Source organism: Pseudomonas sp. HMSC076A11 (assembly GCF_001810205.1).
GTDB lineage: Bacteria > Pseudomonadota > Gammaproteobacteria > Pseudomonadales > Pseudomonadaceae > Pseudomonas > Pseudomonas aeruginosa.
This window is the reverse complement of sequence record NZ_KV800297.1, coordinates 11302-68405: the sequence shown is the minus strand read 5'-3', so window position 1 is coordinate 68405 and position 57104 is coordinate 11302. Positions and strand designations below refer to the sequence as shown.

Here is a 57104-nt window from a genome sequence, read left to right as displayed (position 1 = left end):
AGAAAGGAAGTCTGTCATTAGGAGCCTCCTTGCCCGGCCTGTATTCGCAGGCCGGGCGTTGGTCAGGCTTGGTTGGTGAGTTCGAAGAAAGGCAGTCCCCGTATGACCTCTCCAGCCACGTCGAATGACTTGTAGAGACAGTGGTGGTTGGGAAGGGTCTTCACTCGCTCTGATAGCTCTGCCAGGTCCGAGGTGAAGCCGAGTACTCCAAGCTCCGCGGGTGTTGCGTTGGGTACCTTGTGGATGAACCAGGTCAGCAATGGTTCCCGGTAGTCGGTTGCCCCTGCCTTGAAATGCCGCAGGTACTGCGAGGCAAGGATGACGCCCGTCCCGAACTCGCGGCCCTGCAGTAGCAACTTGCGGAGCACGTCGAACTCATAGCGCATGATGTTGTCCGCTTCGTCCACCAATAGGTACGAGTCGATGGCCCGGAGCTGTGGGGACGTGCCAAGGAAGGGGCGCTTCGGCGTGCGTAGCATGTTCTCGTAGAACATATTCAGCATGATGGCGACGAGCAGGTTCTTGCTCCTGTCGTCCTGCCCCATGGAATCGAGGGATATCACCACGACTCCATCCAGGAACTCGTCGAACGGCTTCGTTTCCCCTGAGCGCGCGAAGACCTCCATGTCCACTAGGTCGTCGATGATAGCCATCGGCGAGTCCGACTTCCCTGCGAGCAGCTCTCGGTACTCGGCATGGATATCGTAGATCGTTGGCTGGCGGCCTTGCCCACCAGCCACCTCGTAGGCGCTGCGGACTGCACCCTTAAGTTTGTCCCGCTGCACGGGGCCGATGCCGGAATACACCTTGTCGAGTACGTCGGCGAAGAAGCGAAACCTGTCCAGCCATGGTGCGGAGGACTCCCCCATCCCCGTGGTGTCGAAGAGATTCAGGGGCAGGCGATAGGGTTTCACCACCTTGGCGCCCGTGGCCTCGACAAAGTCCTGGCTGCTGTAGTCGCGCTTGTAGTCGAAGATCAGGAACCTTGGCGTGATTCCGCGGTTGGCCTCGCGGGCCCTGGATATCTGCAGGATTAACGATTTGAGGAACTGGGTCTTGCCTGTCCCGAGGTCGCCAACGACACCAATGTTCAACTGGTTGAGCCGGGTGTCGGATATGTTCAGGGATAGTGATCGAGGCTCGAAACCATCCACAGTCTTGCCAACAGAGAGAATGATCCCTGTCCCTGGCTCGTCAGTTGGGGGGGGCAGGGCTTGCCCCTGGTTCCGCTACGCCGGTAGATGTCTGATCGACCAGACTGGTGGATGCCCCGGGGATATCTTCTGCTGGGACTACTATGGGGTCGCCCGTCTGGACATCGTCCGGGGGAGTGATGTCGGGCTGCACGATTGGGGTGCCGGCCGCACTTGCCTGGCAGGGTAGCAGCCCCCAGTCGTCGACCTTTGCACGTACGCCATCATAGAAGGACTGTGCGTCATTCCCAGCGATGATACGACCGGCATCTCGGCTGGAAATGACAATGGTCTCTGTGTACTTGTCGCCATCGCGATCATGCGGGCTGCTCTGGAGCGACGCGTCCACCACGATCAGCCGCCCCTTCTCATCGATGCTGATCGGCGGGGTTGGGCTGAGTATGGCTGCAGCGATACGTTCATGGTAGCTAGCCCAGCGGCCGGCATGCCCACCTACTGCCTGATGCTGGCTGTAGACTCGCAGGCCAAAGCCAACCATTGAGAGCAACAGGTGCTGGAAGGCAAGGCGCCATGCCAGAGAACTACCTGCACGTTCCTCGATGGCACGAAGCAATGACGACAGGGCCTTGGCTTGGGAGAGTGCCTCGGTTGATTCGCCTGCACCGAAGACTACTCCTTGCCTGCACTTGACCTCTATGGGCGTAAGGTGCAGGTGGATCTTGTCGCTGCATGCGCGCACGCCCACTACCAGCAGATCGGGACGCGACAGGGAGGTATCCTTGCGCTCCTTGCCAAGGGAGCGGGCAAGATCGGAAAGGTAACCCCGGAAGGGGTCGACGGGGATGATTATTGCTATCGTCGAGTCCTCCGGTGATCCGGCAAGCACCGGCAGCAGGCTTTCCTTGTTGCCTGTCACACGGAACTGATCCTGTAGGAGCCGGACAGCGAGGAACAGGCCAAGGTCGCCCGTCGCCCCCGTATCGTCCCCGGAGAGGCCTCGCACCGTAGGAATCCCCCTCCGCGCAACCTCGAGGAGGATTTGCTCGACCTGATCATCGTCCAGATCCTCGCATCCCGGAAGGGGCTTCAAGACTCGCCGTAGCGCATCGCGATCAGCCTGCTTGACCTGTGATAACAGGTAGTAGCCGCTTGTGTCGCCTGCGCGATGCGAGTACGAGGGGAGGTCGTAGTCCCATAGATACGTCCCTTGTATCCAGCCTCCGAGGAAGCAGGCGGGGTCGATTGCTGACGACGATACAGCGACGAACCCAGCGCTGTTTTCCTCGAGCATGCTGGACACTGCATGGACATTAGGGGAGAACTGCAGGCCGACCTTGCCGTCCCTGAGCCTTTCCATCATGAGCATGCATGCGGAAACCTTATCTGCGAACGGTTCGCCGGAGGGTGGCATCTGCAGGCCCTGCCGGGATTCACTTAGGAAGGAGGCTTGGAGTTGGCGCCTGACGCGGTGCCTGATCAGTCCGCCGGTTCCCATCGGCGAAAGCATTCCGACCTCCTTGGATTCGGGTTGGGCCGAATCTAGTTGGGCAATGATGCCCAGGTCTGGCTTGGACCCAGTTGGTTGCTTGTCATACCAGCGGACGTGGTTGCCTGTGTCCTCGGAGAGGTTGGCGATCGTCGCCTGGTCGGGCCGGCCAGCCTGCCTGGTATCGAATACCTCCACAATCCTTGGCCCGACACCGTGCCGCGGGGTGTCATGGTCCCCGTTGCCGAATCGCTTGGTGCACCAGGTGGCCAACCCTTCGTTGCATGCATCCGTGGTGCCACCTGCGCTGGACACTACCAGGCTGACGATAGGCTTGGCTGCCAGGAGGTCGGTGACGTCGTCGAGTGCTCGTGAGACCTGGGCGGGGCTGAACCCGCTCGATATCCCTCCAACTGCCAGCCCGAAGCTACTGTCGAACGGGGCCCGGCGAGCGCGATCGGGTATTTGTCCCAGCCGGGATCCGTTCCAAAGCACGGACCAGTAGTCGGAGCTGCATTCGACGGAAAGGAAGTCGACCTGATCCACTCCTCCCGGTGCCTGCAGCGAGATGGTCAGTAGATCGGGGACGCAGTCCGGATCGAGGATGCTTGCTGCCGGGCACGGGGCTTCGCCCTCGGCCTCGTCACGGAGTACTTTCTGGGCGAAGCAGTGCCATGCGAGGCGCAATGGGTGCAGGGGGGAAAGGATGATGGCGTCTGGGATCCTTCCCAGGGTACGACCATCCGGCTCCAGGGAGCAGACGGCAATGGTGTCGATCCAGCAGGCGATACCCGGGTCGGCGTCCAGCCAAGACATGAACGCTCCAAGGTAGTCCTCGACAAGGGAGCGGAACCCAGGGTCTTCGGATAGCCAGGCACCAAGCGGCGCTGACTCAAGGAGCCCCGATTGGTCGTCGCTACCACGTATGTACCGGGCGATCCCCTGCCGAGCCTCGATGAAGCCCTTGGGAGGTTGGAAGCTCGTGGCCTCGGGGCGGGGGTCATGAAGGAAACGCCCGTTCGAGAGTACAGGGCCGTGCGGGGCGTCCCAGTCAGGAGGGGCCCACCGGGACGCATAGTCGTCCGCGATCACCAGTGGCCTGAAGGAATTGGATACGTTCTGATCCTCCAGCACCCACGACTGCAGGCTGGAGGAGCGTGCGTTCCGGTCAAGATGGACAACAGCCTTGGTATCGAACTTCTCGAGATGCCGTCGGTTGAGCTTGATGAGCCGCTCGAATTCGCTCCTGCAACCTTCCTCCTTTGCCTCTTCGCAGGTCAGGTATACCCGGCAGACCTTCGGAACTTGCTCGCCGGCTTCAGTAAAGGCGATGTCCAGCTGGTACTTGCCATCAGCCTCGACCTCTATTAGATACTCGTATTCCCCAACTTGCCGTGGTTCGATTGTCTCCCGCTGCTCCTCGAATTCGGTGGCATCGTCCGGCAAGCCTTCTACCTTTCCAATGCTCGCCCCCGGAGCAAGGTGGAGCTGGAGCTCATAACGACCGGAGCCCGGCAGCGACAGGGATGTTTCCCAGTCCATCGCAGCTGAGTTCTTGCGGGGCTTCCTCGGTGGCGAGAGCTTTGTCGCAAGCCTGCAGGTAACGAGTATTCCGGGCTTCCAGCTCGCGAGGGAGATGACCCGGACGCTCGCAGGCTTGCAGCCGTCCGCGGAAACCTTGTAGCTCATTGGCGCTTTGTGGGAGGAGGGAAATAGGTCAATGTGGCTGGTAGTCCCATTAGGGCCCGCTGGCAATGACGTCGGAACCTTGCCGTAGGATCCGCCTGTCAACAGGAGCTCCTTTGGTTGGCTCTCTTCGCTTGTGGAAATCAATAGCTCGACTTTGTCCCGTACTACGGCCGGCAAGCCTTTCCCCATAGGGATCAAACTATTGGTACACCGGATCGTTAGCTCGCCGACGACCTCGTCAGGCTCGTCGGCAAGTAGTTCCGTCCACTGCTCGGTGGTGAGCGTGGTCCACCAGGATGGAGGAGGCGCCAGTTCAATATCGGCACTGGGCAGGTAGAAAGCCGCTGTGGCACGCTCGAAGGCCGTAGGTACGTCGCAATTCGAGTGGAGATGGGAAAGCAGTTCGCGCAGCGCTTGCGCAACCCCTTGTTGGACGCCTTGTGCCAGGCGCTCGATGCCAGTCTTGAAACCGTCCGCAAGCTCGTCGGCGATTTTTCCCAGGACCGAAAGCTGAGTCTTGGCGGAAATTCCTCCCTCCTTCATTGGGGGAAGACCACATGCCAGTGATAGCGCTGTTCCTGCAGGCAACCCTTGATTCACGTTTGCTATCGAGTAGATGCGCGAGAGTAGGCGCCAGGCCGCGCGATGACCTCCCTTGTCTGGATCCACCTCGTCGACCGAGGCTGCGGTTGCGCGGACCAGGCCCCTGGCGTCATCCCTCTGGGCGTCCGTTATGCCGGCAGCGATCAACGCCTCGTTGACTGCTTGCTGGACAAAGCCATCCTCCCACCATTGTTCGAAGGATGCATGCCCCGTGCTGGTGGCTGCCCCCAATCCGAATTCGTCGGTGGTTGACTCGATCGAGAGGTTGTTGTGCAGTCCCGGCGGGACCAGGGCAATAAAGCTAGGGTTGGCAGGGTCGTTGCGTATATCAAGCAAGTGGTCGTTGTCACACTTACCGGATGCTCCGATGCGTGGCCTGGGTCCCTGCAGCTGGCCGGCTGGATACTGGAGCAGTACCGGCAGGGTCACCAGTCCTCCGTCTGCCCCGCTTGGCACCTGGATCCCTCCGTTGCGGGCCAGCTCGTCGTAGGCCGGTTCGAGTAGCTCGAGGGGTGGGCCGCGGAAGATAAGCCGATATTCTAGGCTGGTACCTCCGAACCCTTGTGTCGAGCCCCTGACTTTCTCGTGGACAGTGGCGGCAAGCCAGTGTGCAAGTCTATTCATGTTCCGGGCCCTGGCTGGCTTGGTTTATGGGGAACGGGGGGAGTAGCAGCATGCCACTTTCGGCATCGGGGCTATCTAGCACTAGGCCGAGCATTCGCAACTGGTGGCCCAGGTCGTTCCTGCCAATGTCATGCTTGTCCACGGCCATGCCATAAGCCTCTAGGTGCTGTCCAAGCCGGTGGACCGAGCGGGGACCGCCCATTCCTGCAAGGGCGCAGTGGACCAAGGCAAGCACGGCGACGGGGCCGAGGGAGACAACCCATGGGCTGGACGGGCTGCTGCCTTTCTTCTTCAGGATGTATCCCTGGTCGTACCCCCTCAGCAATGGGACTGCAGCCTGGCGTTGCCCAAGGACGTGCCGCGCAAACTCCAGCAGGTTAGAGCCGATGCCTTTCTTGCAAAGAAGCGCACGGGCTTCTTGCTCGCGCACATCGGCAATCGTCTCAAGCGTGCCTAGGCGAGTAAGCTCGGCCTTGTGCTGACGAATATGCTGGCAAAGTGCAGCAATTCCGGCGCTCGAGGAGAGGTTGCCAGAATAGGGAGCTCCTATCTGCGCCAGAGACCAGAGGAGGGCATTGATTCCCAGCCGGGCATTTAGGTAGCTAGACACCTTGTCCTTGATGCCTTGGAGGGCTTTTCCCCCGTACGTCATGTACTGCGGGGCTTCCGGGAACAGCGCCCGTCTTGCTTCCAGTTCACTGGAAGGAGCAATGCCATCCGTTAGTGCGGCCCACAGGCAGCTCCAAGTCCTGGCGTGGACGTCGCACAGCCACGTCACGTGGGATGCGGCTGCCAGGCGAAGCAATGCCTCGAGAAGGCTAGTCCACTGCCGGCGGGTCATTGAACCCTTGGCCTGCATGATGGCCTGTAGGTCCTTGGTAAATCGCCGGGCGGGGAGAAAGGGGATCCCCAGGAAATCTGCCGTCTCCAACGTGACCATCTCGTCCGCGGGTATTGGCGAGAGTGCCCAGTTGCTTGCTCCCGGGTTCCACGCCGATGTCTCTTGGTCAAGCCAGCGTGCGAAGACATCGTCCTCGTCGTCCACGTTCAATGCAGCGAAGAGGCGTTGCCAAAGTCGTTGCGCCGTCTCCCCATCCATCGATCCCAGGCAGACCATGCGGCGAATCAAGCTGCCTGCGGGCCACGAGTTGCTGCTCAGACGGGCAGACCCGGAGAAGAGTGCGGCCCCGGGTACGATGGGCGTTACCTGGAGGAAACGCTTGGACGACTGGTTGGGAAGCTTCGGGCTCTCCAGGATCCCGTGAAGCACAGTATTCCAAGCCTCTACACCGACTACCGCTCCTGTTGGTGGGGATTGGCGTTTCTCGCGGAGTTTCTGGATACGCTTGTCTAGATCTCGCCCGGCCTGCGGCACGCCGCCCTCGCTGGCTGTTGCGAAGCCTATGGTTCGGTAGAGCGAGGCAAGCAGGACTTCCGAGCTCGCATACTCAGGGGCAGGGCTGATTGCCAGGGCCGACTTCTGGTAGTTCGGATGTGATTTGCTCCACGGGGTCTGCTTGAAATCCGCAAGGCTCATACGTCGTCCTCCCGGCTTTCAGCAAAACCATTCCACGAGCGGCCGACCACCGTGCCATCTGCGCCGATGCGGATCCGGGCATCATCGAGTAGTTCATGGTCGCGGACAATCGGGCCGGAAAGCCGGGCCTTAGTCGTGTCCAGCAGTGCAACGACTGTGCGTGGAAGGGATGCAGGTGAGAGCCCTCTTTCCAGTTCCTTCACGGCTTTGAAAAGGTCGTAGGTCAGTGGGACTGGCTGGACTGATTGCCCTTGGCCGACATGGAGATAGCAAATCGGTGGGTGAGGGCGTCCCTTGTTGTTCTGGGGGGACATCCGGACCGGGCTCTGCGGGACGACCAGCGTTGCCTGGCGTTGTCGAGGGGGGAGTGGTTGGCCAAAGGTAGTGGTTAGTGACACCTCGAACTCCTTCCCAGTGTTCAGCAATTCCTTTACTTGCCTTACCACCTTGAAGAGGTGATGGTGCTTGTCGCTGTCCTCGACGACCTGCTGGAATGCCTCGAGAATGGGAGCGTCCGCCACGATGGCCGTCCGGGTGCATATGCTTCTGCGTACTAGGCGACATGCGAAATCACGGAGGACGTGCTGGACTCGGCTGGCGGCCACCGGCCTCTTGCGCCGTATGCTCGGTAACGAAAGCATGGCGTCTGATGCGGATAGGCGCCGGAGTAAATCGAGCTCGTTTGGCGATAGCACCTGGTACTTACGAACGAATTCAATACCTCCGGCCAGGGACCGACTGAAACGCATATCCAAGTCGCCGAGGACTATTGTGTTTCGACTGCTGACTGCAACTTCTCCGTCTGGGCTTGCGAAGGCTGGATCTAGCGTTTCGACCAGCCCCTCCAGCAGAGGGGCGATGGTCGCTGGGAGATAGTGGCTTTTGCGCTCCGAAAGGAAATAGACAAGCCCCATTAGGGTTCGCCCTTCCTCCATCTCGAGTTCCTTCTCGAGGCCAAGATCCTTGAGGTCGCGGCGGAGCGAGGTAGCTGCGTCCTTGTCCCAGCGATGGAAGAGCGCATGTTGGTAGCTCGAAGTCGACAGGTGGAAAATGGCAGTTAGCGACTGCTTGCCATGCCTTTTCGCCGTTAGGGCCTTTTGGTCGAGGTCGACAAGGTTCGCAGCCCATTGGCAAGGAGTGGACTGGTGGGGAGTCCCTGAGGGATCGTGGACTACAGGATGGTGGCCTGCTAGCAAGTACGAGGTGAGGGAGAACAGGTCCCGGAAACTCCAACGCTTGCCACTGGCGAGCTCATACCAGCGCAATATCTTCAGCAAGGATGCCCTGTTCTCATCCCGCGCGAGGATGGCCTGGCTGGCGCAGAAAGGGCATTTGTCGCCTGCTGGGCATTCCCCTTTCGCTGGCCACATATCGGGAGCAGTGGCTTGGCCTAGGAGTATCTCGGCAGGGGCTACGGGCTCGTCGTCCGGCTTTACCAAGAGCGACTCGGCATCCATCGGCCAGACTGCAATGGATGGGAAACCCTCGAGGGGCCAGCATGAAGGCGCGTTGTACGCCAGGCTTACAGCCCGGGTAACCGCCTCGAGAAGAGTTCGTGCTTGTTCCAGATTGTTGTCTATTGCGTGGATCAGGGCATCATCGAGGACACCACGATTGACACAGCAGAGATAGGCTTGGGTCGGAGGTCCATCCAGTAGCCTGGCAAGCTCCTCTATAAGAAGGACGGGGGCGGTGCTTCCCTCATGCCCGGCGGTAGCAGAGGCATCCTGGACAATGTCGAGGCTCAGTCTGCTATCTAGCTTGGCAAGGCTGCCGGCATCTACCCTGGCCAGCCGGGGGACTGCGGAGCCGGTTGAGGGATGGAAGGCTTTCGAGAGTTCCTCGACCAACCGGCCATCGCAGCCGAGGCTCTCGTCGAGCCAGCGGATGGTGCACTCGATTGCCTCTGTCTTCCCATTCCCGGGACCACCCACAAGCAGGACAATCCTGGGGACAGCTGAGGTCTCGGTGGGAAGCCTGTTAGCCCAGGCCTGGAGACGGGACAAAAGGTTCGTCCGTAGCAGCTGCTTGTTAGGCTGGCCGCTATTTTTATCCAGCAGCCTTTTTACGCCTCCTGAGTGATGGCCGGCCCAGTCGACAAGCGCGGCCGGGTATTGCGCCCCTTCCAGTTGGGAGCTATCCATTCCCCTCGACTCCTATGTGTTCAAGCGATGGCTATCATTTTCTCTTCTTGTTCTCGCTCTGCCTGTTGGCCGGCGAGCATCACGGCCTCATCCAACATTGCCTTGATAGCCAAGCCGACGGCGCGTGCCAAATAAGGTGGTACCGCGTTGCCCACCTGGGTGTAGCGCGGGCACTCCTTCGTCCGTTGGCTACCGCCAGTGGTGAATTTTCCTCGGAACTGGAACCAGTCCGGGAATGACTGCAGTCGAGCAGACTCCCGAACGGTCAGTATCCTGGGCTCCTTGTAGTGGAGGACATCGTCCGGCAGTGTCGTGATAGTGGGAGCCGGAGCGCTGGCCTGCATTGGGTAGATGCGGTGTTTCTTGAGTCCATATGCTTGGCGTATCTCGGCGTTCATCCGTACGCCCTTGGCACAGTTGGGGTCGTCGATGATCGCCTGGAACCTAGCCTTTATCTCTGGCTTGTGCCTGGCGAGGCGCAAGCTATCGATGGTGCCATCACAGCCTCGATGCATGAGCCTTTGGAACGCCGTTCGAGGGCCGGTATAGGCAATCTCTTCGAATTTCCTAGGGGAGTCAGGGTCATTGCAGGGCCTCGTTCCCGCGTGACCTATCTCCATATCCGAGATGGCATCCTCGGCATGGATGGCCTCGGGAAGGTCGAACTCTTGTAGCTGCTTGAGCCGGGCTTCCTCTAGCAGCACAAAGGCTCGGGCTACCCCGCCTTCGAGGTGCTGGGCCAGGTCCTTTCTGAGCCCAATTACTATCAGGCGTGGGCGCTTCTGAGGTACCCCGAAGCGAGAGGAGTCGACGATATTGCCCTGGACGTGGTATCCGATCCTGTCCAGACTCTCTACCAGCTTGTCGTAGTAGGACTGGGGCTTGATCGAGATACCTAGTTGCTTCCATTTCTTTGTGGCGTGCGCCACCTTCATTCCAGGGACATTTTCCAGGACAAGGGCCGATGGTCGGATGGCCTGGACCATTTCGACGTACTTCTCGAACAGCTTGTTGCGGGGGTCGGATTCATTCCTTTTTCCTGCAAAGCTGAAACCTTGGCAGGGTGGTCCTCCTGCCAAGACATGGATCTTGCCCTTTAGCTGACTGAGCTCAATCGGGTGCTTTTCGAGAACCTCGTCGATTGCCCAGGCTTTCTTGCCTAGCCATGAGGGCCATGAAAACTGCGGAGCCGGCACCTTCCGCCCTTCAAGCAAGTTGGCGGATAGGGTCGAGAAAGCCATCTTGTCGCGTTCGATGGCAAACACGCCGTTCATGCCTGAAAGTGAGAGACCGAGGGACAGGCCACCACAGCCTGCAAACAAGTCTGCAAACATCAACGGCTGTTCGGAGGCGGGGAGTGGGGGGAAATCTTGGATTTTCATGGGCTCCTGCCCGGGTTCATCGATATTAAAGGGAAGGAGCGTCTGGAGCGGCTCTTTACTAGAGCCTGTGAATCCTTCGTGGGGGATTTCCTTCTCCATAAAGCTTCTCCACACCCGTTTGGGGGCTTTTGCCGGGTCTGCCCATGGCGCGCTGCTTCTGCAGGTCTTATAGGGGCCCTAACCGTGAATGATGGATTGCCAGGAACGCAAACGCAATGACTTCCTGCTGTGTTCTGGCAGGGCGCTATGCGCTGCGTGAGGCTGATATGTGTTTGATTTTCTGGATATTCATATTCCGTTAGGGCTGGAGGGCCTGAGCGTGCGCGCTAATCCGCCGTGTTTCCGAGTAACGGCGGCTGTGTGATCCAGATGCAGCCTGAGAACAGGACTTTAACTGTTTTTATATACAGTAAGCTGCGCTGGTGTTCAATCCTCAGGTGGTTCCTTAGGGGGGGCAAGAAATTGCCTTGTTTGGCTCGCGGTGTTTTTGCTTTCGGACGGCTAGTCAGTCGCGCTAACAAGCTCGGCACGAGGTCCTGTTTCTTGTTGTTAGGTGGTGTTGTTGGGGTTGGCGGCTTTTCCGAGGCATAGGGACTTTTGCGGGGAGTCGTTGAAGATCGTCAGGCATCGTGGGGCATCGGTGGCAGCGAGCGCCCTAAGTGAGGCTTTTAAAATCAATGATTTATGAGGTCGACCACTGGCATGGGGTACAAGGGGTAGAATATTAAAATTCCTCATCCCCATCTCTTTGCATGACGCGTCCACGATACCCTGGAAGCTGTCCTACCTCCCGCCACGTCCCCGAAAATACCTCGCCGTCTCCTCATCCGTACAAAACACGTAGCACCCCTTCATCCCCCGGGTCATCAGCGTCCGGTAGGTGTTCTTGATGATCAGGTCGGTCTCCTTCCGCGCCAGTTCCGGGTTTTCCTTCATCAGCTTCTTGTAGCCGCGGATGGACTTGTCGTGGCGGTCACGTTGTTCGGGGGCGGTGATGATCTTGCCGTCGCGGACGATCAGGTCCGGGCCGATGATGACGCCGATGTAGTCGACCTCCAGGCCCTGGCAGGTATGGATGCAGCCGACCTGTTCGATGGAGTTCTCGGCGATGATCCAGAGGCTGCCGTCCTGGTCGAGGTTCCATTGGCGCTGGTAGTCGCCGATGACGATGTCCTGTTGCCGGGGATCCTTCTTGCTGCGCCACGGCCAGCAGTAGCCGGCCACGACGCGGGCCTTGTTGTCCTGGTTCCGGGCGGCGATGGCGGCGTGCAGGGCCTCGGGGGTGTCGAAGACCTTGAATTCGTACTGGCTGGTGTCGAGTTGCTGGTTGGCTGTCGGGCGGATGTCGAGCACGTCGTCGAGCCAGGCGAGGTAGCCGTCCGAGCCATTGCAGCGGAACTGCGAGGCGAGGCTGTATTCCTCGACCGTGGCGCCTTTCGCCTTGGCGAACTCGCGGATGGCCTGCTTGCTGCCGATGTCGCTGAGGGTGACGCGTTGGTCTTCGTCGATGAAGAAGATGGCGCACTTGGAGGCTTCGATCAGTTCCTTGATCTGGTTTTCGCCGAGGTTACCGTAGAGCCCGCTCTTCTCGTTCAGGCGGTGGGCCTCGTCGACGATCAGCATGTCGAAGGTGTTGGGCTCGGTCTCGATGAAACCGCCGGAGCCGGTGAACATGTGGGAGAAGCGGCTGCGGGTGATGGAACCCACCAGCCTGGATTCGTAGACCTTGCGTGGCGCGGCGTTCTTGGACACGTACTTGCCGACCAGGCCGAGCCCGGTGAGGTGGACCAGCAGGTTGATCGCGACCACCGTCTTGCCGGTGCCCGGGCCGCCCTCGATGATCAGTACACGGGGATGCGTCTCGGAGGCTGACCTGGCCGCGGCGATGGCGGACTCGTAGATTTCCTTCTGGTCGTCGATCAGTACGAACTCCGGTTGGGCGGCGAGCAGGCCCTTGAGCGAGTCGGCCAGGGCCTTGGACGGGCGGATCCGGCCGTTGGCCAGCTCGTAGAGCACTTCCTTGGCGTCGCCGGTCCTGATGTGCTGCTTGATGAAGCTGCGCAGGCGCGCCAGTTCGTCCTTGCCCTTGAGGAACAGCGGGGCCTTTTCCATGTAGTCGCGGTAGTGCGGGGAGTCGATCACACCGTCGCGCGGGTAGTTGTGCAGGTAGGCACAGGGGCGGACGGAAATGCTTGCCTCGTAGACCGCCTCGTTGAAACCCTCCAGCAGGGTGGCGTAGGACCAGGCCTGGTAGGAGGGGTGGACGACCTCGCGCAGGCCATTGCCCAGGGCGGTGCGGACGATGGCGTCCTTGCCGGTGGCGCTGGCCTTGCTCCACTGCTTCAGTTCAACCAGCACCGCATTCTTGGCTCCCGACTCGTCGCGCCCGGTGAGGGTGATGTCGATGCGCTTGGAGGTCTGGGGGATATGCAACTCGATGGCCAGGCCAGTGTCGTCGGGCACTTCCTCGTCGCGCAGTACCTTGGCCATGTAGCCGAGGGAGCCTTTCCACGAGTTGATTTCCGAGTTGCCGACGCTTTTGCCGGTGACCGCCTTGAAATGCTGGAGGATCACCTCTTCGATATCGTCGTTGTCGCTGTCTTGCAGGAACTGCTTCTTGGTCGCTTCGTAAACGATCACGTCGATCTTCCCTGATATGGCCTTTCTTCAGAACTGGTCGTATTTCTTGCTGCTATTCCGGGCTTTCTCTATCGGGTATTTCCGGTTGTTCTGCTCCAGCTTCTGCCGGGCGGCGGCATCCAGGTCGACGCCGAGGACCGAGGCCAGGCGCACCAGGTACATGAGTACGTCGGCCAGTTCGTCCTGCACCGCCTGGGCGGTGTCGGGATGACGCGCGGCGTCTTTCGACTGCTCCTCGTCCATCCATTGGAAGATCTCGCTGAGTTCGCCAACCTCGCCGGTCAGGGCCATGACCAGGTTCTTCGGCGAGTGGAACTGGGCCCAGTTGCGCTCGGCGGCGAAACGTTCGAGGGCGGCTGCGAGCTGGCCGACGTCTACCAGGGAGGAGGGGGGCGATGCGTTTGTCACGGCGATATCCAGGAATCTTTTCGGGCTGGCGGCGAGGCGGGGCCTCGGGCGTCTGCGACGCCATTGCCCGCCACCATACTTCCTTCAGACGAAGGGAGAAAGATCGTAGGGATTCTTCATGGGATAGGGGGCTACAAGCTGTCGGACATGCCCTCGGCGAATCGTCAGCCACCCATAGGTTTTTTGCTGCTTCCTGTAGTCCAGGAGTTCGCTTCACGCTGAGCTTGCTCTCCCATGCTGGCTTCAGCTCGAGGAGACAGCGGTGTCTGAGCGACGTTTTCCTACGAGGCCTGGCGTGCGAGCGCAGGGCGAGATGCGGCAGGAATGGGATGAAGGTTCACAGCGAAACCAGCGCCCCCTGAGCAGATACCCTCTGCCCGAGGGGCGCTTGGCCTCAATCCTCAACCACTTGCATGACAAGGCGCCGCCTGGTGACCTGAATGCTCACCTTGCAGCCAACCTCAAAGCCCGCAGCCTCCAGCCAGTCGCCACTCAAGCGCAGGTAGGGAATTTGCCGTGGCTTGCCACGACGTTCCCAATCGCTATGACGGCTTTCATAGAGCTGGTAGCCGATCGTTAGAAGTCGAGAGTTCGAAAGAGGGGATTTCTGGGTAGCCATGATTTTTTCCTGTGTAGGTAAAAAACCGCTTGGCTTTCGGGAGCGGCTAACCGCCTAGAGAAGGTGTGTTCAGCACCTGGCCGGCAGGGTAGCGAGGGGGCATCCAGGGGTCAAGCGATGGGCTGCCCGGATCGAATGCCTCGCCGAGGCGCCAGCTGGCCTCCTCACAACCCCCTCTGCCGCAGCGCCCCCATCTCCCGCTGCTCCTCCTCGCCAATCTCCTTCAACGCCACTTCCCCCACTCCCAGCGCGCGTTCCACGCTGAGTTCGCCGCCCAGGGCGGCGAGCAGGGCCTGGAGGCGTTGGAATTCGCCGCACCAGAGGGTTTCGATGTCGCGGTCGCGCTGGCTGTCGCGGTTGGCGTTGAGGGCGACGGCGCGCAGTTGCAGGCGGCCGTTGTCGGCCTTGCCGCCGACTTCCAGGCCGTAGCCGGGGGTGGCGGGTTTGCGCAGGACGACCCTGCCGGTCTGCGCCCAGGCGGTGGCCATGCCTTCGCGGACTTCGTAGCCGAGGCTGGCGAGGCCCTGGAGCACGGCCTGGCGGCGGGCGAGGGCGGCCTGTTGCTGGAGGTGGGCGGTGAGGATGGCGTTGCATCGCTCGGTGAGTTCGGCGAGTTGCTGCGGATCGCTGTCGGGCTGGCAGGCGGCGGCGCGCTGGAGCAGTTCGGCGTGTTCGGCGGCGCCCAGGGCGGCGACTTCGCTGGCGAGGACTTGCAGGTGTTCCAGGCGCTGGCGTTGCTGCTGGTGTTCGCGGGCGGCCTGGGCGAGGTCGAGGACCAGGCTGTCGAGCAGCAGGTTGCGGCGCTCCGGGCGCTGTTCGGCTTCGGCGCGGGCCAGTCGCTCGAGGAACGCTTGGGCGCTGGCCTCGCCTTGCAGCAGTTGCAGTTCGGCGATGTGCCGGTCGATGCGCGCCAGGCGCTGTTCGCGCGGGGCGTCCTGTTGCTGGCGGGCGCGCCACTGTTCCAGGGTGATGGGCGTTTCGTCGGTCTTCAGGCGCTGGGCGAGTTCGTGCTGGGCTGCGCTGAGGCGTTCCTCGGCGGGGGCGCTGGCGAGGGCGGCGAAGCCTTGGGCGAGCAGGGCTTCCGCGTCGTCGCGGAGGGCGCCGTCGGCCAGCGCTTGCAGGGTTTGCCGGAGTGTCGCGCTGGCGGCATCGGGCCTGGCGTCGAGGGCCTGGAGCAGGGCGCTGGCGTTTTCCTGGAGGCGGCGGTGTTGCTGGCGCGTTTCCGCGGCCTGGCGGATGGCGCGCTCTTCGCGTTCGGCGAGGTCGCGCTTGAGGAATTCGCTTTCGATCTTCACCTGTAGTTGCACGTCCAGCCAGCGTTCCTGTTCGAGCAGGGCGTGCAGGCTGGCGCGGCGGGCGTGGGCGGCGGCGCGCTCGGCGTCGCTGAGCTGGGCGAGCCGGCTGGCCTGGTTTTCCCAGCGCGCGAGGGCCTTGTCCAGGCGTTGCAGGTCGCGCTCGCAGGTGGCGATGGCTTCTTCCCGGGTGACGATTCGTACGACTTTCGGTCCGCTCATTGGGAGGCCTCCGCTGCTGCCGTGGGATGGGTTTCCGTGCTGGGCGCCAGGGCTTTCTCGATGGCGGCGCGCAGCCGTGCGCGTTCGTTGTCGCCGTCGTGGTACCAGCCCTGGGAGGAAACCCGGTGGAGGTGCGGGATCGCCCGTCGCAGCACCGAGGGGCGCCAGATTTCCCGGGCGCGGGCGCGTTCCAGCAGCGGGTGGCAGGGGGCGTCGCATTCGATGCCGATGGCGTAGAGGCCGGTGGCCGGGTTCTCGATGGCGAAGTCGAGGCCGAAGGCGTCGCCTTCGCTGGCGGGCGCGGCGGACCAGCCCAGCGAGCGGATATACTCGCCGACGATCTCGCTGAAGCCGTCGTGCCGCTGGTAGTGCTGGCGGCGCTGGTCGCTGCGGTCGGTTTGCAGGCGCTCGAGCAGCTGGCCGGTGCCGGCGAATTCGCCGGCGGACAGTGCGCGGGCGTATTCCAGGTAGCCTTGCAGGTAGTCGCGCGGGCTGCTCGGCGAGCGCTGGGTGCCGAGCATGTCGGAGATGTCGCCGATCGGCATCGAGGTGATCATCACCACCTTGCGCCGCGCGCGGGTCACCGCCACGTTGAGACGGCGCTCGCCGCCGGTCTGCCCGAGCACGCCGAAGTTGCGCCGGAAGCTGCCCTGGCCGTTGCGGCCGAAGGTGGAGGAGAAGACGATCACGTCGCGCTCGTCGCCCTGCACGTTCTCCACGTTCTTCACGAACACGCCCATGTCCTCGCCGTCTTCGCTGCGCTCGCGCTCCTCGCTGTAGGCGGCGCGGAACGCCTCGTCCTGCTCGGCGCGCAGTTCCAGGCGCTCCTCGATGAGGTCGGCTTGCTTGCGGTTGAAGGTGACCACGCCCACCGACGGCCGCGCCGCGTAGGGTTGGCGCCAGAGTTCGGCGAGGTAGTCGACGACTCGCTCGGCCTCGCGCTCGTTGCTCTGGTTCTGGTACAGGCCGTTCACCTGGATCAGTTCCAGCGGCTTGATGCGCAGGATGTTGGCCTGCGGATGGCGTACCGGCACGCTCAGGCGGTTGCCGTAGAACGAGGCGTTGGAGAAGCCGATCAGCTCGCGGTAGGCCGAGCGGTAGTGGATCTGCAAGGTGGTGCTGGGCAGGGCGTTGCGCGCCAGTTGCAGGAGGTCCGGGCAGTCCTTGATCTCGCGGCGGTTCCAGGTGTCCTCGTAGGCTTCGCGCTGCTCCTCGTCGGCGTCCTCGTCGGGCGCTTCGCCGTCGAACAGTTCGGCCTCGTCGCTTTCCACGCGGCTGGAGAAGAACGCGGTCGGCGGCATCTGCTTCTCGTCGCCGCTGACCACCGTGACCCGCCCGCGATAGAGGGTCGGCAGGGCGAACTCCACCGGCATCTGCGAGGCTTCGTCGTAGATCACCATGTCGAACAGCCCGGCCTTGAGCGGCAGCACGCGGCTGGCCAGGTCGGGGTTCATCAGCCAGACCGGGCGCAGGCTCATCAGGCCGAGTTCGGCGCCCAGCTCGATGAACTCGCGCAGGCGCCGCGAGCGCTTGCCGGTCAGGCGGGTGACGTCTTCCCACTGCTTGCGGCTGCCCAGGCGCGCGGCGTCGATTCCCTTGCCGAGCAGTTCGCGGTTCAGCGCGCGCATCTGCACGTCGGCTTCGGCGAGGCTGGCGACCCTGGCCCTGGCTTCGTCCTGGCTGAACAGCAGTTCCGGATTGTCTTGTTCCAGGCGCTGCTTCCAGCCCAGCCGCGCTTCGCGATTGAGCATGCGGCGCACCGTGGCTTCGAGTGCTTCGGCGGGAATCGCGTCGAGTCGTTCCTGGCGCTGGCGCAGCAGGGCCAGGAATTCCAGCTCGGTGGCTTCGAGCTGGCCGGCGCGGCCACGGAAGCGCTGGTAGGCGACCAGTTGCGGCAGCGCCTCGCGCAGGCGGCCGAGGGCCGGCAGGTTGCTCTGGTTGCCGGCGATGGCGCGGTGCAGCTGTTCCAGCAGTTCGTCGCCGAGCCAGTCGGCGAGCACCTTGAGTTTGTCCAGGCTGAGCTGGCGTGCGGCCTGGCGGATCAGCGCGGCGTCGAGGTCGCCGAGCAGCGCTTCGAAGCGCTGTTTCTCGCCGGTGAGGATCACCGCGTCGAGCTGCTCGGCGCGTGGCGCTTGGGCCAGGCTGCGAGCCAGGACCTGGATCTCGCGCAGTTGCTGGCTGGCGCTGCCGGCCAGGCCGGTCAGTTCCGGACCGGCATCGGTGGCGACTGTCGCCAGCCCCAGGCTCTGTTGCAGCGCCGCCAGTTGCCGGCGCAGCGGCCGCCACTGGCGCTCCAGGCCGCAGGCGCCGAGGAGGGCGGCCAGGCGGCTGTCGTCGTCGGCCTCGCCGTGCTCGCGCAGGAAACGCCGTAGGCGGCCGCGCCGCAGCAGGCGCAGCGGGTTGAGCCGGGCCAGCCAGGTGCGTGCCTCGAGTACCTGGCGGGCGTGGGCCTGGAAGCGTTCGAGGTTGTTCTCTTCGAGCATGGCGAGGGCAGGAGACAGCAGCGGCGCGTGCCGTTCGAGGTCGAGCTGGCGCAGTTGCCGTTCGATCTGCTCGGCCTCCGCCAGCAGGCCGTCGCCACGGCTCGGCTGTCCTGGCGCGGCGTCGCGGAACAGCGGCAGCCAGTGGGCCAGGCGCTGGCGCTGCTCCTCGCGCAAATTCAGCAGGGTACCGACCTGGCTTGCCAGCCAGGCGCGGTAGGGCGTCGGGTCGTCGACCTCGAAGCTCGCCGGGTGTTCGTCGAGGGCTTTCTGCCGGGCGTTCTCCGCTTCGCCGAAGGCGCGCAGGCTGTCGGCGAAGGCTTGCAGGGTGGCCTGGTCGGTGGCGAAGGCGCGCAGTTGCGCCAGCGGGCTGCCTTCGTAGCGGGCCGGTAGCCAGAGGCGGACCAGCGGCGCGCAGTTTTCCTCCAGGCGCGCCAGGCTGCCGATGTCCAGCGCCGCCAGGCGCTGGCGCAGGGCCGGGAAGTCCAGCGGCGGCGAGCCTTTCTCCAGCTCGATCAGTTCGCCGAGCAGGCGCCGGTAGCTCAGCCCGGTGGCCTCGTCCACGCGGTGCAGGCTCTGGTGGTAGCGGTCCAGTTCGCCTTCCAGCGCCTCGATACGCGCCGCCAGGCGCTCGCGCTGGCGCTCCCAGCCCTGGGCGCCGCCGGCGTCGGCGAACAGCGCTTCGAGCTGCTCGCGGATGTTGCGGATCACCGGTTCGCGGTCGCGGTTGACGTCGTTGAGCATGACGATGCGCTGGCCCAGGCCCTCGGCCACCAGGCGCTTGTGTACCACTTCCAGGGCGGCGTGCTTCTGGCAGACGATCAGCAGGCTGCGCTGGCGGCCGATGGCGTCGGCGACCATGTTGACGATGGTCTGGCTCTTGCCGGTACCGGGCGGGCCTTCCACCAGCAGCCCCGGGCTCTGCCGGGCCTGCAACACGGCGGCCTCCTGGGACGGGTCGCTGGCCACGGTGAAGTAGCGCTGCAACTCCGGCGGGCTCTCGCGGGCTTCCGGCTCGCCGTTCTCGCGCAGGCGCAGCGCGGTCTCCAGGCCGGTGCCGGAGGGCGGCAGGCTCTTCAACTGGCGCAGGTCCTCGCCGATCGCCTGGCCCATGAAGGTGACGTGGAACAGCACCGCGGCGCAGGCCAGTTGGTCCTGGTAGGGCGTGACCTCGGTGGAACTCGGCGGCAATCCTTCCAGCACCCGAGCACGCGGGGTGGCGAGCAGGCCGAAGGCATCCATCACGTCGGCGGCGCGCAGCGCGGAGCGGCCGAGCAGTTCGTCGGCGACCTTGCGCCAGCGCTTGCACGGCTCGGGGCCGAGCAGGCTTTCCAGGGCCGGGTTGAGGCGCACTTCCTCGCGCTCGCCGTCGAAGGCCAGCGCCACCTGGCCACGGCTGCCGACTTCCAGCTGCAGCTTCAGCGGCCACAGCAGCAGCGGCACGATGCGCGTGCGGGTGGTGCCGCGCGGGTCGCGGTTGAGCAGGAAGGGGAAGCCCAGGTAGAGGCCGTCGATGCCGGTGTCACGCTTGTACAGCGAGCTTTGCCGGGACAGCGCGTTGAGCCGCACTTCCAGTTGCGGGTTGGCGAGGAAGCTGTCCGGGTCGAGGCTCACCGCGCGGGCGTTGCGTTGCAGCAGATGGTCGAGCAGGGCGGCGGCGGGGCGTCGCGCGCTGTGCAGTTCGTTGAGGTCGATGCGTGGGGTGCTCTTGCCGATGCTCATGCGCACCAGCGGCCCGCGCATCACCGCGGCGACCACTTTCTTCTCGAAGAAATCGAGGATCTGCGACACGTACTGCTGCTTCTGCGGTTCCAGCCACTGTTCCGGCGGGATCGCCAGCAGCACCAGGACCCTCGCCAACGGCATGCGCCGCTCCAGGCGGAACTGCTCGGCCCATTCGTCGACCCTGGGCACGCCGCTGCGGGCGAAGCCGCTGATGCGTTCGTCGACGCGGCGGTACAGCTCCTGCCGCGAGTGCTGCAACAGGCCGCGCGCGGTCTCCGCGTCGAACAGGTGCACATCGGCGTCGCGGGCCAGGCCGGCGGCTTCCTCGACGATCGCCTCGGCGGCACGGAACTGGCCGATGTTGGCGCTGAGCAGGACGATCAGGTCTTCCTCGGCGATCACCCGGCGCTCGGCCAGGGCCAGCAGGCCGGGGTGCTCGGTGTCCGGCAGGAGGCGCTGGCGCTCCTGCCACTGCGCGGCGAGGCGCGCCCGCGAGGTCGACAGCAGGTAGATGCGCAACTGTTCTTCGGCGAGTTCGATGTGCTGGTGCAGGGCGCGCTGGCGGACGTTCTCGGCGCGGGTCTTGAGCCGCGACAGCCAGCTTTCGGTGTGCAACTGTTCGAGCAGGTCGGGCACCGAGCCGCTGATCAGCCGGTAGCCCTCCAGCGGATGCTCCAGCAGCCAGCCGGGGGTGACGATCTCGCCGCGCTGGATCAGCGGGATTTCCGGGTTCAGCAGCTTGAGCGCCAGCATCAGCCGGAAGTCGTCCTCCAGCCCCTCGTGCTGGGCCACCTGGCGCAGGCCGGCGAGCAGCCTGGGCGACAGGCCGATGTGCTCGGCCCAGGTGACGATCGCCCCGCGCAGCAGGTGGTCGAGGGCCTCCGCCCAGTGCTCGGCCTGGGCCGCGGCCAGGGCGAAGACCGTCGGCTTGCGGAAGCGCCGTGCGCCGAGGGCGATGCTGGCGCCTTCGGCGTCGTCCTTTTCGCTGTCCGCCGAGGCCGGCGCGTCCACCGCCTCGCCGTTCAGCCAGGCCTGTACCTGCGGCCACTGCCAGCGCTGGTGGCGGTCGCGTGCAAGCAGGCCGCGCAGCAGCAGGTGCAACTGCGGGTCGAGGTCGTCGGGCAGCGCCACGCCGTTGGCCAGCACGTGGATCAGGAAGGCGTTGGCGTTGACTCCTTCGAAGCAGGAGCCGCGGGTCAACTGCTCCAGCAGGATCATGCCCAGGCTCCACCAGTCGGAAGCCGCCGCCACGCCGCCGGCGATCGCCTCGGGGGCCATGTAGCGGCTGGTCTCCAGCGGCGAGACGATATCCAGGTCGAACTCCGACAGGCGCGCCGAGCCGAAGCCGCTGATCACCAGGTCCAGCGGCTCGTGGCTGCGCACCAGCAGGCTGGCCGGGCGCAGGTCGCGGTGGCGCAGGCCGGCTTCGTTGAACACGTGCAGGGCGTGGCCCAGCTCGCGGACCACGTGGCGCACCGCCTCGCGGTCCTCCAGCACGGTGCCGAGGTCGGCGAGGCTGCCGCCGGTGAGCTCCTCGACCACTTCGTAGGCGCGCTCGTCCCAGCGGCCGGTGGCGAGGATTTCCGGTACGTGTTCGCGCGGCAGGCGGCGGATCACGTCGTAGATCGCCGGGTCCGGCTCGGCGCCCGGGCGATACAGGGTGAGCACCGCCTGGCGGGCGCTTTCCGCGTGTTCGGCCAGGTAGCGCTCGCGCACGCCGTCGCTGCTGGCGATCTGCCGCAGCAGACGCCAGCCGTCGATCAGGGTTTCCGTGACGGCGGGCTGCGGCGTGGCCTCGGCCTGCATCGGCAGCGGGCCTTCGGCCGGCGCGGCGCCGCACTCCAGGCACATCAGGTCGCCGGGTTGCAGCGGGTGGCCGTTGGCGCAGAGCGGGGCGGACGCCGCTGGCGGCTCGCTGGCGGGCGGCGCGATGGCTTCCTGGGTCAGCACCGGCTGTGGTCGCCAGCCGGCGGGATGGATGGCTTCGGCGGAAAGGTCCCAGCCGCAGGGCTGGCCCTGGATCGAGCCTTCGCAGAAGATTTCCGAAAGCGAGCGTTCGCTCTGGCAGTTGGGGCAGAAACGTATCATCGGTATCGATCCATTCAGCGCGGCCGATGGGCGCTGACGCTAAGTTGGTGGCCCTGTTCGCGCAGCAGGTCCTGTAGCCGCAGCAGGTCGTCGCGGCGCGGGATGCCGGCCATCCACACGCTGCCGTCATGGTCGAACATCAGGTCGAGGGCCTTGTCGTCTTCGCGCAGTGGCCGCTGGTAGCCGCCGAGGCGCGCGCGGCCGAGTTCGGTGAGCAGGCTCAGGCGCTGGTTGTCGCTGCCGCGCAGGGCCAGGCTCTGTTCGGCGTGCTGTTGGTAGGGGTCGCTGATCAGCGCGTCGATCAGCCCGGCGGCCTGTTCCAGTTGCGCGTGCAAATGCTCCAGCGGGTAGCCGCTGTAGACCAGGATGTCGGCGCGGCTGCGCTGGCGCAGTTCGCCGAGCAGGGCGAGGAGGGCAGCGAACTGCTCGAAGGGTTCGCCGCCGGAGACGGTGATGCCCTCGGCCTGCTCCAGCCATGGCTGGATGTCGGCGAGCAGGCGTGCCAGGGCGATGCGCCGCCGTCCCGGCCCCCAGGTATCGGCGGAGATGCAGCCGGGGCAGCGGATGCTACAGCCCTGGAACCAGATGCCCAGGCGCCGTCCCGGGCCCAGGGTGGTCACCGGGAAATGCACCCGCGACAGGCTCAGTTCCATCTCAGCGGCGTTCCAGGGTCAGGCCGTCGGCGTCCAGGGCGCTGATCAGGAAGCGCTCGCCCGGCTGCGCGTCCTGGTCGAACAGTGCCCGCGACAACGGGTTGAGCAGGCGCGCTTCGAGCTGGTTGCGGATGCCGCGGCCGCCGTTGGACAGGTCGCCCAGGCAGAGGTCGTGCAGCGCCTGGCGCGGCGCCTCGGCCAGTTCGATGACGAGGCGCTGCTCGCGGAGGTCGGCGAAGGTGCCGTCGACCATCTGGGTGAAGATCTGCTCGGCGACGTCGGCGCGGATGAAGTCGAAGACGATGATGTTCTCGCCGATCCGGTTGAGGATTTCCGGGCGGTTGAGAACCAGCTTGAAGTAGCGCTCGATCTCGCCGTGGACCTTGCCCTGCACCGCCTCGAAGGGCTCGCCGGGGAGCACGTTGGCGACCCGTTCGCCGTTTTCCCCCTGGCGGTAGATGCCCAGGTTCGAGGTGAACACGATCAGCGCCTCGGAGAAGTACACGCGATCGCCGCGCCCGGAGGTGAGCACGCCGTCGTCGAGGATCTGCAGGAACTTGTCGAGGATCCGGGGGTGGGCTTTCTCGATCTCGTCGAAGAGCACCACGCTGAAGGGTTTTTCGCGGATCGCGTTGGTCAGTTCGCCGCCGACGTCGTAGCCGACGTAGCCGGGCGGCGCGCCGATCAGGCGCTGGTCGGCATGCTCGGCGCTGAACTCGGACATGTCGAAGCGGATGTAGGCGCTCTCGTCGCCGAACAGCAGGCTGGTGACGGTCTTCGCCAGCTCGGTCTTGCCGACCCCGGTGGGCCCGGCGAGGAAGGCCACGCCGCGCGGGCGGTTGCCCTTGCGGCTGGCGCCGACCCCGGTCATCGCGCGCTTGACGATGTCCAGCATGTGGGTCACCGCGTGCTGCTGGCCCTTGACCCGGCGGCGGACGATCTCGTCGGCCTGGCGGATGCGCTGGCGGTCGATCTTCAGCCAGGGGTCTTCGGTGACGCCGACCTTGTAGCGGCGCACGGCGTCGGCGATGCGTTCCATGGCCAGGCCTTCCACGCGCGCCAACTGGACGATGGCGTTGAGATCGAGGAGCAGCAGGCCTTCGGTGTTCTCGACGAAGGTTGCGGCGGCCTGTTGCAGGGCCTCCTCGGCGACGCCCGCGCCGCCGAGCCCGCGGAGCAGCGCCGGGGCCAGGGCCCGGCGCGCCGGCTGGTCGGGCTTCGACACCGGGATATGGCGCAGGCGCGGGTTGTCCACCAGCAGCCAGTCGGGCAGGTCGCCTTCCTTTTCCACCACCCACAGCACGCTGTTGAAGAACGGTTTGCGCTGTTCCCCGGCGGGACGGCTGCGGGCCTGGTGGGAGAGCACCAGGGCCTGGGTGAACAACTGGTGCTCGGCGGCGCTCAGGGCGTCGTTGCGCACCGCCAGGCGCGAGGCGAAGTCGACGATCAGGGCGATCGGCTCGCCGCTACGGTTGACCAGGCGTTGCAGGGTCGCGCCGAGTAGGTCGATGCCGGCCGGCGCGGCGCCGTCCACCGGGGTCAGGCCGAGGTCGAGAAGCACCTGCGCAGTGGCCCCCGCCTCGCTGCCCGGCCGGCCGAGCACGCGGAACCCGGCCAGCGGATCCCAGGCCAGCACCTGGGCGTAGCCGGCGTCCAGCAGGGCGTCGCCGAGGGTCTGGTTGAAGCTCTGCGCGGTGACCGTACCCGGCACCACTTCGCAGGCTTGCAGGTCGCGGATGTTCCCGGAGAGGACGAATTGACTCTTGAGGGGCAGGAAGCGCAGGAGGTCGCGCAACCAGCGTGGCTTTTCGAACAGTGCAGTCCCTGGCATCGATAGTCGCTCACAGCGTGTGTCGTGGCCACAGCATATTGCCCCGAGGGCCATGTCTCCAACCCTGACCTCGCCGGAGGCGACGAAACCTGCCAGTCAGGCGTGCGCTGCGCGGGTGGCCTTTCCTCTGCCCGGCTCGGGCGCACCCTCGTTCCACCCATGCTCCGCAGGGAATCCGCGCCGCCCGCTGGCACTTGGCGCAGGCGCCGCCGCATGCCGGCGGAGAGAGCGGCACCCGCCGCCTACGGAGCCTTGTCGGCCAGTGCCTCCAGCAGGTCGGCGGAAGGTACGAAGAACAGGCTGCCGGTCACCGCCCTGCTGTAGTCCAGCAGGCGGTCGTAGTTGCCCGCTGGACGGCCGACGAACATGTTCTCGAGCATTTCCTCCAGTGGCTGCGGCGAGCGCGCGTAGCCGATGAAGTAGGTGCCGAACTCGCCGGAGCCGGGACGGCCGAAGGGCATGTTGTCGCGGAGGATCTTCACTTCCTCGCCGTCCTTGACCAGGGTGGTCAGGGAGCTATGCGAGCAACTCGGCTTGAGCGCTTCGTCCAGCTCGATGTCGGACAGCTTGGTGCGGCCGATGATGCGCTCCTGCGCCTCGGTGGTCAGGCCGTTCCAGCCGGCCATGTCGTGCAGGTACTTCTGTACCAGTACGTAGCTGCCGCCGGCGAAGTCCGGGTCCTCGTCACCGACCAGGGTATGGCGGGCGACGTCGCGACCGGTCGGGTTCTCGGTGCCGTCGACGAAGCCGACCATGCTGCGCATGTCGAAGTAGCGGAAGCCGTGGACCTCGTCGACCACCTTGACCGCTGTGCCGAGCCGGCCGAGCAACTGGGTCGCCAGTTCGAAGCAGAGGTCCATCTGTTCGGCGCGGATGTGCAGCAGCAGGTCGCCCGGGGTGGACACGGCGACCCGCTCGCCGCTGCCGATCTCGCGGAAAGCGTGCAGCGACGCCGGGCGCGGCGAGCCGAACAGGCGTTCCCAGGCGGCGGCGCCGAAGCCGGTCACGCAGGACAGGTCGCCGCCCGGCACGCGCTTGCCGACCGAGCGCACCAGCGCCGCGATGTCGCCGCACAGGGCGCGCACGGTGGCGGCGGGTTCCTCGCCTGGCGCCAGGGTCGCGACGAGGAAGATCGCGCTGCGGGTGATCGGGCTGTCGACCGCTTGGGGTACGGGGGATTCGTTGGCCATCCGGGTGTGACCTCATCGAAGCTGGAAAGGCGAGCCTAGCAGAGTCGGAGCACGCTCTGGCTGTCCTCGATCAAGGCCTGCCCGGGGTTCAGCCGTCGTAGCTCCGGCAGCCCCAGCGGAACGCCTGCGCCGCCGCCTCGATCCCGCGCCCGATCACCAGGCGCGGCGGGCTTTCGTCGAGGCCGGGACGCGGCGGCAACGGACGGCTGTAGAGCACCTCCAGCTCGCCGAAACCATCCAGCGCGGCGCGTTCCGCCGGGTGCGGCGTCGCGCCCTGGCGCCGGGCGAAGTCTTCGAGGTCGCCCTCGGCGTAGGCCATCACCAGCACGCCGCTGTCGCCGCGTACCCGCACCGCGTTCACCAGGCTACCGTCGATGCGCAGCGGGGTGGCGAAGCGGTAGAGCAGGTCGAGGGTCTCGCCGGGCGCGCGATCCAGCACTTCGACGCCCTCGGCGCGCAGGCGCTCGGCGGTTGCGCGGTCGCGGCCGTCGGGGAAGTCGCCGCGGCAGTGCAGGGCGTCGGCGAACAGCGCGGTCAGGTTCGGTGCTGGCGGGGCAGGGGACGTGCAGGCGGCCGGCAGGAGCAGCGCCAGGCCGGCGGCGAGACGGAACAGGTAGGGGCGGGTCATGTAGCCTTCCGTTGGCGGACAGTGCGGTGGGAGAAATTGCCAGCAGACGCTTCCGCGATACTGGCGGCCTGCGCTCAGAGCAGTACGGGCAGCGCGTCTTCGCCCAGCCCCGCTTCCCTCAATCGAGCCCTGGCCCTGGCGGTCGCGCGCACGGCGTCGAGGTCGCAGCAGAGAGGAATATAGACCGGATCGAAGCCTTCGAGCACCAGGTAGGTGGAGGCCTGGCCGCGGGCATTCAGGTAGGCGTTGAAAGCCTGGTCGGCCGGGCGCAGAAAGACATCGCACCAGTACGGCAAGCGCTGCGCGAAGAGCGCCTTGGCGATCTCCAGGTGCTCTTCGAACAGTTCGTCCATGCTGCCTCCCTTCTCCTGCTGGAACAACGTCACTCTTCGCTGCGTCCGTCGCCTTCGCGATCTCTTTCATAGTGCCGTGCCAGCGGAAACGCCGGCAACCAGCCCTCGCGGCGGACGGTCCAGAGTTCGTAGGTGGGCTGGAACCGGTCGGGAGTGTCGAGGGCGCCGAGGCTGACCTCGATCTCGTCGGCGCTGCGCGAGAACACCGAGGAGCCGCACTGCGGACAGAAGAAACGCCCGGCATAGTCGCGGGTCTCGCCTTCTATGCTCACCGCCTCCTCGGGAAAGATCGCCGAAGCGTGGAATAGCGCGCCGTGGTGCTTGCGGCAGTCGAGGCAGTGGCAGAGCCCGACCCGGTAGGGGCGGCCGCTCGCCACCAGGCGGACCTTGCCGCAGAGGCAGCCGCCGGTGAATCGATCCATTTCGTGACTCCTTTGCAAGGCGTTGGGGCGTTCAGCCCTTGAAGGCCTTCTCTATGGTGGCGATATCGATCCTGCCCATCGTCATCATCGCCTCGAAGGCGCGCCTGGCCGCCGCGCGGTCAGGGCTGGCGATGGCTTCGCTGAGTACGCGCGGGGTGATCTGCCAGGAGATGCCCCACTTGTCGCGGCACCAGCCGCAGGCGCTTTCCTCGCCGCCATTGTCGACGATAGCGTTCCACAGGCGGTCGGTCTCGGCCTGGTCGTCGGTGGCGACCTGGAAGGAGAACGCTTCGCTGTGGCGGAAGGCCGGGCCGCCGTTGAGCCCGAGGCAGGGAATGCCCATCACCCGGAACTCCACCGTCAGCACGTCGCCCTCCTTGCCGGAAGGGTAGTCGCCGGGCGCACGATGGACAGCCAGCACGGCGCTGTCAGGAAATGTCTCGGCGTAGAAGGTCGCGGCCTCCAGGGCGGCACTGTCGTACCAGAGGCAGATGGTGTTCTTGCTGATCATGGCTGGGTCTCCATGGGCGGGGGCGACCGTGGAAGTCTAGACCTGCGGGCGTTTCGAGCCGTGCTGGGCGCCGAACGGTGGCGCTGCCGGGCGATCGCATGCGCAGTTGCAGTTCCGCTTCGGGCGTAAATAGAATGAGACTCATTATCATAAGTGTCGTGGACTGCCATGCTCCCTCCCGCCAGCCCCCATCCACCGCAAGAAGAACGGCCAGTGTGCCCGACGGCCTCGATAGGCAAACCCCGCGTCGAGCATGGAAGCCGGCTCCGGCAATGGCTTCGCCTGTGCCTGGGCAATGCCCAGGATGCCGCCGATTTCGCCCACGGCACCTTCGTGCGCGTGTTCGCCTCGCGTAGCGCCGAGGCCCTCCGCGAACAGTGCTGCTACCTGAGCGCGAGCGTCCGGGCGCTGATGAGCGACAGCTTCCGCCGCTGCGCCACCGAGCAGGCCTATCTGGACAGCCTGGCCGCGCGGCCGGAGCCGCTGGACATTCCAGCGCAAACGCGACTGTCGATCCTGGAGACCCTGACTGCCATCGACCTCGCCCTCGACGGCATGGGCGAGCGTACCCGCCAGGTGTTCCTCGCGGTACAGCTCGAAGGGCTTACCTACAGGTCGGCCGGCGAGCGCCTGGGCGTCTCGATGACCACCGTGGAGAACCACATGGTTCGCGCCATGACCCGCTGCCTGTTGCTCTGCAAGGACTGACCATGGAACTGGAGATCGAGGTGCTGGAGGCCGCCGCCACCTGGTACGTGCGCTTCGGCGCGGAACCGCCGAACGATGGCGAGCGCCAGGCCTGGCGCGAATGGCTGGAGGCCGACCCGCGACACCGTCGGGCCTGGGAGCGTATCGAGCGCTTGCAGGGCCAATGGGCGGTGCTGCCGGTGGAGACCTCCCTGCACACGCTGGCAGGCGTGCGTGCGCGGCGCCGAGCGCTGCTCAAGACGCTCGCCCTGCTGGCCTGCGCCGCGGGTAGCGGCTGGCTGGCGAGCGGCGGCCTGTCTTACCGTGCGCTCCTCGCCGGGGAGCGCACGGGCGTCGGCGAACGCCGCCAACTGCGCCTGGCGGACGGTACCCGGGTCGACCTGAGCAGCGCCACCGCGCTGGACCTGGCCTACGACGAAAGCCTGCGCCAGGCGTACCTGTGGCGGGGCGAGATCCTCGTGGAAAGCGCGCAGAGCGCTCGCCCGTTCCTCGTGCACACCGCACAAGGCAGCGTGCGCGCGCTGGGAACCCGTTTCAGCGTGCGTTGCGAGGGGCCGCGCACGCGCGTTTGTGTCCTCAGCCATGCAGTGGAGCTACGCCCGTTGCAAACGCCGACCCGGCCGATGCGCCTGCCAGCCGGCCAGCAGGCTCTCTTCGACGAGCGACGCGGCTACTCGTCGACGCCCTTGCGCGAAGGCGAAGGCAGTTGGACGCAGGGCGTGCTGACGGTGGTGGACTGGCCGCTGGGCGAGTTCATCGCCGAGCTGTCCCGCTATCGCGCCGGGGTGTTGCGCTGCGCCGCCGAGGTGGCGGAGCTGCGCCTTTCCGGCACCTACCGCCTGGACCGGATCGACGCGGTCCTGCAAAACCTGGGCAAGTCGCTGCCCGTGCGCGTGCGCTACCTGACGCGTTACTGGGTCACCGTCGAGTCGGTCTGAAGGACAGACGCAGAACAACGTCGCGGGCTTGCCGATGGTCATTCTTGTTCGGCCAACACATGAAGCAGCCGCGGACGTTGCCAAACAGAAAAATCTGATGTCGCATTCCCTTCCGGGTTCCTGCGCACTACGTCCGGCTCATCGTTACCGATGCGTTTCCCTGCCTATGCGCCCGAGTTCTCGGCCAGGGCCTGGGAGGGTGCTTCGGCCCGACCTGTCCCACGCCTGCGCCAGACCAGCCAGGTGGACGAGGCCCCGCTCGCAGCAGCGACGGCAGGAGGGCTCTTGGCTGTCGCTGCGCCAGCGTGACGAAGCTGGCGGCGCCGAGGATTCCGATCTGCGCTACCCTATGCCGCGTTTCGCCCGGCCTCGCCGGGCTTTCCGGGCAGCGCCTCGGCGGCGCGCCCTCGACCATGCAAGGACAACCCATGGAAGCGGTCTCCGTCTCGCAGCATCTGGCTGCTCTGTTCGAATCCCACCGGATCGAGTGCGTCGTGCACGGCGAATGGGTGGCGCCAGCCGGGCGGCTACCGGCGATCCGCGCCACCTGGTATGCGGGGGAGAAGACCGGACGGCTGGATGTCGACGTGCTGCTGGAGGACGAGCGCCAGTTGCAGGAAGCCTTCGCCGGCATCGGCAGCGGCGAGGACGGCTTGCAGGACGCGTTGCGTAACTTCGCCTCCAACTCTTTCCACGTGCTGCTTTCCGCGCTCTGGGGCCAGGCCGAGGAGGACCAGGTGATGGTGGAGACCTGGGAGGTCGGCGAGCGGCGTTTCGAGGTGCATATCGGCAACCTCGGCCTGCGCGGCGCCGAGGGCAAGGCGCCGCCGCTGCCGGCCGGGCTGTTCCCGAGCATCGAGCGGGCGATCCGCGCCGAGCCGCTGGACGCGCGCCTGCACTGGTTCCGGCATTTCTTCTGTGCCTTCGGCAACCAGCGCACGGTGGAGGCGCTGTTCGACAACCAGCCGTGGGAGGCCGGCATGCAGAACCTGGCCGCTCTCGACTGGCAGGATTCGCAGGGTTACTACAGCGTGCGCAACTTCCTCATGCTCAAGCCGCTGGCGTAGGCCGCCGCGTCGCGCAGCCCGCAAGGCGTCGATGGCGGCTCCATTCCTGTCAGGTCGCCCTTCGACGAGTTCGACCCCTACCACACGACCAGCACTGCGACGATCCTGCGGCCCCTGGCCGACGGCACGATGCAGATGTCGTTCTTCATCGGCAAGCGGCGCCACGACTTCCAGATGAGGCGCGCGCAGGACTGACGCGCCGCGTTCAGCCGAGCAGGGCGGCCACCTGCTCGGCCGTGGCCTTGGCCGACTGCGGGTTCTGCCCGGTGACCAGGCGGCCGTCGACCACCACCTTGCTGGTGAACGGCAGCAGGCTTCTTTCGTAGAGCGCGCCGCGTCGTTTCATTTCTTCCTCGACGTTGTACGGCACCTTGCGGGCGACCCCGGCGAGCACTTCCTCGATCCAGGAGTAGCCGGTCAGGCGGCGCCCGGCGACCAGCAGGCGGCCATCGTCCAGGCGTGTGTTGAGCAGGCCGCAATAGCCGTGGCAGACCGACGAGACGATGCCGCCGCGCTGGTAGATCTCGCGGGTCAGGCGCTGCAGCCCGGCGTCGTCGGGGAAGTCCCACATCACGCCGTGGCCGCCGGTGAAATAGATGGCGTCGAACGCCTCCGCGTCGACCTGTTCGGGGGCGGCGGTGTCGGCCAGCAGCGCCAGGCGCGCCTCGTCGGCCAGCCAGGCCTTGGCGCTGGCGTCGGCGTGGGGCCAGCCGAGGGCGCGCGGCTCCAGCGGCGACTCGCCGCCGCGGGGGCTGACCAGGCGTTGCTGGTAGCCCCGGGCGGCGAAGATCTCGTAGGCATGGGTCAACTCCGACAGCCACAGCCCGGTGGGCTGGGGCGGATCGGCATAGTGGGCGACGTTGGTGACGACGTGCAGGACGCGCTTGGTCATTGCGTTGACCTTCCTCGGTGAGTGATCCCTTCGGCAGCCGGTTTCGGCAGGCTGTCCGGGTGGGTTGGCGTCACTCTAAGATTCAAGTCGACTTCAAGGTCAAGCGTCGGAAAGCCGCTGCTCCGCCGGCGTGGAAGAGGCCCCCCGCGAGCGGGTTTGCCGTGGACGCCCGACCGTCTGTGGAGGGCCTTCCTCGCGCAGGCGCTCCAGCACGCGCTGGGTGTTTTCCGTGCACTGCAGGCCGTCCGGCTTGTTCTCGATGCTTTCGATGGCCACCAGCAATTGTGCCTTGTTCTGTTCCAGGCGTCGTTGCAGGGCCTCGATCTCGGCCACCTTGCGGCGCAAGCCTTCGAGCAGCTCGCCGTGCTGCCAGGCGCCGTCGCCGCTCGGCAGCAGGCGAGCGATCTCCTCCAGGGAGAAGCCGGCGCCCTGGGCGCCGGTGACCAACTCCAGGATCCACACGGTATCTGCCGCATAGTCGCGGTAGCCGTTGGCCTTGCGCTGCGAGCGGATCAGGCCGCTGGCCTCGTAGAAGCGGATGCGCGATGTCGCCAGGCCGGTGAGCTTGGCCAGTTCGCCGATTTTCATGTCGCACCTCGAAACGCGTTGACCTTCAAGCCTACTTCAAGCCTAGGGTGGTTTCACGGCCGGGCGACGAACTCGCCTCCATCGACGGGTTCGCCAGGCCGCATGGGCGCTACCGCCGGTCGCGTTTTCCTCGTCCAGGCGGCGCAACGCAGGCGGCTTTCTACTCTACACAGGGGACGGCGGCCGCAGGGTGGCGCCGTTGCCTGCATCCACACCGATCGGGAGAAGCGACATGGGTTACGTGACAACGAAGGATGGCGTCGAACTCTTCTACAAGGACTGGGGGCCGCGCGACGCCCAGGTGATCTACTTCCATCATGGCTGGCCACTGAGTTCCGACGACTGGGATGCGCAGATGCTGTTCTTCCTCGCCGAGGGCTTTCGCGTAGTGGCCCACGACCGCCGTGGCCACGGTCGTTCCAGCCAGGTCTGGGACGGCCATGACATGGACCACTACGCCGACGACGTGGCGGCGGTGGTCGAGCGCCTCGGGGTGCGCGGGGCGATCCATGTCGGCCATTCCACCGGCGGCGGCGAGGTCGTCCACTACATCGCCCGCTATCCCGACGACCCGGTGCCGAAGGCGGCGATCATCAGCGCGGTACCGCCGCTGATGGTGAAGACCGAGGGCAATCCGGGCGGCCTGCCGAAGAGCGTCTTCGACGATCTCCAGGCGCAGCTCGCGGCCAATCGCGCGCAGTTCTACCAGGACATTCCCGCCGGCCCGTTCTATGGCTACAACCGTCCCGGGGCGCAGCCCTCGGAAGGGATCGTCCGCAACTGGTGGCGGCAGGGCATGATGGGCGGCGCCAAGGCCCACTACGATGGGATCGTGGCCTTTTCCCAGACCGACTTCAGCGATGACCTGAAGCGCATCGACATCCCGGTGCTGGTGATGCATGGCGACGACGACCAGATCGTGCCCTACGAGAATTCCGGCGTACTCTCGGCGAAGCTGTTGCGCAACGGCACGCTGAAGATCTATCCGGGGTTCCCGCACGGCATGCCGACCACCCAGGCCGAGGTGATCAACGCCGACCTGCTGGCCTTCATCCGCGGCTGAGCGCGCCGGGTGCTGGGGGCGCGCTCCCGGCACCCGGTCAGGGCCCGGGCGGCGCGGCAAAAAAAGCGTTGACCTTGAAGTCGACTTCAATCTTATCGTCGGGCCACTGTCCTCATGAGGTAGGCCCATGAACCTGTTCGACACGCTGACGCTTCCCAACGGCTCGACCATTCCCAATCGCCTCGCCAAGGCCGCCATGGAGGAGAACATGGCCGATGCCGCGCAGGCCCCCTCCGAACGCCTGATGCGCCTCTACCAGGCCTGGGCCGACGGCGGCGCCGGGCTGCTGATCAGCGGTAACGTGATGGTCGACAGCCGTGCCATGACCGGCCCCGGCGGGGTGGTCCTGGAAAACGACGCGCAACTGGAGAAGTTCCGCCGCTGGGCGCGCATCGGGCGTTCCGCCGGCGCGCAGTTCTGGTTGCAGATCAACCATCCCGGCCGGCAGATGCAGGCCAATCTCGGCCAGCAGGCCTGGGCGCCCTCGGCGGTGCCGCTGGAACTGGGCGGGATGTCCAGGCACTTCGCTACGCCGAAGGCGATGGACGAGGCGATGATCGCCGAGGTGATCCAGCGGTTCGCCCGCAGCGCCGGCCTGGCCGAGCGGGCCGGCTTCAGCGGGGTGGAGATCCATGCCGCCCACGGTTACCTGCTCAGCCAGTTCCTCTCGCCGCTGAGCAACCGCCGCAGCGACGCCTGGGGCGGCTCCCTGGAGAATCGCGCGCGCCTGCTGCTGGAGATCGTCCGGGCGGTGCGCGCCGAGGTTGCCCCTGGCTTCGCGGTGGCGGTGAAGCTGAATTCCGCCGATTTCCAGCGCGGCGGCTTCAGCGCCGACGATGCCCGCGAGGTGGTACGGATGCTCGATGGCCTGGGCATCGACCTGGTCGAGCTGTCGGGCGGCAGCTACGAGGCGCCGGCCATGCAGGGCGAAGCGCGCGACGGGCGGACCCTGGCCCGCGAGGCCTACTTCGTCGAGTTCGCCCGCGACATCCGCGCGGCGGCGCGGATGCCGGTAATGGTCACGGGCGGCATCCGCCGGCGGCCGGTGGCCGAGCAGGTGCTGGCCAGCGGGGTGGACATGGTCGGCATCGGCACGGCGCTGGCGATCGAGCCGAACCTGCCGCGCGACTGGCGCGCCGGCAAGGACTCGGCGCCGCAGTTGCGGCCGATAACCTGGAGGAACAAACCCCTGGCCTCGCTGGCGAACATGGCCGCGGTGAAGTTCCAGTTGCGCAAGCTGAGCCGGGGCAGGGCGACCAACCCACGGGTGTCGCCGCTGTGCGCGTTGCTCGCGCAGCAGGCCGGCGCGCTCCTGCAGACCCGCCGTTACCGGCGGCTCATGCGTTCGCGCGCCGAAGCCTGAGCACCGTCAGCGCCTCAGGCGCCGTTGCGGTCGAGTTCGGCCAGCTTGCCCGGCAGGCCGAACCAGGCGTCGTGGTCGTCGGGCGCCGGCTTCTTGCGGGTGATCTGCGTCCAGTTGGGATGCGCGGCGAGTTCGCCATTGAGGGCGATGAACTGCCGTTGCCCGAGCGGCACCTCGTCCTCGGCGCGAATCGCGGCGACCGGGCATTCCGGCTCGCAGAGCGCGCAGTCGATGCATTCATCGGGGTGGATGACGAGGAAGTTGGGGCCTTCGTAGAAGCAGTTCACGGGACAGACTTCCACGCAGTCGGTGTGTTTGCAGCGGATGCATTCTTCCAGCACGACGAAGGTCATGATCGTCCTCCCTGGCTCAGGCGTTCGTAGCGGCGGGCGTCGCCAGCCGTTCCAGGCGCGCCGGCACGTACTTGTGCCAGGGCGTGCCGGCGAGGAAGTCGCGCTGGGTGCAGTCGGTCACCTCGTTGGGCGCCACGCCCCGGCGCACCACCTCGCCCTCGGCGTTGCGGTAGTCCAGGCCCTGGCCGTTGGGCAGGGAAATATTGCCCGGCTGCATCATGTCGCTGATCTCCACTTCCGCCTCGACGTCGCCGCGGCGGGTCACCACGCGCAGCACCTCGCCGTCGGCGCAGCCCAGCGCCTCGGCGTCCTGCGGGCTGATGCGCAGGGTGCCGTAGCGCCCGCGGCGGTGCCAGCCGGTGTCGCGCACGGCGGTATTGCTGGTGTCGCTGCGCCGCTCGCCGGCGGCGAGGATGAACGGGTAGGCCGGATCGTGGGGTGGCGCGCTGTGGGCGAGCTTGGCCAGTTCCGGCAACAGTTCGGGGATGTGCAGGTTGATCCGCTGTTCGGGACGGGCGACGGCCTGCCAGCTTTCGGCGTAGGTGGTTTCGGCGAAGACCACCCCGGACGGGTTGTCGAGCATGGCCTGGAACAGGCGGTCGGCGGCCAGCGGCGGCAACCCGTCGAAGCCGGCGCGGGCAGCGGTCTTGCGGTTGTTCAGCACGTGCAGTTGGCAGATGCCCCAGATCGCCGCGGCCGCTTCCATGCCGGCGGGCAGGGTCGGGCCGAGGGTACGGTAGAGCAGGACCGGCGCGTATTTCATGACCTTGGGGCGGGTCGCCGCGGCGGCGAGGAAAGCCGCCGAGAACGCCTTGCGCCCGAGCTTCAGGGCCAGGCGCAACGGCCGGTAGTCTTTCTCGCCGAGCACCCCCATGGCTTCCAGCAGGCGGGCGTGGATCTCCGCTTCCGGCAGGGTGCCGGGGCGCGCCGGGAACAGCGGCGCGCGCAGGTGGAAGGCGTTGCGCGGGAATTCCAGGTTGAAGAAGGTCGCCTCGGCCTTTTCGAACTGGCTCGCCGCCGGCAACACATAGTCGGCGTGGCGCGCGGTCTCGGTCATGGCCACGTCGATCACCACCGACAGCTCCAGGGCGCGCATGGCTTCGCGCATGCGCTGGCTATCGGCCAGCGAATGCAGCGGGTTGCCGGTCTCCACCAGCATGGCGCGATAGCGCTTGGGATGGTCGGTGAGGATTTCCTCTGGAATCACGTTGCAGGGAATCAGGCCGATGATGATCTTGGCATTGGCCACCGGGCTGCGCTTCTCGACGCGTGGCGCGCCCTTCTTGCCCATCGAGGTATCGCCCTTGCTGGCCTTGGACAGCGAGAGGAAGGGCACGAAGGCGTTGCTGGTGCCGGGGCGCCCGTAATGGCCGGTGAGCAACCAGACCAGGCGTTGCAGGTAGCTGCCGAGGGTCGAGTGCAGGTTCATCTGCATGCCCAGGTCTTCCAGCGCCGATACGCTGCTGGCGCTGGCGATCCGCCGGGCGGCGGCGCGCAGCTTGTCTTCCGCCACCCCGCAGGTCTCGGCGCAGTAGGCCACTGGGATGGCGTTCAGTTCGTCGACGATGTGCTCGTAGCCGCTGGTGTGCTCGGCCAGCCAGTCGCGCGCCAGCAGCCCGTCCTGGACGATGATCCCGACCAGCGCCGCCAGGCACCAGGCGTCGGTGCCCGGACGGATCTGCAGGTGGAAGTCGGCCAGGGCGGCGGTTTCGCTCAGGCGCGGGTCGATCACGATGATCGAGCGTGCGGGGTCCTTGGCCATGGCGTTGAGCAGCACGCGGGCGCGGGCGAAACCATGGGATTGCCAGGGATTCTTGCCGATCAGGATGGCCACCTCGCAATGCTCGAAGTCGCCGTGCACGCCGGTACCGAACATCTTGCCCTGGACCCAGAACTCGCCGGTCTTTTCCTGGGCCAGGGCGTTGGAGCGGTACTTCACCCCGAGGGCCTTCAGCGTGCTGTCGCCGTAGGCGCCGCCGAGGTGGTTGCCCTGCGCGCCGCCGCCGTAGTAGAGGATGCTTTCGCCGCCATGCCTGCGCTTGATGGCGAGGAATTTCTCCGCCACCTCGCGGATCGCCGTGTCCCAGTCGATGGCTTCGTAGCTGCCATCGGGGCGCCGGCGCATCGGCGTGTCCAGGCGGTCGGCGCCGTTCTGGTAGTAGTCCATGCGCTGCGATTTCTCGCAGACGTAGCCCTGCGAGGCGGGGTGGTCGTCATCGCCGCGGATCTTGCTGATGCGGCCATTCTCGGTCTGCACTTCCAGCCCGCAGTTGAGGCTGCAGAGGATACAGGCGGTCTTCTTCCATTGCGGGGACGGCGTAGTCACGGTGTGTTCCTCGTTGTTGTCGTTGCCGGCGCAACCTGGGGCGCACCCCAGCCGTGCGGGCTTCGTTCTTTCGGGACTGCCTGACGCTGTGCTGCAAGGACGACGCGCGGGCGGCACACGGAACCCCGTCGTATCGGCCTTTCCCTCTCATGCTCGACGCTTCTACAGTTCCGAATCGGAACTTACTATGCGGGCGCTGATATGGGACCCGTCCGTAGTGCTGGTTTGTCCGATCCTGCCAGGAGCGCGCCGGGTCCATGACCTTTTCGGCCGGATACTAAGTTCCAATTTGGAACTGGTCAAGCTCCGAAGCGGCCCCCTAGAATGGACGGAGGTTTTTCCGGGAGAACCCCATGAAATGGCAAGAAGTCGGCGAAACGCCCTGTTCGATGGCGCGCAGCCTGGCGATCCTCGGCGATCGCTGGACGCTGCTGATCCTGCGCAACTGCTTTCTCGGCATGCGCCGCTTCGATGAGTTCCAGGCCAGCCTCGGGGTCACCCGCCAGGTACTGGCCGACCGCCTGAGCCGGCTGGTGGAGGCGGGCGCGCTGAAGAAGGTGCCTTACCAAGAGCGACCGCCGCGCTACGAGTACCGCCTCACCGAGATGGGCCACGACCTGCATCCGGTGCTGCTGGCCCTGGCCAATTGGGGCGACCGCTGGCTCGACGAGGGCCGCGGCGCTCCGGTGGAGTACGTGCACAAGGCCTGTGGCCACAAGTTCCGGCCGACCATGGTCTGCCCGGAGTGCGGCGAGCCGGTGGGGTCGCGCGATGTGACGGCGGTGCCGGGGCCGGGGTTCGCGGCGATGGCTGGCAAGCTCGCGCAGAACTGAATCCGCGCGCGCTCTGCCAAGGGCGGGCCGCGACCCGCTCGGTTCGCTCAGCCGGCCTTGCGGAAGACGAACATCAGACCCACCACGATCAGCCCCATGCCCAGCAGGCTGAGCCAGCCGAGGCGGTTGCCGAAGACCATGAAGTCCATGATCGCGGTCACCGCCGGCACCAGGTAGAACAGGCTGGTGACGTTGACCAGGTTGCCCTGGGCGATCAGCCGGTAGAGCAGCAGGGTCGCGCCCACCGAGACCACGACGCCCATCCACAGCGCGGGAACCAGGAAGCCGGCGTTCCATTCGAACTCGAACGGCTGGAAGGGCACGAACGCCAGGCACAGGCCGAGGCCGGCGAGGTACTGCAGGGGCAGGGTGCCCAGCGGGTTCTCGCGGATGCCCTTCTGCATGATCGAGCCGCCGGTGACGCCGGCCAGCGCCAGCAGTGCGCAGAGGATGCCGGCCGTGGACATCCCGGCCAGGCCGATGCCCTGGTAGACCACCAGCACCAGGCCGGCCAGGCCCAGCAGCAGGCCGAACAGGCGCGCCGGCGACTGCCGGCGTTCGAGGATGACGGCGGTGAGGATCGGTTGCACGCCGAGGATGGTCGCCATCATGCCGGGAGTGACCTGCAGCTTCAGCGAGAAGATATAGAAGATCGGATAGATCCCCAGCATCACCAGGCCGGTGAGCAGGGCCTTGCCGCGCTCACGCGCGCTGCGCGGCGCGCGCAGCCTGAGCAGCGGGGCGAGCGGCAGCAGGCAGGCGAGGGCGATGCCGAAGCGGAACACCAGGAAGGCGAACGGCGAGGAATGCGCCAGGCCCCATTTCGAGGCGATGGCGCCACTGCTCCAGAGCAGGACGAAGAGGCTGGTGCTGGCCAGGCCGGCCAGCGCGGATTTGTTCAGTGCAAACATGGATCTGCCACCTTGTAGTCGGGCATGCCGCGGGCTCGGGCCGGCGGCGGACGGCACGCCTCGGCAGCGGATGGCGCTGCTTGCGGCGGGCTGTGGAAGAGGGTTGGGGCGCTACCGCGCTCGTCAGGGACTGACGCCCGGCGGCGGGCAGGCGGCCGAACCGGGAGGGGGAGGCGGAGGCGAGGCGACTACAGGAGGGGAAACGCAGCCCAGGCTGGCGCACGGCTGGCGCGCGCCGACCTCGCCGGTGGCTACCGGAAGGGCGGGGAGCGAGCTGTGCGAGCGCTGGTTCATGGAGGCTATCCGGTCGATAGAGACAACGAGAGGGACTATAGCGGGCCGTCCGGGATTTGACGAGCCTGTGGGCGAGCCTTGCGCTAAAACGCCAGCCCGGCGACAAACCGGGCCGGCGCCGGGCTTCACTTGCCGGTCTTCACCGTGTTCCAGGTGCGCGTGCGCACGCGGTCGATCTTCTGCGGCATGGATTCCAGGGCGAACAGCTTGGCCATCTTCTCCTGCGGCGGGTAGATCGCCGGGTCGGCCTTGATCTCGGCGTCCACCAGCGGGTCGGCGGCCAGGTTGCCGTTGGCGTAGTGCACATGGTTGCTGATCGCCGCCATCACCTCGGGACGCAGCAGGTAGTTCATGAAGGCGTAGCCGGCCTTCTCGTCGGGCGCGTCGACCGGCATCGAGACCATGTCGAACCACAGCGGCGAGCCTTCCTTCGGCGTCGAGTAGCGCACTTCCACGCCGTTGTTGGCCTCCTTGGCGCGGGTCGCGGCCTGCAGGATGTCGCCGGAGAAACCGACCACCATGCAGATCTCGCCGTTGGCCAGGTCGCTGACGTACTTCGAGGAGTGGAAGTAGCGGATGTACGGGCGCACCTTCAGCAGCGCCGCCTGGGCTTGCTTGTAGTCGTCGGCCTTCTGGCTGTGGTGTGGCAGGCCGAGGTAGTTGAGGGGGATGGGCAGCAGCTCGGGGCCGTTGTCCAGCACCGCCACCCCGCACTTGCTCAGCTTCTGCATGTATTCGGGCTTGAAGAAGATATCCCAGGAGTCCAGCGGCGCGTCGTCGCCGAGCACCGCCTTGATCTTCGCCGGGTTGTAGCCGATGCCGGTGGTGCCCCAGAGGTAGGGGAAGCCGTACTGGTTGCCCGGATCGTTGACCTCCAGGGCCTTGAGCAGCACCGGGTTGAGGTTCTTCCAGTTGGGCAACTGGGACTTGTCCAGCTTCTTCAGGGCGCCGGCCTGGATCTGCTTGGCCATGAAGTGGTTCGACGGGAATACCACGTCGTAGCCGGATTGGCCGGTCATCAGCTTGCCGTCGAGGGTCTCGTTGCTGTCGTAGACGTCGTAGGTGGCCTGGATGCCAGTTTCCTTGGCGAAGTTCGCCACGGTTTCGGGAGCGATGTATTCGGACCAGTTGTAGATCTTCAGGTTGTCCGCGGCGAGGGTTGCGCCGCTGCCGCAAGCGAGGGCGAGGAGGGTGAGGGAAGCGATGCGGGTCTTCATTGTTGTAGGTGTCCTGTCGGCTGACGACAGCGTCGGCGACGGACTGGTTCGCCGCCGGCGCTCAGGGGGCGCCGGCAACGCTGGCCGGCACCCGGGTTTTATCCCGCGTTGCCGGAAGCGAGGAAAGGGGCGGCTTTTACCTGCGGGCCCGCAGACAGGCATCGGCACCGCAGCGGGGCGTCGCTCCGCCCGCCTGCCTCAACTCAGGGCGACCTTGACCCCGAGGGCGATCAGCAGGCCGCCGAGCAGCTTGTCCACCACCCCCTGGGCCCTGGCCAGGCCGCGGCGCACCACCGCGCTCTGGATCAGCACCACCAGCAGCGGCCACCAGAGCGCGGCGAGGCCGACGATGATGCCGGCGTACCAGAGCTTCTCGGCGAAGCTGGAATCCAGGCTCAGCACCTGGGTGAACACGGCGAGGAAGAACAGCGTGGCCTTGGGGTTGAGCAGGTTGCACAGGTAGCCCTGGAGGAAGGCGCTCCAGTGGCCGACGCGCTGCACGCCGCCGACCGCCAGGTCGAGCGTGCCGCCGCCGCGCGAGCGCAGGGCCTGGATGCCGATCCAGATCAGGTAGACCGCGCCGGTGTACTTCAGCGCGTTGAACAGCCACGGCGTGGTGGTGATCAGCACCGCCAGGCCGGCGACGCAGTAGGCCATGTGGGTGGCCACGCCGAGGATCACCCCCAGCGAGGTCATCATCGCCGCCGAGCGCTGGTAGCGCGCCGCGTTGCGGATGATCAGGAAGAAGTCCGGGCCGGGCGAGAGCATGCCCAGGGTGGCGAGGGTGGCTACGAAGAGCGAGGTTTCCAGCATGATTCGATACGCCTGGCGCAAGGCGGCGCCGGTTCGCTGCGGCGCCGCGGGTCGGTGGTTACTGGGTCAGTTCCTGTTCGCTGAACAGGCCGTCGAAGAGCATGCTCGAAAGATAGCGCTCGCCGGAATCGGGGAGGATCACCACGATGGTCTTGCCCTGCATGTTCGGCTCCTCGGCCAGGCGCACCGCGGCGGCCATCGCCGCGCCGGAGGAGATGCCGCAGAGGATGCCTTCTTCCTGCATCAGGCGCAGCGCCATGTTCTTCGCTTCGTCGTCGCCGATCTTCTCGACCCGGTCGACCAGCGACAGGTCGAGGTTCTTCGGCACGAAGCCGGCGCCGATGCCCTGGATCTTGTGCGGGGCGGGCTTGACCTCCTCGCCGGCGAGGGTCTGGCTGATCACCGGCGAGGTCACCGGCTCCACCGCCACGGCGAGGATCGGCTTGCCCCGGGTGTTCTTGATGTAGCGCGAGACGCCGGTGAGGGTGCCGCCGGTGCCGACCCCGGAGACCAGTACGTCCACCGCGCCCTCGGTATCGTTCCAGATCTCCGGGCCGGTGGTCTTCTCATGGATCGCCGGGTTGGCCGGGTTGTCGAACTGCTGCGGCATGAAGTACTTCCCGGGATCGCCGGCGACCAGTTCTTCGGCCTTCTGGATCGCACCCTTCATGCCCTTCGCCGGTTCGGTCAGGACCAGCTCCGCGCCCAGCGCCTTGAGCACCTTGCGTCGTTCCAGGCTCATCGACGCCGGCATGGTCAGGATCAGTTTGTAGCCGCGCGCGGCGGCGACGAAGGCGAGGCCGATGCCGGTGTTGCCGGAGGTCGGCTCGACCAGGGTCATGCCGGACTTCAGTCTGCCGCTGGCTTCGGCATCCCAGATCATGTTCGCGCCGATCCGGCACTTCACCGAATAGCCGGGGTTGCGCCCTTCGATCTTGGCCAGGATGGTGACGCCGCGCGGGGCGATGCGGTTGATCTGGACCAGCGGCGTGTTGCCGATGGACTGCGCGTTGTCTGCGAAGATGCGGCTCATGATGGTGTCCTTGTCGCATGGAGAAAGATCAATCAGCCTATTCCGCCCCCGCCCGCGCGTCCAGACGCGTTCGAACCAGCGGCGCGCCGCGCGTGTCCACTGTCCAGGAGGGCCGTACCGATGAAGAAACGCTATGCCATTCCCCTGGGCAGCCTGGCGGCGCTGCTTCTGTTGTTGCTGGCGCTGCACCTGGCGCTGCCGTACCTGGTGCGCGACTACCTGAACGGCAAGCTGGCCGACATGGGCGACTACCGTGGGCACATCGCCGACGTCGACCTGGCGCTCTGGCGCGGCGCGTATCGGATCGACGGGCTGAGCATCGTCAAGGACAACGGCAAGGTGCCGGTGCCGTTCCTCGACGCGCCGAGCATCGACCTGTCGGTGAGCTGGCAGGCGCTCTGGGATGACCACGCGGTAGTGGCGCGGGTGGTCTTCGAGCGTCCGCAGCTCAACTTCGTCGACGCCGGCGGCGACCGCGACGCCTCGCAGACCGGTGCCGGCACCGACTGGCGCGAGCAACTGGACAAGCTGCTGCCGATCACCCTCAACGAGGTGCGGGTGGTGGACGGCACCCTGCGTTTCCGCAACTTCACTTCGAAGCCGCCGGTGAACCTGCACGCCTCGGCGCTCAACGCCAGCATCTATAACCTGACCAATGTGGCCGACGCCCGGGGCGAGCGGCCGGCGCGTCTCGAAGGCACGGCGCGGATACTCGGCCAGGCGCCGCTGGAAGTGGCGGCGCATTTCGACCCGCTGAGCGACTTCGAGGACTTCGACCTGCGCCTGCGGGTCACCCGCGTCGAGCTGAAGCGGCTCAACGACTTCGCCAGCGCCTATGGCAAGTTCGACTTCAATGCCGGCACCGGCGACCTGGTGCTGGAGGCCCAGGCTAAGCGCGGCCAGTTGGACGGCTACATCAAGCCGCTGCTGCGCGACGTGGACGTGTTCAATTGGCGGCAGGACGTGGAGGATGGCGACAAGAACCTGTTCCGCTCGGTGTGGGAGGCGCTGGTCGGCGGTGGCGAGACGGTGCTGAAGAACCAGCGCAAAGACCAGTTCGCAACCCGTGTGAGCCTGAGCGGTAATGTCCACCAGCGGGACGTCAGCGCGTTCCAGGCGTTCCTCGGGATTCTCCGCAACGCGTTCGTCGAGGCGTTCAACGCCCGTTTCGAGCGTTCCCCGGCGACGCGCGACGACGACGGCTGAAGACGCGGGTGGAACGGCGGGTCGCGAGGTGGCCGGGCATTCAGTGACTGAATGACCCGTCTGCGTTCACAGTGCGCTTGTCCCCGCGTTATAGTCGGGTTTTCAAACAATACTGAACTGCCCGGTTTTCCAGCCAGGGCGTTACCGTTCGAGGATTTCCTGATGAAGTTCGAAGGCACCCAGTCCTACGTCGCCACCGACGACCTCAAGCTCGCGGTCAACGCCGCCATCACCCTGCAGCGGCCGCTGCTGGTGAAGGGCGAACCGGGCACCGGCAAGACCATGCTCGCCGAGCAGCTGGCCGAGTCCTTCGGCGCCAAGCTGATCACCTGGCACATCAAGTCCACCACCAAGGCCCACCAGGGCCTCTACGAGTACGATGCGGTAAGCCGCCTGCGCGATTCGCAGCTGGGCGTGGACAAGGTCCACGACGTGCGCAACTACATCAAGAAGGGCAAGCTCTGGGAGGCCTTCGAGGCCGAGGAGCGGGTGATCCTGCTGATCGACGAGATCGACAAGGCCGACATCGAGTTCCCCAACGACCTGTTGCAGGAACTCGACAAGATGGAGTTCTACGTCTACGAGACCAACGAAACCATCAAGGCGAAGCAGCGCCCGATCATCATCATCACCTCGAACAACGAGAAGGAACTGCCCGACGCCTTCCTGCGCCGCTGCTTCTTCCACTACATCGCCTTCCCCGACCGCGAGACGTTGCAGAAGATCGTCGACGTGCACTACCCGAACATCAAGCAGTCGCTGGTCAGCGAGGCGCTGGACATCTTCTTCGACGTGCGCAAGGTGCCCGGCCTGAAAAAGAAACCTTCGACTTCCGAGTTGGTCGACTGGCTGAAACTGCTGATGGCCGACGAGATCGGCGAAGCGGTGCTGCGCGAGCGCGATCCGACCAAGGCGATCCCGCCGCTGGCCGGCGCCCTGGTGAAGAACGAGCAGGACGTGCAGCTTCTCGAGCGCCTGGCGTTCATGAGCCGCCGCGCCAGCCGCTGAGTGCGTCGGCCCTTTCCGGGGAAAGGGCTGCGGGGCGGCACGCCAGACAGCGGAGGAACATCCCATGCTCAGCGGAAGTTGCCTGTGCGGCGCGGTAAGCTATGAAATCGACGCGCCCATCGAGTCGGCCAGTCATTGTCATTGCAGCCAGTGCCGCAAGGCCCACGGCGCGGCGTTCGCCACCTACGGCAAGGTGCGCCGCGAGGCGTTCCGCTATGTCGCCGGAGCGGACGCGGTGGCCGAATACCACTCGTCGCCAGGCGTCACCCGTACCTTCTGCCGCCACTGCGGATCGAACCTGCAGTGGCTTGGTGGCAACGAGGACCCGACGTACACCTCTATCGCCCTCGGCACCCTCGACTCGCCGCTGCCATCGGTAGCGCAGCGGCACATCTACGTGGGTTCGAAAGCCGACTGGTACGTCATCGCCGACGACCTGCCGCAGGAACACCAATACTGACCGGCGCTCGCGCGCCGGGATCAACGGACAACAGACGAGGTCGCAGCCATGCTGCTCAACCTGTTCAACGAAATGCGCGCAGCCAAGGTGCCGGTGTCGGTGCGCGAGCTGCTCGACCTGATCGATGCCCTGAAGCACCGCGTGGTGTTCGCCGACATGGACGAGTTCTACTACCTGGCGCGCACCATCATGGTCAAGGACGAGCGCCACTTCGACAAGTTCGACCGGGCCTTCGGCGCCTACTTCAAGGGCCTGGAGAAGCTCGACGACCACCTCAAGGCGCTGATCCCCGAGGAATGGCTGCGCAAGGAGTTCGAGCGCCTGCTGACCGACGAGGAAAAGGCGCAGATCCAGTCCCTCGGCGGCCTGGACAAGCTGATCGAGGAGTTCAAGAAACGCCTCGAGGAACAGAAGGAGCGCCATGCCGGCGGTAACAAGTGGATCGGTACCGGCGGTACCAGTCCGTTCGGCTCCGGCGGTTTCAACCCGGAGGGCATCCGTGTCGGCGACGCCGGCAAGCGCCAGGGCAAGGCGGCCAAGGTCTGGGACCAGCGCGAATACAAGAACCTCGACGACCAGGTCGAACTGGGTACGCGCAACATCAAGATCGCCCTGCGGCGCCTGCGCAAGTTCGCCCGCGAGGGCGCGGCGGAGGAGCTGGACATCGACGGCACCATCGACCACACCGCGAAGGACGCCGGGCTGCTCAACATCCAGATGCGCCCGGAGCGGCGCAACACGGTGAAGCTGTTGCTGCTGCTGGACATCGGCGGCTCGATGGACGCCCATGTCAAGGTCTGCGAGGAGCTGTTCTCGGCCTGCAAGACCGAGTTCAAGCACCTGGAGTATTTCTACTTCCACAACTTCATCTACGAGTCGGTGTGGAAGAACAACCTGCGCCGCAGCAGTGAACGCACCGCCACCTTCGACCTGCTGCACAAGTACGGTCCGGACTACAAGGTGGTGTTCGTCGGCGACGCGGCGATGGCGCCCTACGAAATCACCCAGGCCGGCGGCAGCGTCGAGCACTGGAACGAGGAAGCCGGTTACGTCTGGATGCAGCGCTTCATGGAGAAGTACAAGAAGCTCATCTGGATCAACCCCTATCCGAAGGACACCTGGAACTACACGGCGTCCACCGGCCTGGTCCGCGAACTGGTCAAGGAACAGATGTATCCGTTGACCCTGAGCGGCCTGGAGGAGGGTATGCGCTTCCTCTCGCGCGGTTGAGCCAACTGCCTGCGGGACCGGCGACAGGCGCGGCGGCACGCAACTTGCCTACCCTGTGTATCCCGTCCGCGCGGTAACAGCGCGGCGCGCCACCGGTAACGATGGGCACGCCATGATCGATTCGACCTTCTCCCGCGCCACCTGGCTCAACTCGCTGCACATGTCGACCCTCACTCTCTCGCTGCTGGAGAAGGAAGGGTTCGCCCGCGAGCAACTGCTCGAAGGCAGTGGCATCACCCCCGCCGACCTGCTCGACCTGCGGCGCCTGATCAGCCCCTGGCAGGAGCAGCAGGTGTTCGCCAACGCCTGCCGGCTCAGCGACGAGCCGGCCCTCGGCCTGCGCCTGGGGCTGCGCACGCGGATTTCCGCCTACGGCCTGCTCGGCTACGCGCTGCTCTCCGCGCCGACCCTCGGCGAGGCGCTGCGCATCGGCCTCAGCTATCCGGTCTTGCTCGGCACCTACTTCCACCTGTCGCTGGAAGTCGCCGACGGCCGCGCCTGGCTGGTGGCCACCGGCTACGGCGAGGACGAGGCGCTGCGGCCATTCAACACCGAGCTTTGCCTGGGCTCGCTGAAGGTCACCTGCGCCGACCTGCTCGGCCAGCCGCTGCCCTTGCTGGAAGCGGCCTTCGACTATGCCGGCGACGAGGCGATGGCGCGGGCCTACGCCGAGGGTTTCGCCTGCGAGTTGCACTTCGAACGCGAGCGCAGCGCCATCGGCTTCGCCGCCGAATGGCTGGAGCGCCCGTTGCCGCTGGCCGACCCGGTGACCCACCGGGAGATGCTGGAACAGTGCCGGCGGCAGAACATCGACCTGGCCGCGCGCCGCGCCTGGCTGGACAAGGTCCGGGCGATCCTCGCCGAGCGCCTGCAGGACCCGCCGGGCCTGGAGGAACTGGCGCGGCGCCTTAACTGTTCGTCGCGCAGCCTGCGCCGGCACCTTCAGCAGCAGCGCACCAGCTACCAGCAATTGCTCGACGAGTTGCGCTTCGCCCGCGCCAAGGAGTTGTTGCAGAGCGGCGACATGCCGATCTACCGGATCGCCGAGGAACTCGGCTTCAGCGAGACCGCCAGCCTGCGCCATGCCTTCCAGCGCTGGAGCGGCCAGCCGCCGAGCCATTTCCGCGCCTGAGCGCTCGCTCAGGCGGAGGGGCTGGTGTCGGCGTGGCGCCGCCGCCGTTCGTCCGCCACCTCACCCAGGGATTTTGCCGCGCCGTCGCCAATCCAGGCCATGAAGGCACGATCGAAGCGGAAGTCGGCGCCGCGCAGCACGACGAGGAAGCGCCGTACGTCCTGGGCGTTGCGCTAGTCGCGGCACACTGCGGTGTCGCGGGTGATGGTGTCGCCGTGCCAGCCGAAGACCATCTGTCGTTTCTCTGCGCGCGCTGGAGCGGGCGGGCCAACGACGGCCCGCCCACGGGCCGTCAGGACACCGGGTCTTCGATCAGCCGGTCATAGGGCGGCAGGCCGCTGTATTGGCCCAGGGCTTGCTCGTAGGCGTTCTTCAGGTCGTCGGCGGCGAGGTCGTAGCCGACCAGCAACTGTTCGAGTTCAGCGGCGTTCTGCGGGTCGTCGTTCTGCAACTGCGCGTCGAGTTCGCGGGTGCGCGCGGCGACGCACTGGATCGCCACCATCAGGGTCTGGGGTTTCAGGTTCATGGTTCACTCCTAGAGCCCGCGGGCTTTTTCCCATTGGCGGCGGATGGCGTTGCGCACGAAGTTGTCCAGTTGGCCCATGAGGACCTCCCGGTACATCGGCTTGGCCGGCATGATGGTGTAGTGGGTGGCTTGCAGGCGCTTGTTGTAGCTGTCCTGTTTCACCTTAAGGTCCGGCGGGATGTCGGTGCCGTCGGGTATCACGAAGTCGCCGTCGGCGCGGCGCAGCACGCCGGCGCGGTCGAACACCGAGGTGCCGCCGGTGTCCGGGGCGTAGAGGCCGTCGCGGCCGGCGACGATGTCCGGCGCGCGGGCGGGGACGCCAGGGGTGTTGGGGCTGTCGAAGGTCGGATGCAGCAGCGGGGCGACTTCCGCAGCCTCGGCGAGTTCCTGGTCGGGACGCAGGTAGCGACCGACGTCGCCGTCGTAGTTGGCCTTGAATACCGCCCGGTAGAGGGTGAGGCTGGTTTTCTCGTAGTCGTAGGACATGGGTGGACTTCCCTGTGGGTTGCGTTCGCGGCGCCGCGGGTGCGCGGCATCGCTACCGGCCACCGTCCTTGTGGCGCCATCGGCGAGCAGGATAACAGCCGTGGGCGGATCCGCCAGGGGCAGGCGACGACCGTCGCCCGGGAGGCTCAAGGCCTGGCCGCGCCGTGCAGGTAATGGCGGATGCGCACCTCCACGCCGGCGCTCTGGAAGCGCCGGGCGGCGGCCTCGACCCGCAACTCGCCGCGGGTCACCCGCTGGTGGTGGCGCAGGTGTTCCAGCCAGGATTCGTCGATGAAGAACTCCAGCCACAGGCGACGGTTGCCGCTGTCCTGGACCAGCCCCCAGGACACCGCGCCGTTGCGCCGACGCATGGCGCGCACCTCGACCATCGCCGCCTGGAATGCCGCGGCGTCCTGCGGGTCGATGTCGTACTCAAGGGTGACCATCACCGGGCCGCGTTCCTGGTCCACCTCTTCGTCGACCAGTGGTGCCGGCCAGTGCAGCGACGGCGCGAGGTCCTCGGCCTCGGTGACCGGCAGCCGGCAGCGCAGCGACGCGAACAGGCCGAGCAGCAGCGCGGCGCTGGCGCAGAGCAGGGCGAAGGTGATCGACAGGTGGCTGGCGACCAGACCCCACAGGGCGCCGCCGGCGGCCATGCTGCCGAAGAACACCAGGATGTAGACCGCCAGCGCGCGGGCGCGGACCCAGGCCGGCACGGAGGTCTGCGCGGCGACCTGCAGGCTGGAGAGCACGGCGATCCATGCCGCGCCGCTGAGCAGCATCACCGGCACCAGCAAATAGAGGTTGCGCAGCAGCGCCAGGGCCACCAGCACCAGTGCGTAGAGCACGCTGGAGAGCAGCACCAGGCGGTCGCTGCCGAGGCGTTCGCGCAGGCGCGGCAGGAACGCGGCGCCGAGCACCGCGCCGACGCCGACGCTGCCCAGCAGCAGGCCGAAGTCCATGGCGTTGCCATGCAGTTCGCCGCGCACGATCAGCGGCAGCAGCGACATGCCGGCGCTGGCGCCGAGGAAGAACGCCACCGCGCGCACCAGCACCGATTGCAGTGGCCTCGAGCTGCGGCTGTAGCGCCAGCCGGCGCGCAGGGCGCCGAACAGGCGTTCCGCCGGCAGCACCGAGGGCACGGCCTCGCGTTTCCAGGCCAGCAGCACGGCGATCACCGCGAAGAAGGAGAGGGCGTTGAGGGCGAAGGTCAGCCAGGGGCCGACCAGGCTCACCAGCACCCCGGCGATGGCCGGTCCGACCGCCCGCGCCAGGTTGACCCCGACACTGGACAGCGCCACCGCCGCCGGCAGTTCGTCCTTGCCCACCAGTTCCGGAGTGGTGGCGCTCCAGGCCGGCATCATCAGCGCGGTGCCGATGCCCATGCACAGGGTCAGGCCGAGCAGCAGCCAGACGCTGGTCAACTGGAGCAGGGTGAGGCTGGCCAGCAGGGTGGCCACCAAGGCCATCCACAATTGCACGCCGAGCAGGTAGCGGCGCTTGTCGACGATATCGGCGAGGGCGCCGGCCGGCAGGGCCAGGAAGAACATCGGCAGCGATCCGGCGACCTGCACCAGGGCCACGTTCAGCGGGCTGGCGGAGAGCGAGGTCATCAGCCAGCCGGCGCCCACCTCGTGCATCCAGGTGCCGATGTTCGAGGCGATGCTGGCCAGCCATAGCCAGCGGAAGGTGGCTTGGCGCAGGGGACTCCAGGGTGAGGCGGCGGGTGCGGTCATGGTCAGAGCGAGCCTTTGAGTGGGTATTCGACGATCAGGTAGAGGCGGTCGATGTCGTCGCCGGCCTGGGCCGCGTTGGCCCGGTGGCTGAGGTGCGAGACGTTCAGCGAGAGGTCCTTGAACGGGCCCGAGGCGAACAGGTAGCGCAGGTCGAGGTCGCGCTCCCAGTGCTTGCCGCCGCTGCCCTGCAAGGGCCGGTAGCGGCCATCGGCGCCCAGCGGGTTGTAGGCGCCGCCGGCCGGCGCATGGCTGCCGTCGATGGCGCGGCCGCTGACGTAACGCGCCATGAAGCTCAGCCCCGGCAGGCCGAACGGGGCCAGGTCGAGGTCGTAGCGGGCCTGCCAGGAGCGTTCGCCGGGACCGTTGAAATCGGCGTACTTGATCGAGTTGGCGAGGTAGATGGAGTCACCTCCGACGAAGTCGAACGGCGTATCCCCATGGACACGCTGGTAGGCCAGGGAGAAACCCTGCGCGCCGACGCGGTACTTCAGTTGCAGGCTGTAGGCCAGGGTGTCGATCGCGCCGGCCCGGCTGCGGCCCTGGTCGCGCGTGCGATAGAGGTTGCCATCCAGGCTGAACGCGGCACGTTGCAGGTTCATGTTGAGATAGACCTGGCGCCAGACGTTGTCCAGTTGCGCGGCGAACAGCGAGCCGCTCAGGTTGTCGCTGGCCGCCAGGCTGGCGCCGGCGAAGCCGATGGCGCTGCCGGCGGTGCTCGCGCCGTAGCCGTCGAAGTCGCCATGGCCGGAGCTGGAGGCCTGTTCCTTGAAGGCGGTGAAGCGCCCGGCCTGGATCCGCACGCGGTCGAGGTCGTCGCTCTGCAGGAAGAAGCCCCTGGCGTACTGGGGTTGCAGGCGCTTGTCGCTGGTATCGAAGACCGGGGTCTCGACGGTCATTTCGCCGACCTTGAGCAGGCTCTCGCCGAGCCGCAGCTTGAGTGCGGCGCCGGCGTCGGAATACTCGCTGGCGTTATCGCCGGATGAGTCCAGCGGCAACAGGCCGGTGCCGGCATGGCCACGTCCGCCGTCGAGCTTGAAGCCGGCGAAGCCGTGGAGATCGAGGCCGAAACCGACGCGGCCGGGAGTATAGGCCGACTCCAGGTCGGCGATCAGGCCGTGTGCCCATTCCTTGCGGTAGCCGCGCCCGGCGTCCGCGCGGCGATAGTCGTTGTAGAGGAAGTAGTTGCGGTTGAGCAGGCGCCACTCCAGGTAGTCGGGTGCCTTGGCTTCCTCTGTCGCGGCGTGGCACGGCGAGGTGCCGCCCAGCGCCAGGAAAAGGGCCAGGCGGCCGACCGGTCGAACGCGGATCATCGGGAAAACTCCGGGCGAGGCGGGCCGCGAAGGGCCCGCCCGGGTACGTCAGAAAGCGAAGCAGGAACAGCCGAATGCGCCCCAGAAACCCTGGAAGTCGCTCACCGGTACGTTGGAGTGGCGCGCGCGGTTGTGCTCGTGGGCGTGTACCGCGCAGGCACCGACGCACTGGTGGACCTGGGCGGTCAGCGGCGCGCCTTGCCGCCAGTGGCCGGGTACCTTGGCCACCGGCGACCAGTCCGGCAGCACCGGCGGCGCCGGCGGACCGAGCTTGTCGAACTCGGCGGCGGCATAGACGACCTTGCCGTCGACCACCGTGAGCACCGACTCGATCCACTTGATGGCCTCTTCCTCGACGCCGAAGAAGTCCGCCGACAGCGCCGCCAGGTCGGCGAGCTGGCCAACCTTGATCTGTCCTTTCTTGCCCTGCTCGCTGGAGAACCAGGCGCTGCCGTGGGTGAACAGCTGCAATGCGGTTTCCCGCGGCAGGCCCTGCGGATACAGGGCCATGCCGCCGACGGTGCGGCCGCTGACCAGCCAGTACAGCGAGGTCCAGGGGTTGTAGCTGGAGACCCGGGTGGCGTCGGTGCCGGCACCCACCGGCACGCCCTCGGCGAGCATGCGCTGGATCGGCGGCGTGGCCTCGGCGGCCTTGGCACCGTAGCGGTCGACGAAGTACTCGCCCTGGAAGGCCATGCGGTCCTGGATCGCGATGCCGCCGCCGAGTGCCCGCACCCGCTCGATGTTGCGCGGGGTGATGGTCTCGGCGTGGTCGAAGAACCAGGGCAGGCCGTTGAACGGAATGTCGCGGTCGACCTTCTCGAACACGTCGAGCATCCGCGAGATCGATTCGTCGTAGGTGGCGTGCAGGCGGAACGGCCAGCGCTGCTCCACCAGGTGGCGGACCACCGGCTCCAGCTCCTGCTCCATGGTCTGCGGCAGGTCCGGGCGCGGTTCGAGGAAGTCCTCGAAGTCGGCGGCGGAGAACACCAGCATCTCGCCGGCGCCGTTATGGCGGAAGAAATCGCTGCCCTGGCCGTACTTGACGCTGCCGGTCCAGTTCTTGAAGTCGGCGAGTTCTTCCTTCGGTTTCTGGGTGAACAGGTTGTAGGCGATGCGTACGGTGAGCTGGCCCTGGTCGGCCAGTTCGCGAATCACCTGGTAGTCGTCCGGGTAGTTCTGGAAGCCGCCGCCGGCGTCGATCGCGCTGGTCAGGCCGAGGCGGTTGAGTTCGCGCATGAACTGGCGGGTGGAGTTGACCTGGTATTCCAGCGGCAGCTTCGGTCCCTTGGCCAGGGTGGCGTAGAGAATCATCGCGTTGGGCCGGGCGATCAGCATGCCGGTGGGTTCGCCGCTGCTGTCGCGGACGATCTCGCCGCCGGGCGGGTTGGGCGTGTCCTTGGTGTAGCCGACCACGCGCAGGGCGGCGCGGTTGAGCAGGGCGCGATCGTACAGGTGGAGGACGAACACCGGGGTGTCCGGCGCGGCCTTGTTCAATTCCTCCAGGGTCGGCATGCGCTTCTCGGCGAACTGGAACTCGTTCCAGCCGCCGACCACCCGCACCCACTGGGGGCTGGGCGTGCGTTCGGCCTGGTTCTTGAGCATGCGCAAGGCGTCGGCCAGGGAGGGCACGCCTTCCCAGCGCAGCTCCAGGTTGTAGTTGAGGCCACCGCGGATCAGGTGCAGGTGCGAGTCGTTGAGACCGGGGATCACGGTGCGCTTCTGCAGGTCGATCACCTGGGTGGCGCTGCCGCGATGGAGCATCGCCTCGGCGTCGTTGCCGACGGCAAGGAACTTGCCGTCCTTGATCGCCACGGCGGTGGCGGTGGGGTTGTCGCGGTCCACGGTGTGGAAACGGCCGTTGTGCAGGATCAGGTCGGCGGTCATGGAACCTCCTGGGTTGCTTGCGGGAGAAAGGCTGGCGGCGTTGGCGAAGGGCAGGGCGGACCACAGGACTCCGGCGGCGCCCAGCACCGAACTGGTAGTGAGGAAATGGCGGCGGTCCTTGCTCGGCGGATCGTGGCTCATGGCGTGCTCCTGGCAGCGGGGCGGAATCGGTCAGCGAGGGCGGCGGCGAGAGAGGCCACCGGACAGGATAGGTGCGGCGGAAAACGTACGGGACGAAAGAGCGGTTTTCCCGAATGACGCATCCTCCTGCAAGCGCAACTTGCTGGTGGTCGATAGCAAGTAAGGCGCGAGACATGTCCTGAACTTCATGGGGGCTTTTTCTTATAGGGCGGACTGTCGATTCTGCTAGCTGGTAATCCTTCTTTTATTGTCTCTGTGTGCGCTTTTTGTATGGATGTGTCGAATATTTTGAATATCGCCGTTCAAATTTATCCAGGGCCGAAGTTCAGTGATTTATTTTCTCGAAAAGTTTGTTTTTTCCAATATTCATGCTTCATAGTCTGGCCGGCCACGGGAAATTATCTGTTGGCCCGCGTGCTGTTGTGCGCAACAGCTGGAATTCATCGTTCGTTGTCAGGAAACAATCATGAGCCACTATCTCGAAGTTCTAACTCCGCAGAACAGCCAGATCATCTTCATCGACCAGCAGCCACAGATGGCATTCGGCGTACAGTCCATCGATCGCCAGACGCTGAAGAACAACGTAGTGGGCCTGGCCAAGGCGGCGAAGGTATTCGACATCCCGGTCACCATCACCACGGTGGAAACCGACAGCTTCTCCGGCCCGACCTATCCGGAGCTGCTGGCGGTGTTCCCCGAACAGAAGATCCTCGAACGCACCTCGATGAACTCCTGGGACGACCAGAACGTGCGCGACTCGCTGGCCGCCGCGGGCCGCAAGAAGGTCGTGGTCGCCGGGCTGTGGACCGAGGTCTGCAACACCACCTTCGCCCTCTGCGCCATGCTCGAGGGCGGCTACGAGATCTACATGGTGGCCGATGCCTCGGGCGGCACCTCCAGCGACGCCCACAAGTACGCCATGGACCGCATGGTCCAGGCCGGCGTGGTACCGGTGACCTGGCAGCAGGTCCTGCTGGAGTGGCAGCGCGACTGGGCCCGCCGGGATACCTACGACGCCGTGATGGCCATCGCCAAGGAGCATTCCGGGGCCTACGGCATGGGCGTGGACTACGCCTACACCATGGTGCACAAGGCGCCCGAGCGGGTGACCCACGGCGAACGCATCGGCCCGAATCCGGCCAAGTGAATGCCGGCCGTGCCGCTCCGGTCCGCCGGGCGGCACGGCCGCGAAGGAGAACGAAGATGAAGCTCTACGTATTGTCGCTGGGCGCCGGACTGTTGGTGGGGATCGTCTACAGCCTGCTGCAGGTGCGTTCGCCGGCTCCGCCGCTGGTGGCGCTGGTGGGGTTGCTCGGCATCCTGCTCGGCGAGCAGGTCATCCCGGTCGGCAAGCAATTGCTCGGCGGTTGCGCGTTCGCCTCGGCCTGCGACAAGGCGGGTTCGGTCGGCCATGTGCTGGGGCAACTACCGGGTCGGCATCGCCTCGACCAGGCCGCTGGCCCGTCGGAAAAGGAAAAGGGTTGAGCGTTATATCATCGAGTAACAGCGCAGTAATCTGGTAGTTATCTTCGTCGGTTAGATTTCCCCGGAACGGCTCCCTCGGATTAATCTCTGGGGGAGCTTTCGTGCGTCGTTTTTCGCGTCGAGAGAAAAGTGTCACGAGATCATCAGGCGCATGGAATCAGGGGGAGTCATGACTGTTGCCATAGACAGAACAAAGGGCGACCAATCCACGCCAGGGAACATCATAAGGGGAGAAGGGTACGCCTTGATTCGCAATAGTGAGGCGACTCCCGATCCGGACAAGGTGATCCATATTCCTTGTGCCGATTCGTTTTCCGTCATCGTGCAGTTGCGCGATTTCAATTCCCATCGTCTCTGGAATGGAAACAAACTGGTCTTCGATGGCGGACATCCACGGAAAAGTATCTCCATCGCCTATCTTGGCGATGAAATAAAGTGCCAGCACCGGACAACTTACGACAATGTCCGCTTCATGTTGCCGCGCGCTTCGATAAAGGAGTTTCTCTACGAAGAAGGGCAACGCGCGTCCGCCGAGCCGGAGCGGATCATCGGTGTCGACGATCCGGTGGTCTATCACCTGGCGCTGGCGCTGCTGCCCAGCTTCGCCAGGGCGGGCGAGCGCAACGAACTGTTCATCGAGCAGGTCATGCTGGCGCTGTTGACCCACGTTCAGGATCGCTTCGCTTCGACCCAGGTCCCGGTCTGCACCGGCAAGGGCCTGGCGCCCTGGCAATTGCGCAGGGCCAAGGAGCTGATCGCCGGGCATCTGGCCGAGGGCGTGTCGGTGGCGCGCCTGGCCGAGGAGTGCGGGCTCTCGCGCAGCTATTTCACCAAGGCCTTCAAGTGCAGCACCGGTGTTTCGCCCCACGAATGGCTGATGCGCATGCGCGTCGACCGGGCCAAGGAGCTGATGCTGGGCAGCGACGAACCGCTTTCGCAGATCGGCGTCGCCTGCGGCTTTTCCGACCAGCCGCATTTCTCGCGGATCTTTCTCCGGCTGGCCGGCGCCTCGCCCTCGACCTGGCGTCGGGTCAAGCGGCAGCGCACCGACGCAGCGCTGTGAACCGCGACCGTGCGTGACGGACGGTACGGAAGCCGCCGGATGCTCGGCTAGAATGCCCTGGCTTCGGCGGTCGCCATTGGCCGCCCACTTCGCAACGGAACAGGGAATCGCAGATGAAAGCAGTACGCCAGGGTCGCGGCGTAACGGGGTTGCTCATGCTCCTGGCGCTGGCCGGGTGCAGTTCGCGGTCGGCGGAGCCGCCGCCGCCCAACCCCGACGAAGTACGGGCGAAGATCGTCCGCCTGATGCCGGCCACGGTGCGCGATCGCCAAGGGTGGGCCAGCGATATCTACGCGGCCTTTTCCGCCCAGCAGATCTACCCCAGCGACGAGAATCTCTGTGCGGTGCTGGCGGTGACCGAGCAGGAGTCCACCTACCAGGTCGACCCGCCGGTGGCCGGCCTGGGCAGGATCGCCACCCGCGAGGTCGAGCGTCGTGCCGGCAAGCTGCACGTGCCGGCGTTCCTGGTCAGCTCGGCGCTGAATATCAAGTCGCCCGATGGCCGCACCTACAGCCAGCGCCTGGCCGCGGCGCGCACGGAGAAGGAACTGAGCGAGACATTCGACGATTTCATCGCCATCGTGCCCATGGGCGGCAAGCTGTTCGGCGGCTTCAACCCGGTACACACCGGCGGGCCGATGCAGGTCAGCATCGCTTTCGCCGAGCAGCACGCGGACGGCTATCCCTATCCGCTGGACGGCAGCATCCGCCGCGAGGTGTTCAGCCGGCGCGGCGGCATGTATTTCGGCATCGCCCACCTGCTTGGCTATCCGGCGGACTACCCGGCGCCGCTGTACCGCTTCGCCGACTTCAACGCCGGCTGGTATGCCAGTCGCAACGCCGCGTTCCAGAGCGCGGTGAGTCGCGTCTCGGGGATTCCGCTGGCGCTGGATGGCGATCTGATCCGCTACGGCACGCGCACGCCGGGCTCCACCGAACTGGCCGTGCGCAGCCTCGGCAAGCGCCTGGACATGAGCGACGCGGCGATCCGCCGGGCGCTGGAGCAGGGCGACAGCCCGGAGTTCGCCGACAGCGCGCTGTACCGCAAGGTCTTCGCCCTGGCCGAAAGCGCCACCGGCAAGACATTGCCCCGCGCCGTGCTGCCGGGGATCGCCCTGGAGAGCCCGAAGATCACCCGCAAGCTGACCACCGCCTGGTTCGCCAAGCGCGTCGACGAACGCTACCAGCGCTGCATGGCGCGCGTGCGGAAACGCTGAGTCCATCGTCGCGCGGGTCGAACCTGGCGCCGCCGCGGGAGTCTGCCGTCCTGTCAGCCAAGCTCATGGAGAAGCAGCGTATGAAGACCCGATACAGCGCCGAGGCACCGGCGCGCGACGAACTGGACCGGCTCGCC

General features: G+C 66.1%; 46 protein-coding genes and 1 pseudogene (1 of these 47 running past the window's edge). 15 read left to right on the top strand and 32 right to left on the bottom strand.

Annotation, left to right across the window (positions count from 1 at the left end; translation table 11 throughout):
- The 18 genes from HMPREF2716_RS28740 to HMPREF2716_RS12190 form a co-directional block, all read right to left on the bottom strand.
- Nucleotides 1-18: the beginning of a very short patch repair endonuclease gene (locus HMPREF2716_RS28740; RefSeq protein WP_071534163.1), read on the bottom strand. It extends 423 nt beyond the left edge of the window; only the first 18 of its 441 coding nucleotides appear in the window; the start codon lies at nt 16-18; the stop codon falls past the left edge of the window.
- A gap of 44 nt (nt 19-62) precedes the next feature.
- Entirely contained in the window at nt 63-1094 is a 1032-nt protein-coding gene (locus HMPREF2716_RS29830) for a hypothetical protein (RefSeq protein WP_256548114.1), read from the bottom strand.
- 100 nt (nt 1095-1194) lie between these two features.
- Nucleotides 1195-5556, bottom strand: a complete 4362-nt coding sequence (locus HMPREF2716_RS12265) for an ATP-binding protein (protein ID WP_256548113.1) — start codon at nt 5554-5556, stop codon at nt 1195-1197.
- Nucleotides 5549-7093, bottom strand: a complete 1545-nt coding sequence (locus tag HMPREF2716_RS12260; protein ID WP_004363343.1) for a hypothetical protein — start codon at nt 7091-7093, stop codon at nt 5549-5551. Before HMPREF2716_RS12260 ends, HMPREF2716_RS12265 begins: the two co-directional genes overlap by 8 nt.
- The gene (locus HMPREF2716_RS12255) at nt 7090-9237 is read right to left on the bottom strand and encodes an ATP-binding protein (protein WP_004363346.1); all 2148 of its coding nucleotides are present in this window, start codon (nt 9235-9237) and stop codon (nt 7090-7092) included. The genes HMPREF2716_RS12260 and HMPREF2716_RS12255 overlap by 4 nt, the downstream gene beginning before the upstream one ends.
- Nucleotides 9238-9257: 20 nt before the next feature.
- Nucleotides 9258-10718, bottom strand: a complete 1461-nt coding sequence (locus HMPREF2716_RS12250; protein WP_004363348.1) for a DNA cytosine methyltransferase — start codon at nt 10716-10718, stop codon at nt 9258-9260.
- Nucleotides 10719-11402: 684 nt separating this feature from the next.
- The gene (locus HMPREF2716_RS12245; RefSeq protein ID WP_003127466.1) at nt 11403-13259 is read right to left on the bottom strand and encodes a DUF2075 domain-containing protein; all 1857 of its coding nucleotides are present in this window, start codon (nt 13257-13259) and stop codon (nt 11403-11405) included.
- A gap of 27 nt (nt 13260-13286) precedes the next feature.
- Nucleotides 13287-13667 (bottom strand): nucleotide pyrophosphohydrolase, encoded by a 381-nt coding sequence (locus tag HMPREF2716_RS12240; protein WP_023094656.1) that lies wholly within the window; start codon nt 13665-13667, stop codon nt 13287-13289.
- A 394-nt stretch (nt 13668-14061) separates the two neighbouring features.
- Nucleotides 14062-14286, bottom strand: a complete 225-nt coding sequence (locus HMPREF2716_RS12235; RefSeq protein ID WP_016263393.1) for a SymE family type I addiction module toxin — start codon at nt 14284-14286, stop codon at nt 14062-14064.
- 164 nt (nt 14287-14450) lie between these two features.
- On the bottom strand, nt 14451-15800 hold the full coding sequence (locus HMPREF2716_RS12230) for a coiled-coil domain-containing protein (protein ID WP_023517746.1): 1350 nt from the start codon (nt 15798-15800) through the stop codon (nt 14451-14453).
- Nucleotides 15797-22093: an AAA domain-containing protein gene (locus tag HMPREF2716_RS12225; RefSeq protein WP_023517745.1), complete on the bottom strand. Its 6297-nt coding sequence runs from the start codon at nt 22091-22093 to the stop codon at nt 15797-15799. Before HMPREF2716_RS12225 ends, HMPREF2716_RS12230 begins: the two co-directional genes overlap by 4 nt.
- A gap of 14 nt (nt 22094-22107) precedes the next feature.
- Nucleotides 22108-22746 carry a 4Fe-4S single cluster domain-containing protein gene (locus tag HMPREF2716_RS12220; RefSeq protein WP_003090610.1) on the bottom strand — a complete coding sequence of 213 codons (639 nt, stop codon included), beginning with the start codon at nt 22744-22746 and terminating at the stop codon, nt 22108-22110.
- A 1-nt stretch (nt 22747) separates the two neighbouring features.
- Complete coding sequence (locus HMPREF2716_RS12215; protein WP_079279898.1) at nt 22748-24631, bottom strand: AAA family ATPase; 1884 nt, start codon at nt 24629-24631, stop codon at nt 22748-22750.
- A gap of 188 nt (nt 24632-24819) precedes the next feature.
- Complete coding sequence (locus HMPREF2716_RS12210; RefSeq protein WP_023086103.1) at nt 24820-25767, bottom strand: Dyp-type peroxidase; 948 nt, start codon at nt 25765-25767, stop codon at nt 24820-24822.
- An 88-nt stretch (nt 25768-25855) separates the two neighbouring features.
- Nucleotides 25856-26395, bottom strand: coding sequence for a hypothetical protein (locus tag HMPREF2716_RS12205; RefSeq protein WP_014602770.1), 540 nt, complete (start codon nt 26393-26395; stop codon nt 25856-25858).
- 74 nt (nt 26396-26469) lie between these two features.
- A complete protein-coding gene (locus tag HMPREF2716_RS12200; protein ID WP_004344335.1) occupies nt 26470-26748 on the bottom strand; it encodes a hypothetical protein in 279 nt (92 codons plus the stop codon).
- 29 nt (nt 26749-26777) lie between these two features.
- The gene (locus HMPREF2716_RS12195) at nt 26778-27170 is read right to left on the bottom strand and encodes a GFA family protein (RefSeq protein ID WP_070621903.1); all 393 of its coding nucleotides are present in this window, start codon (nt 27168-27170) and stop codon (nt 26778-26780) included.
- 31 nt (nt 27171-27201) lie between these two features.
- A complete protein-coding gene (locus HMPREF2716_RS12190) occupies nt 27202-27681 on the bottom strand; it encodes a VOC family protein (RefSeq protein ID WP_003090600.1) in 480 nt (159 codons plus the stop codon).
- A 168-nt stretch (nt 27682-27849) separates the two neighbouring features.
- Here HMPREF2716_RS12190 and HMPREF2716_RS12185 point away from each other — a divergent pair, with 168 nt between their 5' ends.
- From HMPREF2716_RS12185 to HMPREF2716_RS12175, 3 genes are all read left to right on the top strand, one after another.
- Nucleotides 27850-28389, top strand: coding sequence for a sigma factor-like helix-turn-helix DNA-binding protein (locus HMPREF2716_RS12185; protein WP_023099485.1), 540 nt, complete (start codon nt 27850-27852; stop codon nt 28387-28389).
- Between the two features lie 2 nt (nt 28390-28391).
- Nucleotides 28392-29327, top strand: coding sequence for a FecR domain-containing protein (locus HMPREF2716_RS12180; protein ID WP_023517743.1), 936 nt, complete (start codon nt 28392-28394; stop codon nt 29325-29327).
- A 428-nt stretch (nt 29328-29755) separates the two neighbouring features.
- Nucleotides 29756-30394: a DUF6348 family protein gene (locus tag HMPREF2716_RS12175; protein WP_019726403.1), complete on the top strand. Its 639-nt coding sequence runs from the start codon at nt 29756-29758 to the stop codon at nt 30392-30394.
- Between the two features lie 205 nt (nt 30395-30599).
- Here HMPREF2716_RS12175 and HMPREF2716_RS12170 read toward each other — a convergent pair whose 3' ends face one another.
- Both HMPREF2716_RS12170 and HMPREF2716_RS12165 read right to left on the bottom strand, forming a co-directional pair.
- Entirely contained in the window at nt 30600-31286 is a 687-nt protein-coding gene (locus HMPREF2716_RS12170; RefSeq protein ID WP_023517742.1) for a type 1 glutamine amidotransferase domain-containing protein, read from the bottom strand.
- 99 nt (nt 31287-31385) lie between these two features.
- Nucleotides 31386-31874 (bottom strand): MerR family transcriptional regulator, encoded by a 489-nt coding sequence (locus HMPREF2716_RS12165; RefSeq protein WP_003110523.1) that lies wholly within the window; start codon nt 31872-31874, stop codon nt 31386-31388.
- 232 nt (nt 31875-32106) lie between these two features.
- On the opposite strand from HMPREF2716_RS12165, the gene HMPREF2716_RS12160 reads away from it, so the two are divergent.
- Entirely contained in the window at nt 32107-32937 is an 831-nt protein-coding gene (locus HMPREF2716_RS12160; RefSeq protein ID WP_003116692.1) for an alpha/beta fold hydrolase, read from the top strand.
- Between the two features lie 127 nt (nt 32938-33064).
- The gene (locus tag HMPREF2716_RS12155; RefSeq protein WP_017149125.1) at nt 33065-34300 is read left to right on the top strand and encodes an NADH:flavin oxidoreductase/NADH oxidase family protein; all 1236 of its coding nucleotides are present in this window, start codon (nt 33065-33067) and stop codon (nt 34298-34300) included.
- 14 nt (nt 34301-34314) lie between these two features.
- Here the strand turns inward: HMPREF2716_RS12155 and fdxA are convergent, their stop codons facing one another.
- Together fdxA and HMPREF2716_RS12145 are read right to left on the bottom strand one after the other, a co-directional pair.
- The gene (gene fdxA / locus HMPREF2716_RS12150) at nt 34315-34653 is read right to left on the bottom strand and encodes a ferredoxin FdxA (protein WP_023517741.1); all 339 of its coding nucleotides are present in this window, start codon (nt 34651-34653) and stop codon (nt 34315-34317) included.
- 16 nt (nt 34654-34669) lie between these two features.
- Complete coding sequence (locus HMPREF2716_RS12145) at nt 34670-36979, bottom strand: molybdopterin oxidoreductase family protein (protein ID WP_003090579.1); 2310 nt, start codon at nt 36977-36979, stop codon at nt 34670-34672.
- Between the two features lie 353 nt (nt 36980-37332).
- On the opposite strand from HMPREF2716_RS12145, the gene HMPREF2716_RS12140 reads away from it, so the two are divergent.
- Entirely contained in the window at nt 37333-37812 is a 480-nt protein-coding gene (locus HMPREF2716_RS12140; RefSeq protein ID WP_003090577.1) for a winged helix-turn-helix transcriptional regulator, read from the top strand.
- Between the two features lie 47 nt (nt 37813-37859).
- Here the strand turns inward: HMPREF2716_RS12140 and HMPREF2716_RS12135 are convergent, their stop codons facing one another.
- The 4 genes from HMPREF2716_RS12135 to cysK all read right to left on the bottom strand — a co-directional run bounded on the left by HMPREF2716_RS12135 (nt 37860) and on the right by cysK (nt 42080).
- Nucleotides 37860-38723, bottom strand: coding sequence for a DMT family transporter (locus HMPREF2716_RS12135; RefSeq protein WP_003119465.1), 864 nt, complete (start codon nt 38721-38723; stop codon nt 37860-37862).
- Between the two features lie 419 nt (nt 38724-39142).
- Entirely contained in the window at nt 39143-40234 is a 1092-nt protein-coding gene (locus HMPREF2716_RS12130; protein ID WP_070621902.1) for a polyamine ABC transporter substrate-binding protein, read from the bottom strand.
- Between the two features lie 198 nt (nt 40235-40432).
- Nucleotides 40433-41047 carry a LysE family translocator gene (locus HMPREF2716_RS12125; protein WP_003090574.1) on the bottom strand — a complete coding sequence of 205 codons (615 nt, stop codon included), beginning with the start codon at nt 41045-41047 and terminating at the stop codon, nt 40433-40435.
- A gap of 58 nt (nt 41048-41105) precedes the next feature.
- On the bottom strand, nt 41106-42080 hold the full coding sequence (gene cysK / locus HMPREF2716_RS12120; RefSeq protein ID WP_003090573.1) for a cysteine synthase A: 975 nt from the start codon (nt 42078-42080) through the stop codon (nt 41106-41108).
- Between the two features lie 120 nt (nt 42081-42200).
- On the opposite strand from cysK, the gene HMPREF2716_RS12115 reads away from it, so the two are divergent.
- The 5 genes from HMPREF2716_RS12115 to HMPREF2716_RS12095 all read left to right on the top strand — a co-directional run bounded on the left by HMPREF2716_RS12115 (nt 42201) and on the right by HMPREF2716_RS12095 (nt 47116).
- Entirely contained in the window at nt 42201-43286 is a 1086-nt protein-coding gene (locus HMPREF2716_RS12115; protein WP_023091219.1) for a DUF748 domain-containing protein, read from the top strand.
- Nucleotides 43287-43448: 162 nt separating this feature from the next.
- Nucleotides 43449-44294 carry an AAA family ATPase gene (locus HMPREF2716_RS12110; RefSeq protein ID WP_003090571.1) on the top strand — a complete coding sequence of 282 codons (846 nt, stop codon included), beginning with the start codon at nt 43449-43451 and terminating at the stop codon, nt 44292-44294.
- A gap of 64 nt (nt 44295-44358) precedes the next feature.
- A complete protein-coding gene (locus HMPREF2716_RS12105) occupies nt 44359-44754 on the top strand; it encodes a GFA family protein (RefSeq protein ID WP_003101529.1) in 396 nt (131 codons plus the stop codon).
- Between the two features lie 48 nt (nt 44755-44802).
- Nucleotides 44803-45984 (top strand): vWA domain-containing protein, encoded by a 1182-nt coding sequence (locus tag HMPREF2716_RS12100; protein WP_003101527.1) that lies wholly within the window; start codon nt 44803-44805, stop codon nt 45982-45984.
- Between the two features lie 112 nt (nt 45985-46096).
- On the top strand, nt 46097-47116 hold the full coding sequence (locus HMPREF2716_RS12095) for an AraC family transcriptional regulator (RefSeq protein WP_003101519.1): 1020 nt from the start codon (nt 46097-46099) through the stop codon (nt 47114-47116).
- A gap of 8 nt (nt 47117-47124) precedes the next feature.
- Here HMPREF2716_RS12095 and HMPREF2716_RS29825 read toward each other — a convergent pair.
- The 6 genes and pseudogenes from HMPREF2716_RS29825 to HMPREF2716_RS12065 form a co-directional block, all read right to left on the bottom strand.
- A pseudogene (locus tag HMPREF2716_RS29825) lies at nt 47125-47277 on the bottom strand (DUF6434 domain-containing protein); the annotation flags it as partial.
- A gap of 131 nt (nt 47278-47408) precedes the next feature.
- Nucleotides 47409-47642, bottom strand: coding sequence for a type IV secretion system immunity protein Tsi2 (gene tsi2, locus HMPREF2716_RS12085; RefSeq protein WP_003090566.1), 234 nt, complete (start codon nt 47640-47642; stop codon nt 47409-47411).
- Between the two features lie 9 nt (nt 47643-47651).
- Nucleotides 47652-48128: a type VI secretion system effector Tse2 gene (gene tse2 / locus HMPREF2716_RS12080; RefSeq protein ID WP_003090565.1), complete on the bottom strand. Its 477-nt coding sequence runs from the start codon at nt 48126-48128 to the stop codon at nt 47652-47654.
- Between the two features lie 146 nt (nt 48129-48274).
- Complete coding sequence (locus tag HMPREF2716_RS12075; RefSeq protein ID WP_003101515.1) at nt 48275-49864, bottom strand: MFS transporter; 1590 nt, start codon at nt 49862-49864, stop codon at nt 48275-48277.
- Between the two features lie 2 nt (nt 49865-49866).
- Entirely contained in the window at nt 49867-51174 is a 1308-nt protein-coding gene (locus HMPREF2716_RS12070) for an OprD family porin (RefSeq protein ID WP_003160477.1), read from the bottom strand.
- Nucleotides 51175-51222: 48 nt separating this feature from the next.
- Entirely contained in the window at nt 51223-53061 is a 1839-nt protein-coding gene (locus HMPREF2716_RS12065) for an amidohydrolase (RefSeq protein WP_003101513.1), read from the bottom strand.
- A gap of 607 nt (nt 53062-53668) precedes the next feature.
- On the opposite strand from HMPREF2716_RS12065, the gene HMPREF2716_RS12060 reads away from it, so the two are divergent.
- The 4 genes from HMPREF2716_RS12060 to HMPREF2716_RS12045 all read left to right on the top strand — a co-directional run bounded on the left by HMPREF2716_RS12060 (nt 53669) and on the right by HMPREF2716_RS12045 (nt 56967).
- On the top strand, nt 53669-54349 hold the full coding sequence (locus HMPREF2716_RS12060) for a hydrolase (RefSeq protein ID WP_003090561.1): 681 nt from the start codon (nt 53669-53671) through the stop codon (nt 54347-54349).
- 56 nt (nt 54350-54405) lie between these two features.
- The gene (locus HMPREF2716_RS12055) at nt 54406-54687 is read left to right on the top strand and encodes a XapX domain-containing protein (protein WP_003101509.1); all 282 of its coding nucleotides are present in this window, start codon (nt 54406-54408) and stop codon (nt 54685-54687) included.
- 169 nt (nt 54688-54856) lie between these two features.
- The gene (locus HMPREF2716_RS12050; protein WP_003119473.1) at nt 54857-55750 is read left to right on the top strand and encodes a helix-turn-helix domain-containing protein; all 894 of its coding nucleotides are present in this window, start codon (nt 54857-54859) and stop codon (nt 55748-55750) included.
- Between the two features lie 113 nt (nt 55751-55863).
- Complete coding sequence (locus HMPREF2716_RS12045) at nt 55864-56967, top strand: DUF1615 domain-containing protein (protein WP_003119474.1); 1104 nt, start codon at nt 55864-55866, stop codon at nt 56965-56967.
- The last annotated feature ends 137 nt before the right edge of the window (nt 56968-57104 follow it).

Coding starts and splice junctions, on each gene's coding strand:
- HMPREF2716_RS12225 (WP_023517745.1), bottom strand. CDS start 22,093: ATGATACGTTTCTGCCCCAACTGCCAGAGCGAACGCTCGCTTTCGGAA.
- HMPREF2716_RS12205 (WP_014602770.1), bottom strand. CDS start 26,395: ATGACCCGCCCCTACCTGTTCCGTCTCGCCGCCGGCCTGGCGCTGCTC.
- HMPREF2716_RS12115 (WP_023091219.1), top strand. CDS start 42,201: ATGAAGAAACGCTATGCCATTCCCCTGGGCAGCCTGGCGGCGCTGCTT.
- HMPREF2716_RS12180 (WP_023517743.1), top strand. CDS start 28,392: ATGGAACTGGAGATCGAGGTGCTGGAGGCCGCCGCCACCTGGTACGTG.
- HMPREF2716_RS12100 (WP_003101527.1), top strand. CDS start 44,803: ATGCTGCTCAACCTGTTCAACGAAATGCGCGCAGCCAAGGTGCCGGTG.
- HMPREF2716_RS12135 (WP_003119465.1), bottom strand. CDS start 38,723: ATGTTTGCACTGAACAAATCCGCGCTGGCCGGCCTGGCCAGCACCAGC.
- HMPREF2716_RS12095 (WP_003101519.1), top strand. CDS start 46,097: ATGATCGATTCGACCTTCTCCCGCGCCACCTGGCTCAACTCGCTGCAC.
- HMPREF2716_RS12210 (WP_023086103.1), bottom strand. CDS start 25,767: ATGGCCAACGAATCCCCCGTACCCCAAGCGGTCGACAGCCCGATCACC.
- HMPREF2716_RS12050 (WP_003119473.1), top strand. CDS start 54,857: ATGACTGTTGCCATAGACAGAACAAAGGGCGACCAATCCACGCCAGGG.
- HMPREF2716_RS12215 (WP_079279898.1), bottom strand. CDS start 24,631: ATGGCCCTCGGGGCAATATGCTGTGGCCACGACACACGCTGTGAGCGA.
- HMPREF2716_RS12175 (WP_019726403.1), top strand. CDS start 29,756: ATGGAAGCGGTCTCCGTCTCGCAGCATCTGGCTGCTCTGTTCGAATCC.
- HMPREF2716_RS12235 (WP_016263393.1), bottom strand. CDS start 14,286: ATGGCTACCCAGAAATCCCCTCTTTCGAACTCTCGACTTCTAACGATC.
- HMPREF2716_RS12170 (WP_023517742.1), bottom strand. CDS start 31,286: ATGACCAAGCGCGTCCTGCACGTCGTCACCAACGTCGCCCACTATGCC.
- HMPREF2716_RS12190 (WP_003090600.1), bottom strand. CDS start 27,681: ATGATCAGCAAGAACACCATCTGCCTCTGGTACGACAGTGCCGCCCTG.
- HMPREF2716_RS12125 (WP_003090574.1), bottom strand. CDS start 41,047: ATGCTGGAAACCTCGCTCTTCGTAGCCACCCTCGCCACCCTGGGCATG.
- HMPREF2716_RS12255 (WP_004363346.1), bottom strand. CDS start 9,237: ATGGATAGCTCCCAACTGGAAGGGGCGCAATACCCGGCCGCGCTTGTC.
- tsi2 (WP_003090566.1), bottom strand. CDS start 47,642: ATGAACCTGAAACCCCAGACCCTGATGGTGGCGATCCAGTGCGTCGCC.
- tse2 (WP_003090565.1), bottom strand. CDS start 48,128: ATGTCCTACGACTACGAGAAAACCAGCCTCACCCTCTACCGGGCGGTA.
- HMPREF2716_RS12055 (WP_003101509.1), top strand. CDS start 54,406: ATGAAGCTCTACGTATTGTCGCTGGGCGCCGGACTGTTGGTGGGGATC.
- HMPREF2716_RS12265 (WP_256548113.1), bottom strand. CDS start 5,556: ATGAATAGACTTGCACACTGGCTTGCCGCCACTGTCCACGAGAAAGTC.
- HMPREF2716_RS12130 (WP_070621902.1), bottom strand. CDS start 40,234: ATGAAGACCCGCATCGCTTCCCTCACCCTCCTCGCCCTCGCTTGCGGC.
- fdxA (WP_023517741.1), bottom strand. CDS start 34,653: ATGACCTTCGTCGTGCTGGAAGAATGCATCCGCTGCAAACACACCGAC.
- HMPREF2716_RS12195 (WP_070621903.1), bottom strand. CDS start 27,170: ATGGATCGATTCACCGGCGGCTGCCTCTGCGGCAAGGTCCGCCTGGTG.
- HMPREF2716_RS12070 (WP_003160477.1), bottom strand. CDS start 51,174: ATGATCCGCGTTCGACCGGTCGGCCGCCTGGCCCTTTTCCTGGCGCTG.
- HMPREF2716_RS12260 (WP_004363343.1), bottom strand. CDS start 7,093: ATGAGCCTTGCGGATTTCAAGCAGACCCCGTGGAGCAAATCACATCCG.
- HMPREF2716_RS12155 (WP_017149125.1), top strand. CDS start 33,065: ATGAACCTGTTCGACACGCTGACGCTTCCCAACGGCTCGACCATTCCC.
- HMPREF2716_RS12185 (WP_023099485.1), top strand. CDS start 27,850: ATGCTCCCTCCCGCCAGCCCCCATCCACCGCAAGAAGAACGGCCAGTG.
- HMPREF2716_RS12165 (WP_003110523.1), bottom strand. CDS start 31,874: ATGAAAATCGGCGAACTGGCCAAGCTCACCGGCCTGGCGACATCGCGC.
- HMPREF2716_RS12230 (WP_023517746.1), bottom strand. CDS start 15,800: ATGAGCGGACCGAAAGTCGTACGAATCGTCACCCGGGAAGAAGCCATC.
- HMPREF2716_RS12075 (WP_003101515.1), bottom strand. CDS start 49,864: ATGACCGCACCCGCCGCCTCACCCTGGAGTCCCCTGCGCCAAGCCACC.
- HMPREF2716_RS12045 (WP_003119474.1), top strand. CDS start 55,864: ATGAAAGCAGTACGCCAGGGTCGCGGCGTAACGGGGTTGCTCATGCTC.
- HMPREF2716_RS12140 (WP_003090577.1), top strand. CDS start 37,333: ATGAAATGGCAAGAAGTCGGCGAAACGCCCTGTTCGATGGCGCGCAGC.
- HMPREF2716_RS12200 (WP_004344335.1), bottom strand. CDS start 26,748: ATGGACGAACTGTTCGAAGAGCACCTGGAGATCGCCAAGGCGCTCTTC.
- HMPREF2716_RS12220 (WP_003090610.1), bottom strand. CDS start 22,746: ATGGAACTGAGCCTGTCGCGGGTGCATTTCCCGGTGACCACCCTGGGC.
- HMPREF2716_RS12105 (WP_003101529.1), top strand. CDS start 44,359: ATGCTCAGCGGAAGTTGCCTGTGCGGCGCGGTAAGCTATGAAATCGAC.
- HMPREF2716_RS12060 (WP_003090561.1), top strand. CDS start 53,669: ATGAGCCACTATCTCGAAGTTCTAACTCCGCAGAACAGCCAGATCATC.
- cysK (WP_003090573.1), bottom strand. CDS start 42,080: ATGAGCCGCATCTTCGCAGACAACGCGCAGTCCATCGGCAACACGCCG.
- HMPREF2716_RS12110 (WP_003090571.1), top strand. CDS start 43,449: ATGAAGTTCGAAGGCACCCAGTCCTACGTCGCCACCGACGACCTCAAG.
- HMPREF2716_RS12160 (WP_003116692.1), top strand. CDS start 32,107: ATGGGTTACGTGACAACGAAGGATGGCGTCGAACTCTTCTACAAGGAC.
- HMPREF2716_RS12065 (WP_003101513.1), bottom strand. CDS start 53,061: ATGACCGCCGACCTGATCCTGCACAACGGCCGTTTCCACACCGTGGAC.
- HMPREF2716_RS12250 (WP_004363348.1), bottom strand. CDS start 10,718: ATGGAGAAGGAAATCCCCCACGAAGGATTCACAGGCTCTAGTAAAGAG.